Consider the following 57,045-nt stretch of genomic DNA (forward strand, 5'->3'; position numbering starts at 1 on the left):
CACGCTGGTGCTGGTGGTGGGGGCGGCGTGGGCGGCGATCGCGGGGCCGGCGATGCCTCCGGCGGTGGCGGCGATACCGGCAGCGGTCAGAACGGTCTTACGCAGCAGAGTGGTAGCCATGATGGTTGCCTCCCTGGTTGGGGGAAAACCGCGGCGATAGGGGATGCCGCGAGAAGGGGAAAGTCTTGAGGGGGTGCCCGTCGAACGGGCTGGGGCGCGGGCGGCCCGGGGGGCCTGCTCCGCGGCTCGGGGGTGTAACGACGTGCGGGCCGGGGTCATTCCCGGGGACGGCGGGGTGCCCGTCGCTCGGGGATGTAACGACGCCGGGGCCGGGCCGATTCCCTGACCGGCCGTGGGTGCCGGGCGGGCCGATGTTCGGCGCTCGACCTGGTGCCTGGGCGGTCAGCCATGTACAACGCCCCGCGCCCGCCACCGATTCCACGCTGACGATGGCACCGACCACAGCCACGCCCCCGCCCCGAACCGGACACGGCTCACCAAACCACCCGCCCTCGGTGCGATGGCCCCGGCCTGGTGCGGGATGGAGTCCGCGAGATGCCGACATCGAACGCCAGCCGTCACAGATCCACTCGACCACATGCGCGATCTTGCAGTTTGGTACCCGGCAAACCTCGCAAAGCTGGCATCCCTGGGGCGCTAAGTGCAAGATCGCGTGGGGCCGGAGCGTGGGCGGCCCGCCGGTACAAGCCCCGCGCGGTGTGCGAGATCTTGGTACCGAATGACCCCTATGGGGGCTCTTCCGTACCAAGATCTGCCACCGCTTTCAGAATGTGGGACAGAGGTCGCACCAGGCGGGAAGCCGGCCATCAGTGGAACGCCATGGGTGTCAAACGGGGGCGGAGACACCCATGGGGTTCCAGTCGGGCGTGACGGGTGACGTGCCGGCCAAGCCGGACAGCGAGCAAGCCCGAGGGCGGGCGTGAGCGCGAAGGGTCAGGGACGGGGGGCGGCTTCGGTGGGGGTGGAGCCGTCCAGCGCGGCCAGGATCGCCTCGGCCGTACGCCTGCCGACCCCGGGCACCTCGGTGATCTCCTCCACCGTGGCGGACGACAGCCGCTTCAGCGAGCCGAAGTGCCGCAGCAGCGCCTTGCGGCGTACGTCACCGAGGCCGGGCACGTTGTCCAGCGCCGATTCGGTCATCCGCTTGGAGCGCCGCTGCCTGTGGAACGTGATGGCGAAGCGGTGCGCCTCGTCACGGACGCGCTGCAGCAGGTAGAGCGCCTCGGAGGTGCGCGGCAGGATCACCGGGAACTCGTCGTCGGGCAGCCAGACCTCCTCCAGCCGCTTCGCCAGCCCGCACAGCGCCACGTCGTCGATGCCCAGCTCGGCGAGCGCCTTCGCGGCGGCGGCGACCTGGGGCGGGCCGCCGTCGACCACGACGAGCTGCGGAGGGTACGCGAACTTGCGTGGCCGCCCGGTGGTCGGGTCGATGCCGGGCCGGTCGGGGTCGGAGGCGGTCTCCTCGCCCAGCTCGCCGGTCTCGGCGCGGGCGTCGAGGTAGCGGGCGAAGCGCCGCCGCAGCACCTCGGACATGGCCGACAGGTCGTCGGTGGCGCCGCGCACGATGAACCGGCGGTATTCGCTCTTGCGGGGCAGCCCGTCCTCGAACACGACCATGCTGGCGACCACGTCGGTGCCCTGGATCTGGGACACGTCGAAGCACTCGATGCGCAGCGGCGAGGTGTTCATGGCGAGCGCGTCGGCGATCTCGTCGAGCGCCTGGCTGCGGGTGGTCAGGTCACCGGCCCGCTTGAGCTTGTGCCGGGCCAGCGCGTCCTTGGCGTTGCGCTCGACGGTCTCCAGCAGCGACCGCTTGTCGCCGCGCTGCGGCACCCGCAGCGACACCCGGCTGCCCCGGCGGGCGGTGAGCCAGTCGGCGAGCGCGTCGGCGTCGCCCGGCAACTCGGGGACGAGCAGTTCGCGGGGCACGTCGGCCTCACCCTGCTCGCCGCCGTACACCTGGGTGCAGAAGTGGTGCACGAGGTCGCCGGTGGTCAGTTCCTCGGTCTTCTCCACCACCCAGCCGCGCTGGCCACGCACCCGGCCGCCGCGGACGTGGAAGACCTGCACGGCGGCTTCGAGCGGGTCGTCGGCGAACGCGACCACGTCGGCGTCGGTGCCGTCGCCGAGCACCACGGTCTGCTTCTCCATCGCCCGGCGCAGCGCCGCGACGTCGTCGCGCAGCCGGGCGGCCCGCTCGAACTCCAGCTGCTCGCTGGCGTCGAGCATCTCCTTCTCCAGCCGCCGGACCATGCTGTCGGTGCGGCCGGCCATGAAGTCGCAGAAGCCGTCGACGATCTCCCGGTGCTGTTCGGCGGTGACGCTGCCGACGCACGGCGCCGAGCACTTGCCGATGTAGCCGAGCAGGCAGGGCCGGCCGACCTGGCCGGCCCGCTTGAACACCCCGGACGAGCAGGTCCGCGCCGGGAAGACCCGCAGCAGCAGGTCGAGCGTCTCGCGGATCGCCCAGGCGTGCGAGTACGGCCCGAAGTAGCGCACGCCCTTGCGCTTCACCCCGCGCATCACCTGCAACCGGGGGTATTCCTCGTCGAGCGTGACCGCGAGATAGGGGTACGACTTGTCGTCGCGGTAGCGGACGTTGAACCGGGGGTCGTACTGCTTGATCCAGGTGTATTCCTGCTGGAGCGCCTCGACCTCGGTGGCCACGGTGATCCAGTCGACCGACTCGGCGGTGAACACCATCTGCCGGGTGCGCTGGTGCAGGCCGACCGGGTCGGCGAAGTAGGAGTTGAGCCGGCTGCGCAGGTTGCGCGCCTTGCCGACGTAGATCACCCGGCCGGTGCCGTCGCGGAAGCGGTAGACCCCTGGCGACTCCGGGATGGTGCCGGGCGCGGGACGGTAGGTCGAGGGGTCAGCCACGGTGTCAAGCCTAGTCCGCACCCCTGACAGGCGACCGTAGCCGCGTCCCCGCCGGCCGACGGGGACGCGGAACGGGTCAGGCCAGCTTGATCTGGTCGCCGTCGACCTTGATCTCCTTCGCCGCGAGCGGCTTGGTGGCCGGGCCGCCCTTCACCGAGCCGTCGACGATCGAGAACCGGCTGTTGTGGCAGGTGCAGTTGATCGTGCCGCCGTCGACGTTCGACACCGGGCAGCGCTGGTGCGTGCAGATCGGGTCGAACGCCTTGAACTGGCCGGCCTCGGGCTGGGTGATCACCACGCCCTGGCTGGCGAAGACGGCACCGCCGCCGACCGGGATGTCCGAGGTGCGCGCCAGCGCGCTGCCGCCGTCCCGGTCGCCGCCGCCGGCGTCGCCGGTCGCGGTGGCGCCGGGCGGGCCGCCGCTGGTCGGGGCCTGCCCGGGGGACGCGTCGTCGTCACTGCCGCAGCCCGCGAGCACCACGGCTGCGCCCACCGCGCCGGCTCCGGCGAGCAGACTGCGGCGGCTCTGGGTGAACGGTCGGGTCAGCGCCTGATCATCACTCATGTCCGGCCTTTCTCTCGGCTTACTGCGGAACACGCACAAGCTTGCGGCACGGTTCATATTGACGCGTCAACGAACCGGGAGCCGCGTTGAAGGACGCCGGTCAGCGCGCCCCGGCGGGGACCTTCCGGGTCCGGGACTTGGCGCTGCCGTTGGCCTTCGCCGCCCGGGTGGTGGCCGCCTTGGCGCCCTTGGCCTCGCCGTCGAGCTTGAGGATCGGCCGCAGGAACTGCCCGGTGTGGCTCTCCGGCACCTCGGCAACCTCCTCCGGCGTGCCGGTGGCGAGCACCGTGCCGCCCCGGTGGCCGCCCTCGGGGCCCATGTCGATGAGCCAGTCGGCCGTCTTGATCACGTCGAGGTTGTGCTCGATGGTGATGACCGTGTTGCCCTTGTCGACCAGGCCCTCCAGCACCATCAGCAGCTTGCGGATGTCCTCGAAGTGCAGGCCGGTGGTGGGCTCGTCGAGCACGTAGACGGTGCGGCCGGTGGAGCGCTTCTGGAGTTCGGAGGCGAGCTTGACGCGCTGCGCCTCGCCGCCGGACAGCGTCGGCGCGGGCTGGCCGAGGCGGACGTAGCCGAGGCCGACGTCGACGAGCGTCCGGAGGTGCCGGTGGATGGCCGGGATGGCGGAGAAGAACTCGGCCGCCTCCTCGATCGGCATGTCCAGCACCTCGGCGACCGTCTTGCCCTTGTAGTGCACCTCGAGCGTCTCGCGGTTGTAGCGCGCGCCCTTGCACACCTCGCAGGGGACGTAGACGTCCGGCAGGAAGTTCATCTCGATCTTGATGGTGCCGTCGCCGGAGCACGCCTCGCAGCGCCCGCCCTTGACGTTGAACGAGAACCGGCCCGGGCCGTACCCCCGGACCTTGGCCTCGGTGGTCTCGGCGAACAGCTTGCGGACGTGGTCCCAGACGCCGGTGTACGTGGCGGGGTTGGAGCGCGGCGTCCGCCCGATCGGCGACTGGTCCACGCCGACGACCTTGTCCACGTTCTCCAGGCCGGTGATCCGGGTGTGCCGGCCGGGCACCAGCCGGGCGCCGTTGATCTGGTTGGCGAGCACGGTGTAGAGGATGTCGTTCACCAGCGTCGACTTGCCCGAGCCGCTGACGCCGGTGACCGCGATGAGCTGGCCGAGCGGGAAGCTCACGGTGAGGTTGCGCAGGTTGTGCTCGCGCGCGCCGTGCACCACCAGTTCGCGCCCCGAGGTCTGTGGCCGACGGCTGGCCGGCGTCGGGATGGCCTTGCGGCCGGCCAGGTACGCCCCGGTGACCGACTCGGTGTTGTCCAGCAGCGCCGGCACCGACCCGCTGTGCACGATCTTGCCGCCGTGCTCGCCCGCGCCGGGGCCGATGTCGACGATCCAGTCCGCGACCCGGATGGTGTCCTCGTCGTGCTCGACCACGATCAGCGTGTTGCCCAGGCCGCGCAGCCGCAGCAGCGTCTCGATGAGCCGGTGGTTGTCGCGCTGGTGCAGGCCGATCGACGGCTCGTCGAGCACGTAGAGCACGCCGACCAGACCGGAGCCGATCTGGGTGGCCAGCCGGATGCGCTGGGCCTCACCGCCGGAGAGCGTGCCGGCCGGGCGGTCCAGCGAGAGGTAGTCAAGACCGACGTCGAGCAGGAACTTGAGCCGGGCGTTGATCTCCTTGAGCACGCGCTCGGCGATCATCTTCTGCCGGTCGGTCAGCTCGATGCCGGCGAGCAGGTCGGCCGCCTCGCCGACGGAGAGGTTGCAGACCTCGGCGATGCTCTTGCCGGCCAGGGTGACCGCGAGCACCTCCGGCTTGAGCCGGGTGCCGCCGCAGGCCGCGCAGGGCACGTCCCGCATGTAGCCCTCGTACTTGTCCCGGGACCACTCCGACTCGGTGTCGGTGTGCCGGCGCTCGATCCACTGCACCACGCCCTCGAAGCCGGTGTAGTAGGAGCGCTCGCGGCCGTACTTGTTGCGGTAGCGCACGTGCACCTGGTCGTCGGAGCCGTGCAGGATCGTCTTCTGCGCCCGCGACGGCAGCGCCCGCCACGGGGTGTCGATGTCGAAGTGCTCGGCCTCGCCGAGCGCCTCCAGCAGCCGCAGGAAGTATTCGAGGTTGTGCCCGGTGGCCCAGGGCTGGATCGCGCCCTCGCGCAGCGTGCGCTCCGGGTCGGGGATGACCAGCTCCGGGTCCACCTCCTTCTTGGTGCCGAGGCCGGTGCACTCCGGGCAGGCGCCGTACGGGGCGTTGAACGAGAAGACCCGGGGTTCCAGGTCCTCGATGGCGAGCGGGTGGTCGTTCGGGCAGGCCAGGTGCTCGGAGTAGCGGCGCTCCCGGGCCGGGTCGTCCTCCGGCAGGTCGACGAAGTCGAGCAGCACCAGGCCGCCGGACAGACCGAGCGCGGCCTCGACCGAGTCGGTCAGCCGCTGCTTGGCGCTCGGCTTGACGCTGAGCCGGTCGATCACCACCTCGATGGTGTGCTTCTCCTGCTTCTTGAGCTTCGGCGGCTCGGTCAGCGGGTGCACCACGCCGTCGACCCGGGCCCGGGCGTAGCCCTTGGCCTGGAGTTCGGCGAACAGGTCGACGTACTCGCCCTTGCGGCCGCGCACCACCGGCGCGAGCACCATGAACCGGGTGCCCTCCGCCATGGCCAGGACGCGGTCGACGATCTGCTGCGGGCTCTGCTTGGAGATCCGCTCGCCGCAGATCGGGCAGTGCGGCTCGCCGATGCGGGCGAACAGCAGGCGGAGGTAGTCGTAGACCTCGGTGATGGTGCCCACGGTGGAGCGCGGGTTGCGCGAGGTGGACTTCTGGTCGATGGAGACGGCGGGACTGAGGCCCTCGATGAAGTCGACGTCGGGCTTGTCCATCTGGCCGAGGAACTGCCGGGCGTACGACGACAGCGACTCGACGTAGCGGCGCTGCCCCTCGGCGAAGATGGTGTCGAACGCCAGGCTCGACTTGCCCGAACCGGAGAGCCCGGTGAAGACGATCAGGGCGTCCCGGGGCAGGTCGAGACTGACGTCACGGAGGTTGTGCTCGCGCGCGCCACGGATGATCAGTCGGTCGGCCACGGTGCGTGTGCTCCCGGAAGAAGAATATGAGGCGGATCTGTGCACCAGACGCCGGGTCTGGGTGGTTTTCACAGGTTGTCGGGGGCGCAGAGAAGACGCCCCGGCAACTCTAGCCCCGACGTATGACAACTTCCGTCGCGCGAACATTCCCCCAGCTCAGGCCGGTCGGGCGCGAACCACGCAGGTCCACCCGACCGGCCCGGGCCGGGCTCAGAATGCCCCTGGTGCGGGCGGGGTCGCCGGACGTCCGGTACGTCGCCGCCCGGCCCGCCGTCCGCCCCGCCGTTCGGCCGCCAGCCGGGCCGCGCGGCGGCCGCCCTCGTGCTCGATCTCCCGCTGCAGCCGCCGCCAGCTCTCCCAGCGACGCACCGGCAGCTCGCCGTCGTCCAGCGCGGCCCGCACCGCGCAGCCCGGCTCGGCGTCGTGGGCGCAGTCGGCGTACCGGCAGCCGGCGGCCAGCTCGGTGATGTCGGCGAACGCCCGGTCCAGCCCGGCCGCGCCGTCGAGCAGGCCGACGGCCCGTACACCGGGGGTGTCCAGCACCGCTCCCCCACCCGGCAGCGGCACCAGCGACCGCCAGGTGGTGGTGTGCCGGCCCTTGCCGTCGACCCGGCGGATCGCCTGGGTGCGCATCACGTCCGCCCCGGCCAGCGCGTTGACCAGGCTCGACTTGCCGGCCCCGGAGGGGCCGAGCAGGCCGAGCGTGCGGCCCGGGGCGACGTGGCGGCGCAGCGGCGCCAGGCCGGTGCCCCGCTCGGCGCTGACCGGCAGCACCGGCACCCCCGGCGCGAGGTCGGCCAGTTGCCGGGCCACCGCCGCCGGGTCGGCGGCCAGGTCGGCCTTGGTGAGCACGACGAGCGGCTCCGCCCCGGATTCGTGCGCCAGGGAGAGCAGCCGTTCGATCCGCGCGGCGTCCGGTTCCGGGTGCACCGGCTCGACCACCGCGGCGGCGTCGAGGTTGGCGGCCAGCACCTGGCCGCTGGAGTCCTTGCCCGCGGTGCGCCGCACCAGCGCGCTACGCCGCGGCAGCACCACCTCCACCGTGACCGGGCCGTCCGGCCAGGTGGACAGCAGCACCCAGTCACCAGCGCAGGGCAGCGCGGTCAGGTCGCGGGCGGCGGCGGACAGCACGCCGCCGCCGAGGCTGGCCCGCACCGGCCCTTGCGGGCACAGCACGGTGCAGACGCCCCGGTCCACCCGGGCGACCCGCCCGTGACGGTGGCCGGCGCGCCGGTCGAGGTGGGCCGCCCAACCGGCGTCCCAGCCGAGGGCGGTCAGATCGAGAGTCATGGTGTCCTCATCGGTGTCGAGGGGAGATACGGCGGAACACACGCGCTGCGACCGGCATGCACACCACCTCCCCTCCGACTCCCGGTGCCGCGTTCGCGACGACGTGGACGCCGGCGCGTGCGGCGCCGGTCCGATGTCGTCGGCCCCGACGGTAGGTGTCCCGCCGACGCGCCGAAAGCGATTTCCCCCCGGGCACGGCCCGGTCCGGCCCGCTAGGGTCGGACGGGTGAGAACGCGATGACCGCCGACCCCCTGCTGCTGACCGGCCCGCTGGCCGAGGCGAACGACCGGCTGCTGCGTACCGTGTCCGGCCTGACCGCCGCGGACGTCGCGGCGCCCTCCCTGCTGCCGGGCTGGTCCCGCGCGCACGTGCTCACCCACCTGGCCCGCAACGCCGACGGGTTCGTCAACCTGCTCACCTCGGCGCGCACCGGCGAGGAGATCCCGATGTACGCCTCGGCGCACGCCCGCGCCGACGACATCGAGGCCGGCGCCGGGCGCGGCCCGGCCGACCTGCTGGACGACCTGCGCCGCAGCGGCCAGCGCTTCGACGCGGCGGTCGCGGCGATGCCCGCCGACGCGTGGGGCGCCACGGTGCAGACCCGGCGCGGCCCGTGGCCGGCGGCGATGCTGGTCTGGGGCCGGCTGCGCGAGGTCGAGGTGCACCACGTCGACCTGGCGGCCGGTTACCGGCCCGCGGACTGGCCGGACGCGTTCGCCCAGCGGCTGCTGCACGAGGTGGTGACCGGGCTGGCCGGCAATCCGGCCGCGCCGGCCATGGTGCTGCGTTTCGACGGCGCGGCGTCCGAACTCGTCGTGGGTGACCCCGAGGGGGCGCCCACGGTCACCGGCCCCGCGCCGGAACTCGCCGCCTGGCTCACCGGCCGGGGCGCGGGCGAGCTGCTCACCGTCGAACCCGACGGTCCTCTGCCGAACCCACCGGAATGGATCTGAACATCGTCATGACCTACACCGGAGACGTCACGCCCGGCGGTCCGCCGGCCGTGCGCGAGCTCGACCGGCTCACCGTCACCAAGCTGTCGGTGGGCCCGATGGACAACAACGCCTATCTGCTGCGCTGCAACGCCACCGGCGAGCAGGTGCTGATCGACGCCGCGAACGAGGCGCCGCGCCTGCTGGAGCTGGTCGGCGACGGCGGCCTGGCCGCCGTGGTGACCACGCACCAGCACATGGACCACTGGGTCGCGCTGGAGGAGGTGGTGGCCAAGACGGGGGCGCGCGCGCTGGTGCACGCCGACGACGCCGAGGGTCTGCCCATCGAGGCCGAGCGGCTCGCCGACGGCGACACGGTGCCGGTCGGTGACTGCGCGCTGGAGGTCATCCACCTGCGCGGGCACACCCCGGGCTCGATCGCGCTGCTCTACCGCGACCCGGCCGGCACCCCGCACCTCTTCACCGGGGACTCGCTCTTCCCGGGTGGCGTGGGAAACACCGATCAGGACCCGGAGCGCTTCGGCCGGCTCATCGACGACGTCGAGGCCAAGCTCTTCGACCGGCTGCCGGACGACACCTGGTTCTACCCGGGCCACGGCAAGGACAGCACCATCGGCGCCGAGCGGCCCGCGGTGCCGCAGTGGCGCGCCCGCGGCTGGTGAGCACGCCCGGTCCGGCCTCCCCCGTGACGGCCGGGCCGGGCGCGGTCAGCCGGTGACCGCCCGCAGCCGCCGCCGGGTGGCGAGCAGCACCGGGCCGGCCAGCAGCAGCCCGACCGCCATGGTCAGCACCGTCGGGTTCAGCGCCGCCGGCAGCAGGCCGGTCAGCGCCCGCGCGGCCAGCCCCAGCGCCACGTAGAGCCCCGCCCACGCGGTGGCCCCGGCCGCCGCGCAGACCAGGAACCGCCGGTACGACATCCGCAGCCCGCCCGCGGCCAGCGGCAGCAACGCGTTGAACACCGGCAGGAACGGCGCCACCAGCACGATCCGTCCGCCGCCACGGTGCAGCAGCGTCTCGGCGGCGGACCAGCGGGACTCGCCGATCCAGCCGCCCACCCGGCTGTCCCGAAGCCGCCCGCCCCAGCGCCGGCCGGCGAAGAAGCTCAGCGACCAGCCGGCCAGGCAGCCCGTGACCACCGCCGCGACGGTGAGCGCCCCACCGGCCGGACGACCCGCGCCGACCGCCGCGAGGACCGCGGCGTCGCCGGGCACCAGCACCCCGATCAGGGGTACGGCGTCGGCGAGCATGACCACGCCGAGCAGCCCCATCAGCAGGGTGGTGGGCAGCTCACCGGCGGCGGCCACGAGTTCGTTCATGGGCTGCACGCTATGTCCCGGCTGCACCCCGGCACATCGGGCATGATCCCCCAGTGGTCCCCGACACCCGGCCGGGGAGACCCCTAGGGTCAGCGGGGGCGGAGCACCTGCACCCGGCGGACCGGGGAGTCGACGGAGGGTTCGGTGGTCGGCACCGGATAGCTGGCCACCAGTTCCAGCCCGTCCGGCGGCAGGTGGCCCCGGTCCGGGTCGCCGACCAGCACCTGCACGCCGTGTGCGGCGCAGCGCCGCAGGTAGGGCAGAACCCGGGCGGCCAGCCCCGCGTCGTAGAGCGCGTCCCCTGCCACCAGCAGGTCGGCGCCCGCCACCCCGTCGAGCAGGTCGGCACCGTCGGCCGTCACCCGGACCCGGTTGGCCCGCGCGTTGACAGTGACCGCGGCCACCGCGTACGGGTCGATGTCGTTGGCGACCACCTCGTCGGCGCCCGCGAGCGCGGCGGCGATGGCGACCAGCCCCGATCCGGCGCCCAGGTCGAGCACCCGCCGCCCGGCGGCCAGCTCCGGGTGGTCCAGCAGGTGCCGGGCGAGCGCCTGCCCACCGGCCCACACCGACGCCCAGTACGGCGGCGGCAGCGACCGCCCGGCGGCGGCCTCCATCCGGGCCCACCACAGGATGGCGTCCTCGGCCAGGTGCAGACGCACCTCCGGCACGAACGGCGTACCGACCAGGCGCAGGCGGTCCGGGCCCGCGCCGGGCGCCGCGATCTCCTGCTCCAGGTCGGCCAGAGCCGTCTGCCTGCTCATCGGGGCAAGCATGCCGTGCCCGGCCCGACGGCGGGGTCTTTTTCCGGTCGCGCACGTATTCACGGGCGCGCCGCGCGCTTCCGGCAGCGGATTCCGGTCCGGACGGTTACTGTCGGGGTGGTACAGGGCGATCACCGGCCGTGGAGCCGATGCTCGCCCGCATTGGAACAGGGAGAGACGCATGGCAACCGGCACGGTCAAGTGGTTCAACTCGGAAAAGGGCTTCGGCTTCATCGAGCAGGACGGCGGAGGCCCGGACGTGTTCGTCCACTACTCGGCCATCCAGAGCAGTGGCTACCGCGAGCTGAACGAGGGCCAGAAGGTCGAGTTCGAGGTGACCCAGGGCCAGAAGGGCCCGCAGGCGGACAACGTCCGTCCGATGTAACGCGTGCCGGTGGCGGCGGTCGGGGTCCGACCGCCGCCGCAGTGCATCCTCAGGACGGCGCGGCCGGCAGGTCGCGCCGTTTCCGTAGTGGCCCGGCCATCAGGATCAGCGGGGTCAGCGCCAGCCAGGCGGTCATCGCCCGGATCGCGCCGCCCGGCCCCCAGACCGCGCCCAACGCGCCGGCGAGCAGGGCGGCCAGCGGAATGGTGCCGTAGTTGAGCAGGTGCATGCTCACCGTCACCCGGCCGAGCAGCCGGTGCGGCGTGTACGTCTGCCGGAAGCTGCCCTTCACCACGTTGCCGACGGCGACGCCGAGGCTCACCAGCACCCCGCCGAGCACCAGCCAGCCGGTGCGCGCGCCGGGTCCGGCGAGCGGGATGAGCAGCGCGGGCGGGCCGGTCAGGGCGCCGGCGACCAGCAGCGTACGGGCGCTGCCGAGCCGGCGGGCCAGGCGTGCGGCGAGCGCGGCGCCGATCACGCCACCGAGGCTGGCGAGTCCGATCAGGAGGCCGACGAGGCCCGCCGGAAGGTCGGCCGAGCGAACCAGGAACACCACGAGCACCGCCTGGTAGCCGGTGAGGCCGATGTTGCTCGCCGCCCCGAAGACCGTCAGGACCCGCAGGTACGGGTCGCGGACGACGAACCGCAGCCCGGCGGCGACCTCACGGCGCAGCGACGTCGACCCGGCCGGACGGTGCGGGCGGGGTTCGTCCGCGCGGATGCGGCGCAGGCACAGCGCGGACAGCAGGAAGCTGAACGCGTCCAGCGCCACCGCGGTCACCGCGCCGACAAGCTGGGCGACCAGACCGGCCAGACCCGGCCCGACCAGGTAGCTCGCCGTCTGGGTGGCGTGCAGCCGCGCGTTGGCCTCGGGCACCTGCTCGGGACGCAGCAGCGTGGGCAGGTAGACCTGGTCGGCGGTCTCGAAGAAGACCCGGGCCAGGCCGGCGCCGAGCGCCACGATCAGCAGGTGCCCGACGGTGAGCAGCCCGGCCAGGGCGGCCACCGGCACGCTCGCGAACAGCGCCGCGGCGGCGAGGTCGGCGGCGATCATCACGGGCCGGCGGCGGACCCGGTCGACCCACGCCCCGACCGGCAGGCCGGCGAGCAGCCACGGCATCCAGGCCGCGGCGGTGAGCACCGCCACCTGGAACGTGGTCGCGTCGAGCACCGCGACGGCGACCAGCGGCAGCGCCACAGCGGTCATGTTGCTGCCCACCGCGCTGACCGTGTGACCGGTCCAGAGCAGCCGGAAGTCGCGGTCCCGGAACAGCGGGCCGGGCGGCGCCTCGACCGGCCCGGACGTGCGCGCGGGGGCGGTCACGGCCGGCCCGGCACGCCGTGGGCGAACACGAAGACCGGCTCGCGGCGCTGCCCGTCCTCGGGCACCGGCCGGTCGGCCCACCTGGCGAACAGCGCGATCACCTCGCGACTGAGTTCGGCCAGCTCGTCCGGGGTCAGGTGCAGCCACTTGTCGGTGCTGAACGGCCCCTCGCCCCACGCGGCGTGCGCCTCGTCGGGGGCGGCCTGCCAGGCGCGGACCAGCTCGGCGTGCCGCTCCAGGTTGAGCGAGCTGGCCGCGTCGGCCACCACCCGGGCCGCCGGGTCGTCGTCGAAGTCGCTGTTGGACCAGCGCACCCCGCGGTCGCGCAGCCGCCACCAGCGTTCCCGGCGGTCGCGGGCCAGCTCGGGCGCCGCGGCCAGCAGATCGGCGGCGGCGAGCACCTTGAGGTGGTGGCTCACGTTCGCGGGCGCCTGGCCGGTGTGCTCGGCAAGCATGCCGACGGTGCACGGGCCGTACACCTTGAGGACGTCCATGAGCCGGCGGCGCAGGGGGTGGGCGAGCGCGGCGAGCACCCGCGAGTCGGTGACCTGCCGGACGGAAGGCTGTTCCATGCGGCGAGCATGACATTAGCAAGAGCTGTTGCGCAATACCTCTTGCGGATTAGGAGAGGCCGGGGCGCCGCGACGCGACGGTCGCGGCGCCGGACGGTCAGGCGGTCAGCCGCCGGGACAGTTCGTCGGCGACGTCCCGGGCGATCTGCGGCGGGATGGCCTCGGCGATCTTCTCCGGCGGCAGCCCGGCCAGCACCCCGGAGACGATCTGTTCCTCGTCGGTGAAGTCCTTGCCGGACAGCTCGTTCACCTGCGCCACCAGCGCCGGCCAGGCGCGCAGCATCGCCAGCATCTGCTGCAACGGCGAGTTCGCCATCGGCGGGTTCACGAGCCCCGTGGTGTTGACCGGCGAGATGAGCCAGTTGCGCAGGTTCTGCAGGTCGGCCAGGACGTCGCCGACGGTACGGTTCTTGGCGCCGGTGTCGCGGATGAGCTTGTCGGTCTGTTCCATGTCGTCCTCCGGTTTCGCGATGGCGATCATCCCGATCGCGGTCAGGTAGCGGCGGAACAGCGGGGTCTGGTCCCGGCCCGCCTTCGTGGAGTCGCGGAAGAAGCTGAAGTGGGTGTGGAACAGGTGGCTGCTGTCGCCGCCGGTGCGCCGTCCCAGCCGGTCCCAGCGGCGTACGGTCCGCCCGTCCGGGGAGTAGATGATCTCCCGGATGTCCCGGGTGTCCGCCGCGTTCGCCACGCACTGCGCCACCATCCAGGTGGAGAACGTCCGCAGGTTGTGCGTGCCGCCACCGGAGCGGACGGAGAACGTGCCGACGTCCAGCGCCGACGCGTACAGCGTGAGCCCGGACCGGTCCCGGTTGGACTCCACCACCGAGTAGTCGTTCGTGACGACCCGGTCGGAGCCGCAGTGGTAACCGCCGCGGTGGTTGACGTCGCCGACGATGCCGACCTCCGCCGGCTCCAGGTCGTCGGCGCGTACGGCCTTCTTGTCGACGTTGAGGTACGTGAGTAACAGGTTCCGGACGGCCAGCAGGTTCGCCGGGGCCGACGTCATGACAGATCCCCTTCCGATCGATGACCGGCGAGGGCACGACAACCACACCGCGTGATGACATGCGATCCGCGGACGCGCCCCGCCGGATAACTGCACGGCACCGGGCACTTGCTCCGAGCTTAACCACGGTTCGGCAGAAGTGCCCAGCTCAGGGGCGGTTTTTTGAACTATCAGCCCGCTGTGGACGGTGCCGGCACGAGCGGCAGCACCAGTGCCGAGGGATGCTCGCGATCGTGGAGGATCTCCCGCCATCCAGCACGGAGGGTCACAGCGGTGCCGAGCGGCTCACCGGTGCCGGGATTGCGCGCGTAGCGCGGATGGGCGCCGCCGGAGACCTGCACCCGCAGCCGGTGCCCGGGCGCGAAGCGGTACGCCGTGGGCCAGAGCGTCACCGGCACGGTGACCACTCCGGACGGATCTCGCGGGAACCGGCCGGGCTCGACGCGGACCAGCCCGTCGCAGACGTTCCACGAGCGCCCGCGCCGGTCCACGTCGCACAGACGCACGAACACGTCCAGGTACGACAGTTCGCTGCGCAGGTGGATCTCGGCGCGTACCGGCCCGGCCACCTCGACCGGCTCACGCAGCGGCTCGCTGGTGTAGGTGAGCACGTCCGGGCGCGCCTCGACCGGCCGGTTGTCCACCGCACCGGCCCGCTGGGCCACCAGCAGCGGGCCGCCGAGCGACGGGGTGGGGTCGGCCGGGTCGTACCAGATCCGGTCCGGTGCGCCGTGCTCCTGCGGCTCCGGGGCCAGCCCGCCGGCGGATCGCAGATGCCATCGGGCGGGGGTGGCCGGTGGCGGCCAGTCCGGCAGGTCGCGCCAGCCGCCGCCGTCGCCGCCGACGTGCACCCGTACCGGCGCGCGGTCCGGCCCGGGCCGCCCGGCCAGGTGGGTGTCGAGCCAGTCCAGGCCCTCCCGCAGCGACGCCAGGAGCAGCCCCGGGCTGCCGTGCGTCCACGGCCCGACTACCAGGCGGGTCCGCGTCCCGGCGGCCCGCAGGCGGGCGTAGTCGTCGAGCTGGGCCGGCAGGAAGATGTCCTGCCAGCCGCTGACCATCGCCACCGGGGCCCGGACCTCGGTGATCCGGTCGCCGAAGACCCGGGTACGCCAGTAGTCGGCGCCGGGCGTGTGGTGGCGCAGCCACTCCTGGAAGAACGGCACCGTCACGCCGGTGGCGACCCGGTCGGCCTCGGCCAGCGGCAGATGCGCCAGGGCCCGGGCGAGGCGGGGCTGACCGCGCTTGAGTTCCCACTGCCGGGCCAGCCAGGGCACGGTCTGCGCCTGGAGCAGCTCGGCCCAGGTGAGCACCGTGTCGAGGGCGAACGACTCTCCCGCGTACGTCGAGTCGCGGGTGCCCGACGCGGTCACCACGGCGACCATCGCGCGCAGCTCGTCGCCCGCCTCGGCGGCGAGCGCCCACTGCACGAAGCCCTGGTAGCTGGCGCCGAACATGCCGAACGCGCCGGTCCACCACCGCTGGCGGCGCAGCCAGTCGAGTGTGTCGAGACCGTCGTCGCGCTCGTGCACCAGCGGCGCGAACTCGCCGCCGGAGCCGAACGTGCCGCGGCACGACTGGATCACCACGTGGAAGCCCCGCTCGGCGATCAGGCGGCCGAGCAGCCGGATCGGCCCGCCCCGCCCGTACGGGGTGCGGATCAGCACGCACGGCGCGGCGGGCAGGCCGGGCGCGTAGTGGTCGGTGCGCAGCGTCACTCCGTCGCGTACCCGGACCGGGATGTCCCGGGTGACGGTGACCCGCCCGGTGCGGGCGGCGGGCAGTCGCAGCGCCGCGGTGGCCGCCCGGGTGACCAGCCGCACGATCAGGCGTCTCCGGACGCGGCGCCACGGCGGGGCGCGGCGCGGATCTCGTCCCGGTGGGTGCGCATGGAGTGCACCATCTCGGCCATGAACCGGTGCACCACGGCCAGCTCGTCGTCGCTGAAGCGGTCCATCACGTCGTCGGTACGGCGGCCCAGCGGCCCGAAGAAGCTCTGCGCCAGCGTGGCGCCCCGGTCGGCGTAGTGCAGGAGGATCTTGCGGCGGTCGGCGGTGTCCCGGTCGCGCCGGATGTGGCCGCCGCGCTCCAGGCGGTCGACGAGCGCGGTCACCGAGCCGGAGGAGATGTTGAGCGCCTCGCCGAGCCGGCCGGGGGTGATCGGGTCGCCCACCAGCTCGGCCTCCATCACCGCGATCAGGGCGTACAGGTCGGTGGCGTTGAGCCCGTGCAGCCCGGCGAACGCGTGCCCGATGTGCTGCGCATCGACCGAGTAGCGGCGCAGGTCGTTTGTGATGTCGGCGACCATGCGACCGCGTGGGTCGTCGCGCCGCCGGTACATCCTGTGCGCCGTCACCGCTTGCCGCCACCCCCTGTCGAACAGCTCCGGTTGCAGCATAGAACCACCCCGGATAATCTCGCTTATCAAGATACTCGTTAAAAAAGAATTCCCCGCGATCAATACTGTGAGGGCATCAGATGTCTCTGTTCACCCGCGTCGTCCGGGGCCGGCTGGCCGCCTGGCTCACGCTGGCCGCCGCACTCGTCGTCGGCGTGGTCGCCTTCGGGCTACCGAAGCCGGACAATCCGGCGCCCGTCTCCGACACCGGCCTGTCCGTGGAGTGGCAGTCGACGCAGGTTGAGCGGCTCCAGGAACAGTTGCCCTCCAAGGACGCCCAGACCGCCCTGGTGGTGGTCAGCCGCGCCGACCAGGCCCCGCTGAGCGGGGCCGACCGCAGCGTGCTCGACGGCCTGGGCGGCGAGTTGAACTCGCTCGCCGCCGGCGGGCGGGTCTCCCCCGCCCAGGTCTCCCCGGACGGCACTGTGGCGCTGGTCGCGGTGCCGCTGTCCACCGAGGGCGGCCCGTCGGCGGTGGTCGACGAGGTGGAGAAGCTCCGCGAGGCGGTCGGTGACCTGCCCGGCGAGCTGACCGTCGAGGTCACCGGCGGCCCGGCGTTCACCGCCGACCTGGGCAAGGTGTTCCAGGGTGCGGACACCACGCTGCTGCTGGTCACCGCCGCCGTGGTGGCGGTGCTGCTGCTCGTCACCTACCGCAGCCCGTTCCTGTGGCTCGTACCGCTGCTGGTGGTGGGCGCCACCGAGCAGATCACGCTGCGCGTGGTGGAGTCCCTCGTCCCCGCCTTCGGCATCTACCTGCCCAGCGGTCAGGTCACCGGCATCGCCAGCGTGCTGGTGTTCGGCGCCGCCACCAACTACGCGCTGCTGCTCATCGCCCGCTACCGGGAGGAGCTGCGCCGCGAGGAGGACAGGTTCGCCGCCATGCGCTCGGCGCTGCGCCGTACCGCCGAGCCGATCCTGGCCAGCGGCAGCACCGTCGTCCTCGGCGTGCTCACGCTGCTGCTGTCCGAGCAGGAGACCAACCGGGCGCTCGCCATCGCCTGCGCCACCGGTGTGATCCTCGCCATGCTCTGCGCCCTGTTCGTGCTCCCCGCCGCCCTGCTGCTGTTCGGCCGGGGCCTGTTCTGGCCGTTCATCCCCCGCGTCGGCAGCGCCGCCCGCGAGGGCCGGATCTGGGGCCGCCTCGGCGAGCTGGTGGTCCGCCGGCCGCTGCCGGTCGCCGCGCTCGCCGTCCTGCTGCTCGCCGGCCTCGCCCTCGGCGGCCTCGGCATCCGCACCGGGCTGTCCGAGACCGAGCAGTTCAGCGAGAAGCCCGAGGCGGTCGCCGGAGCCGAGACGCTCGCCCGGGCGTTCCCGGCCGGCAGCACCCAGCCGGTCGCGGTGCTCACCACCCCGCAGGCCGCCCAGGCGGTCCTCGCCGCGGCCGGCGGCGTCGACGGGGTCGCCTCGGCCCGCCCCGGCGCCGCCGGGGACCGGGTCGCCCAGATCGACGTGGTGCTCACCGCCGAGCCGGGCAGCGCCGCCTCCGACCGGGCCGTGGTGGCGCTGCGCGACGCCGTGGCCGCCGTACCGGACTCCGCCCCGCCCGCCGTGGACGGCGCGGACGCCCCCGACGGCGCGCTGGTCGGTGGCTCGGTCGCGGCGACCTACGACTCGAACGAGGCGAACACCAAGGACCTCAAGCTGATCCTGCCGCTCATCCTGCTGCTGGTCGGCGCGGTGCTGGTGCTGCTGCTGCGCGGGCTCCTGGCGCCGCTGCTGCTGGTGCTCACAGTCATCGCCTCGTTCTTCGCCAGCCTCGGCGCGGCCTGGCTGCTCTTCGACCACGTGCTGGACTTCCCGGCGCTGGACAGCGGAGTGCTGCTGCTCGCGTTCGTGTTCCTGGTGGCGCTCGGCGTCGACTACAACATCTTCCTGGTCACCCGGGCTCGGGAGGACGCGCGCCGCACCGGCACCCGCGACGGCATGCTGTCGGCGCTGCGGGTCACCGGCGGCGTGATCACCAGCGCGGGCGTGCTGCTCGCGGCGGTGTTCGCGGTGCTCGGCGTGCTGCCGCTGATCACCCTCACCCAGATCGGCATCATCGTCTGCGTCGGCGTGCTGCTGGACACGCTGCTGGTCCGGACGGTGCTGGTACCGGCGCTGGCGTTCCTGCTCGGCGACCGCTTCTGGTGGCCCGGCCGGATCACCCGGTCCGCCGACGCGCCCGCCACGACGCCGGCCGAGCCGGTCGCCGCGCGGAACTGACCGGACGGGCGGGGGCCGGCGCGTACGCCGGCCCCCGCCCGTTCGTCCGGTCGATCAGAAACTCAGGCACTCGCACTCGGTCATCAGCGCCCGCACGTTGCGCACGTACTGCGGGTTCGGGATGGTGAGCGGCTGATCCTCCCGCGCCACCGCGCCGTGCCCGTAGTTGTAGGCCGCGATCACGGCGTTGAGCAGGCAGGAGTTCAGCTCACTCGTGCACAGTGAGGCGTCGAGCCGGTAGTCGGACTCGAAGTACATGTCGCCGATGTACTTGGTCAGCCAGGCCAGGTAGGTGCCGCCCAGGTAGGCGTTGTCCCGGTAGGCGTCGATGTCGTACGACTGGCCGAAGCGCTGGTTCATCCACTCCGCCGTGGCCGGCATGACCTGCATCAGCCCGACCCCGCCGTCACAGGCGACGATGTTGGACTGCCACCCGCTCTCCTGCCAGGCGGTGGCCTTCATCAACGCCGACGGGATGCGGATGTCCGGCGCCGAGGTAGGCCAGTAGGTCCGCGCCGCCGCGTCGGCGAGCGCCGCCTTCACCTGGCTCTGACTGGCCTTGGTGCCCCGGTAGCTCGGCTTGCAGCCGTCGTCCACCGGCTTCGGCGGCGCCGGTGGCACCTGGGTCTCGGTCGGCGGCTTCGGCCGGGCCAGCGGCGCCGTGGTCGTGCGGGTCGGCTTGGCCCGCGGCTTCGGTTTCGCCGACGCGCTCGGGCTGGGCCGGCCGCCCATCGCCGCGACCGCCGGCGGCTCCTCGCTCGGCGCGTCGGCCGGCGCCTCCTGCGGTTGCTCCGCCGGTGCCGCCGTGGGCAGGTCCGCAGCGACCTCCCGGACCGGCCGTTCCTCCTCGCCGCACGCCGTCAGCGTGGCCGCCGCGACCAGTGCCACCACCGTCACGGCCCACCGGCCGAGTCCTCGCCGCATCGGACCTCCCCGTAGTCCCCCGTCGGCGCACCCTAGCAAGGATCGACAGGTCCGGGGGGTACCCGGAACGCGGACCGGCGGCCCCGGGGCCGGGGCGGCGACTCCCCCGCCACCGCGTCGGCCGGCCCCTCGTCCGGCTCCGCGCCGGCGGACCGTTCCTCCCGGTCCGCGCCGCCCGGTCGCCCGTCCCGGTCGGTCAGGCGGTCCCGGGTCGCCCACGCCACCACGAACACGGTGGTCCAGGCGACGCCCAGCAGGACCGCCGTGACGGTGCCGCTCGCCGTACTGAAGCCCAGGTAGAGCCGTGCGCCGGTGACGGTGACAACGCCCGCCGACGCGACCGTCCAGACCGCCGCGCCCACCGGCCAGCGGGCGCCGTGCGACAGCAGCCAGGCGAGCGTGCCGAAGCTCGCGGTCACCACCGCGTTCTGCGTCGGGAACAGGTCACCGGGGCGGTCCGGGCCGCCCGGGCCGGTCAGGTCCGCGACGACGACGAGCAACACCAGCGGCACGGCGGCGCCGACGGTGCCCAGCACCCCGAGCGGGTCCGCCCGCCACGCCCGGCCGCGCCGGGCCACCACGGCGGCCACCACCGCCACCGCGGCGATCAGCACCCAGCCGCGCAGCACCGACACCGCCGGCAGCGCCGTGTCGACCACCCCGGGGGTACGCCGGGCGGCGAACCAGTCGGCGACCAGCCCGTCGAGGACGTACAGCCCGCTCTGCGCGACCACCGCCTCCAGCAGGACCGCCACGGCCAGCCCGGCGACGAACAGCAGCGCCAGACCCAGCGCCAGGTTGATCAGCAGCGTCCAGGCCGGGCCGACCCGCATGGCGACCAGGAAGAACAGCACCCCGTACCGGGCCCGCAGCCAGCGCAGCGGCGGCAACGCGGCGGCCCGTGCGGCCAGCGCGCGTACCGGGTCCGGGTTGCGGCCCAGCCAGCGGCCGGCGAGCACGACGGCGAGCAGGCACAGCAGCAGGGCCAGCACCGCGCCGGTGGCCCGGCCGAGCAGCTTCGACACCCGCTCGTACGACTCACCGGCCAGGTAGCCGGCGAGCACCGAGGCGCCGACCCAGCTCGCCACCCCGGCCAGGTTCCACGGCGCGAACCGCCGGTACGGCATCCCGGCCGACCCGGCCAGCCGGGGCGCCAGCGTGCGGGCGAACGCGATCCAGCGGGCCGCGAGCACACCCCGGCCGCCGAGGCGCTCCAGCAGCGAGTCGGCCCGCCGCCACCGGTGCGCGCCGATCCGGGCACCCACCCCGGAGGCACGCAGACGGGGGCCGTAGCGGCGGCCGGCCCGCCACGCGAGTGTGTCTCCGATCACGGCGGCGGCGGTCATCGCCACCAGCACGGGCGCGAGGCGCAGCGTCCCCGCGTACGCTAGGAAGCCGACCAGAAGCAGGGTCGCCTCGCCGGGCATCAGCAGCCCGACGATCACCGCGGTCTCCGCCGCGACGATCGCCGCGGCGGCCACGTAGATCAGCAGGGGCGGCAGCTCCTGCAGCCAGCTCAGCAGGTCAGGCATCGGACACCCCGCACGGGTGTCAGCATGCCAGTCGCTGGAACGGTCGGCACAGCACTTTCGACGCAGATCCGGGTTGTCTCGGGGTGACCCCGAGACGTGCCCCGGCAACCGCAGACAGGAGTATGGAGGGTATGCAGCTACGCACCGACCTCCGCAACGTCGCCATCATCGCCCACGTCGACCACGGCAAGACGACCCTGGTCGACGCCATGTTGCGGCAGGCCGGCGCCTACGGCGCCCGTGGTGAGAACACCGAGCGGGTCATGGACTCGATGGACCTCGAGCGCGAGAAGGGCATCACCATCCTCGCCAAGAACACCGGCGTGCGGTACCTGCCGGCGGACGGCTCGGAACCGGTCACCATCAACATCATCGACACCCCCGGTCACGCCGACTTCGGCGGCGAGGTCGAGCGCGGCCTGACCATGGTCGACGGTGTGGTGCTGCTCGTCGACGCCAGCGAGGGCCCCCTGCCGCAGACCCGGTTCGTGCTCCGTAAGGCGCTGCGCGCCCGGCTGCCGATCATCCTGGTGATCAACAAGGTGGACCGTCCGGACGCCCGGATCAAGGAGGTCGTGGACGACACCTACGAGCTGTTCCTCGACCTGGACGCCGACGAAGAGCAGATCGACTTCCCGATCGTCTACGCCTGCGCCCGCGACGGCATCGCCTCGCTGACCCAGCCCGCCGACGGCGCCGTCCCGGACGACAGCAGCAACCTGGAGCCGCTGTTCCGCACGCTGCTGGACACCATCCCCGCGCCCGCGTACGACGAGGGCGCGCCGCTGCAGGCGCACGTCACCAACCTCGACGCCTCGCCGTTCCTGGGCCGGCTCGCGCTGTGCCGGGTCCGCCAGGGCACCATCAGCAAGGGCCAGACCGTGGCCTGGTGCCGCACCGACGGCAGCACCCAGCGGGTGCGCATCTCCGAGCTGCTGATGACCGAGGGCCTGGAGCGCAAGCCGGCCGAGTCCGCCGGGCCGGGCGACATCATCGCCGTCGCCGGCATCCCGGAGATCATGATCGGTGAGACGCTCGCCGACGCCGAGAACCCGGTCCCGCTGCCGCTGATCACCGTGGACGAGCCGGCCATCTCGATGACCATCGGCACCAACACCTCGCCGCTCGTCGGCCGGGTCAAGGGCGCCAAGGTCACCGCCCGGATGGTCAAGGACCGGCTCGACAAGGAGCTGATCGGCAACGTCTCGCTGCGGGTGCTGCCCACCGAGCGGCCGGACGCCTGGGAGGTGCAGGGCCGCGGTGAGCTGGCCCTGGCGATCCTGGTCGAGCAGATGCGCCGCGAGTCCTTCGAGCTGACCGTCGGCAAGCCGCAGGTCGTCACCAAGGAGATCGACGGCAAGACCTGCGAGCCGGTCGAGCGGCTGACCATCGACTCCCCGGAGGAATACCTCGGCGCCATCACCCAGCTCCTGGCCACCCGCAAGGGCCGGATGGAGCAGCTGGTCAACCACGGCACCGGCTGGATCCGGATGGAGTGGCTGGTCCCGGCGCGCGGCCTGATCGGCTTCCGCACCGAGTTCCTCACCGAGACCCGCGGCACCGGCATCCTGCACCACGTCTTCGAGTCGTACGAGCCGTGGTTCGGCGAGCTGCGCACCCGCAACAACGGGTCGCTCGTCGCCGACCGCGCCGGTTCGGTCACCGCGTTCGCGATGACCAACCTCCAGGAGCGCGGCCAGCTCTTCGTCGAGCCCACCACCGAGGTGTACGAGGGCATGATCGTCGGTGAGAACTCCCGCTCCGACGACATGGACGTCAACATCACCAAGGAGAAGAAGCTCACCAACATGCGCTCGTCGACCGCCGACGAGACCGAGAAGCTGATCCCGCCGCGCAAGCTGTCCCTGGAGCAGGCCCTGGAGTTCTGCCGCGAGGACGAGTGCGTCGAGGTCACCCCGGCCGCGGTGCGCATCCGCAAGGTGGTGCTCGACCAGCAGCAGCGTGGCCGGGCCGCCGCCCGCCGCAAGCACGCCGGCTGACCCACCAGCTCACCAGCCCCACCCGGAGCCCGGCCCGCCCCTCGGCGGACCGGGCTCCCCCCTTCCCCTCCCCACCGCTGCCGCCCATCGCTGGACGATCATGAGGTTGGCGGCAGTCCTGGAGATCAAATCCGCCGCCAACTTCATGATCGACGGGTCGGGTGCGAGAGGGCGCGACGGGCGGCCACGGGGTGCAGGGCGGCGGGCGGCGGGCGGCAACGAGGGCGGGGCCGGCAGGGTGGGGTCAGTGGGGCTTGGTGGCCTCCAGGGCCAGGACGTCGGGGATCGGGCCGGAGCCGGACTCGACCACCCGGGTCAGCCGCAGGCCGGCGCCCGCCACGGCGTCCAGCAGGCCGGCCAGCGGCAGGTGCCACGCGCCGACCCGCGCCCGCACCCCGGTCGCGTTCCACGAGCGGACCGTGCGGTCCCGCGAGGCGTACCCGCCGTCGATCACGATCCGCTCCGGCTCGGACCGGTCGGCGAACGCACCCACGAAACACGGGTGCACGCCGACGTGCACCAGGCGGCCGCCGGGTGCCAGCACCCGCGCCGCCTCGGCGACGGCCGCCGGATAGTCCGGCATGTCGGTGTGCGCGAGCACGCAGACCACCGCCGGTACGGCGCCGGCGGACAGCGGCAACGCCGTCGCGTCGGCACGGGCCACCGGCAGCCGGGCACGGGCGTGGCGTAGCTGCCCGCCGGACAGGTCCACCCCCACCGGTGTCCATCCGAGACGCTTCAGCTCGGCGGCGTGCGCCCCGGTACCGCAGCACAGGTCCACGCAGCGGCCGGGGCCGTCCCCCAGCAGGTCGGCCAGCACCGACCGGACCCGGTCCATGTAGACCGACGAGGTCTCGCTGGCGTACTCCTCGTACCAGTCGGCGATGTCGTCGTACAACGGGGTCGTCATCTCCGCACGCTAGCCCGCACCCGCGCCCGCCGCTGCCCCGCGCACGCCACGAAGATCCGCTACGGTGCGCTCATGACCTGGGAGGAACTCGACGCACACCTGGACCGGGTGCCCGGCACCGTCTCCGCGTACGTGGGCCGCCCCGGCGCGCGGCCGACGTGGACGCGGCGGGCCGACGCCACCCACTACGCGGCGAGCACCATGAAGCTGGCCGTGCTGGTGGCGCTGTTCCGCGCCGCCGAGGCGGGCCGGCTCGACCTGGACGCGCCGGTGCCGGTGCGCAACTCGTTCGACTCCGCGCTGCCGGGCGCGCCCCGGTTCGCAAACGACCGCGACTACGACAACGACGACGCGGTCTGGGATCGCGTCGGCGGCGAGGCGCCGCTGCGCTGGCTCGCCGAACGGATGATCGTCCGGTCCAGCAACCTCGCCACGAACATCTGCATCGGCGAGGTGGGGCTGCCCGCCGTGGCGCAGGCGTGGGCGCTCGCCGGTGCCCGGCACAGCGTCACCGGCCGCGGCATCGAGGACTTCGCCGCCCGCGACTCCGGCATCGACAACCTGGTCACCGCCGCCGACCTGGCGGGCCTGCTCGGTGAGCTGGCGCTCGGCGCGACCCGGCCCGGCCCGCTCGCCTCACCGGCCGGCTGCGCCGCCATGCTCGACGTGCTCGTCGCCCAGGAACACCGCGAGGACCTGGCCGCCGGGCTGCCCGACGGCACCCGGATCGCGCACAAGGGCGGCTGGGTACGCGGCGTTCGCCACGGCGCGGGCGTGGTGTTCCCGGACGACGCGCCGCCGTACACGATCGTCGTCTGCACCACCACCGAGCTGGCCGACGGCGGCGCGGACGGTGACGAGGTCTCCGACGACGCCTGCCGGCTGATCGCGCACGTCTCCGAGCGGGTCTGGGCCGCGCGGCACGACCTGGCCGGCTGACCCGGCTACTCCAGCAGCCGCTCGCGCAGCGCGGCGCGGTGCGCGTCGGTCACCCCCAGACCGTCGCGCAGGTACGCGTCGAACGAGCCGTGCGCGCGGCGCACCTCGTCGTAGGCGGCGTCCAGGTATTCCGGGCGCACCTCCAGCAGCGGCCGGGCCACCGCCGGGTCCAGGTCCGGCCGGCGCTGGATCATCGCGGACAGCAGCACCTCGCGCAGGCTCTCGGTCAGCTCGTTGTGCACCAGGTAGTCGGCGCGGATCGCCTCCTCCTCCACGCCCAGCGCGGTCAGCAGCACCACCGACAGCCAGCCGGTGCGGTCCTTCCCGGCCGAGCAGTGGAACAGCAGCGGCAGGTTCGCGCCCTCGGCGGCCAGCCGCACCGCCGCGCCGAAACCGGTCCGCGCCGACTCCCCGGTGACGAACCAGCGGTAGATCGCCGTCATCGCCCCCGGCATGCCCTCGCGGGCCAGCGCCACGTACGCGTCCAGGTCGTGGCCCTGCAGCACCGCCGAGACGTAGGTGAACACCGGGTGCGCCGCGTCGTAGACCGGCAGGTGCACGGTGCGGGGCTCGCCCACCAGCCGGTCCGGCGGGGCCACCGCCTGCTCGTGGACGTCGCGCAGGTCCACCACGCACGCCGGGCCGAGTTTGCTCAGCACCGGCAGGTCCTCGTCGGTGAGCCGGCCCAGCGCGGGTGTGCGGATGAGCCGCCCCGCCCGTACCCGCCGCCCGTCGCTCGTCGGCAGTCCACCCAGGTCACGCGCGTTCGGCGCGCCCACCAGCTCCCATTCCCGCCCGGCCATCGGCCCTCCCCTGCTCGCCGCCAGTTGGCTATAGGGTGCCCCACATGACGATCGCCGCGGTACGCACCCACCGTCTGTCGGCCCCCTTACACACCCCGTTCGTCACCGCGCTGCGCCGTACCACCACCGTGGACACGCTGGTCGTGGAGGTGGTCGACGGCGACGGCCGGTCCGGTTTCGGGGAGGCGCCGCAGGTCTGGCAGGTCACCGGCGCGTCGGTGGCGGGTGCCGAGGCGTGCGTACGCGAACTGCTCGCGCCACTGCTGATCGGCCGCGACGCCGACGACCTCCAGGCAGCAGGCGCGCTGGTGCGCCGCGCCGTGGTGGGCAACGAGTCGGCGAAGGCGGCGCTCGACGTGGCGCTGCACGACCTGGCCGCGCGGCGGCTCGGCGTACCCCTGGTGCGCCTGCTCGGTGGCACGGCGCTGCGCGTGCCGACCGACGTCACGCTGGCCGCCGGTGACGCGGTCGACCTGGCCGCGACGGCGGCGCGGCGCGGCGCCGAGGGGTTCAGCGTGCTCAAGCTCAAGGTCGGCACCGACGCCCGCGGCGACCTGGACCGGGTCCGCGCGGTGCGGGCCGCGGTCGGCCCGGACGTGCGGATCCGGCTGGACGCCAACCAGGGCTGGACGCCCCGGGAGGCGGTGCGGGTGATCCGGGCGATCGAGGACGCGGGGCTCGACGTGGAACTGGTCGAGCAGCCGGTGCACCGCCGCGACCTGGACGGGCTGGCCTGGGTCAGCGACCGGGTGGACCTGCCGATCCTGGCCGACGAGTCCGTCTTCGACGTGCGCGACCTGGTCGAGGTGATCCGGCGGCGCGCCGCCGACATGGTCAACGTGAAGCTGGCCAAGTGCGGCGGCCTGCAACCGGCCCGCACGCTGCTCGACCTGGCCGCCGCGCACGGCATGGGCACCATCGTCGGTTCGATGATGGAGGGCCCGGTGGGGGTCGGCGCCGCGGCCAGCCTGGTCGCCGCGTCCGGCACCACCGCCGTGTCGGACCTCGACGCCGCCTGGTGGCTGGCCTGGTCGCCGGTCACCGGGGGCATCCGGTACGAGGGCGCGAGCGTGCTGCTGCCGGACGCTCCGGGCCTGGGGGTCACCGGCCTACGTGAAGCTAAAATTCAGACAAGTGGTTGAGCAACGTCAGAATTTTTCATATGGTCGCCCGGACGACCACCGGAGAGAGGGGTACGCGTGGCACCTCAGCCCGGCCGCCGGGCCGTCGTACGGGTACCGGTGGCGACCCTGTGGACCGCTCCCGAGGCGGTACGCCCGATCGACTGCCCCGCCCTCGCCGGCTCGCCCGACGTCGCCGCCTGGATCGCCGGCATGGACCGCGACCAGCTCGTCGGTGACTGCGTCCTGACCCAGCTGCTGCTCGGCGAGCCGGTGCGCGTCACCGAGTCCCGGCCGGACGGCTGGGTGCGGGTGGTGGCGCTGGGCCAGCCAGCGGCGAAGCTCGGCGCCGACGGCTACCCGGGCTGGCTGCGGGCCGCCCACCTGGCCGACGCCGACCCGGCCGACACCGTCCCGTCCGACAGCGTCCCCGCCGGCCCCGCTCCGGCCGGCCTCGCCGCGTCCGGCGCGGCGCGATCGGACCCCGCCTCGGCCGGACCGGCAGCGGTCGGCACCGGTCCGGCCGGTCCCGGTCCCGCTCCGGCCGGTTCCGGCCCGGCGGCCGACGGTCCGCTGACGGTCGACGTGGCCCGCACCGCGTTGCGTGCCGCACCCGGCGGCGACGCGGCGCTCACCGGCGTGGTCCTCGGCACCCGGCTCACCCCGGCCGGGCCGGCGGTGGACGGCAGGCGCCCGGTCCGCGTACCCGGGCGGGCCGACCCGCTCTGGGCCCCGGAGGACGACCTGGTGCCGCTGCCCGCCGAGCGCCCCGAGGCCGAGGAGGTGCTCGCGGTCGCCGAACGGCTGCGCGACCTGGTCTACGTCTGGGGCGGCATGTCCACCGACGGCATCGACTGCTCCGGGCTGGTGCACCTGGCCTGGCGGCGGTACGGGATCACGCTCCCCCGCGACGCCGACGACCAGGCGGCGGCGACCTCGCGGGTGCCGCTGGACGCCGAACGCCCCGGCGACCTCTACTTCTTCGCCCGGCCCGGCCGGCGCATCCACCACGTCGGGATCGTGTCGGCCGAGCCGCGCGGCGGCCGGCGCCGGATGCTGCACGCCTGCTACCTGACCCGCCGGGTGGTCGAGGAGGAGCTACCGGCCGACCGGACCGCCACCCTCGTCGGCGCCCACCGCGTCTGACCGCCGACACGCCGCGGGGCGCCCCCGGCACGGGAGCGCCCCGGACGGGACGGGTGGGTCAGCGGCGGGCCTGGGCCAGTTCCCGGCGCCGGTCCCGCGACGACTTCGCCAGGCTGGCGGCGGTGGCCACACCCAGGGTGCCGAGGATGACCGTCAGCGACAGCCAGATCGGGATGTGCGGGGCCCACGCCACGTGCTCGCCGCCGTTGATGAACGGCAGGTTGTTCTCGGCCAGCGCCTCCAGCATCAGCTTCACGCCGATGAAGCCGAGCACCACGGCGAGGCCGTAGCTGAGGTAGATGAGCCGGTCCAGCAGGCCGCCGAGCAGGAAGTAGAGCTGCCGCAGTCCCATCAGCGCGAACACGTTCGCGGTGAAGACCAGGTACGGCTCCTGGGTGATGCCGAAGATCGCCGGGATCGAGTCCAGCGCGAAGATCAGGTCGGTGGTGCCGATCGCGATCATCACGATGAGCATCGGGGTGAAAAGGCGTCGCCCGTGCTCGTGGGTGGTCATCCGCGCCCCGTCGTAGTCACGGGACAGCGGGAGCGCCTTGCGGCTCCACCGGATCAGCAGGTTCTCGCTGAACTCGTCCTCGTCCGGCTCGCCCTGCCGGGCCAGGTTCACCGCGGTGTAGATGAGGAACGCGCCGAAGATGTAGAACACCCAGGAGAACTGGGAGATCAGCGCCGCGCCGGCCGCGATGAAGCCACCCCGCATGATCAGCGCCAGGATGATGCCGACGAGCAGCACCTTCTGCTGGTACTGCCGGGGCACCCCGAACCGGGCCATGATGATCACGAAGACGAAGAGGTTGTCCACCGAGAGGCTGTACTCGGTGAGCCAGCCGGTGTAGAACTCGCCTGCGACGCGGCCACCCGCGGTCAGCCAGAGCACCACGCCGAAGATCAGCGCCAGGCCGACGTAGAAGCCCACCCACAGGCTGGACTCCCGGACGCTCGGCTCGTGCGGCCGCCGGCCGATGATGAACAGGTCGGCGAGCAGGACCGCGATCATCGCGATCAGCGTTACCGCCCACACCAATGCGGACACGTTCAAATCCATCCTCCGGCAGACACGCTGCGTCGGGCACACCGTACGCCGGGTGCGGTGCCGGGGTGCGTCGACGCTGACAGGGGTGACTGTCGGAGGTCTCTTCCGCCGGAGCCCGGGTGCCGGGTTCCGACCGGCGGAGCCGGGTCGGGCCACCGGGGGTGCCGGCGCTCTTCCGTGCTGACGACTCCGTCGCGGGGGAATACTCCCCTCCTCGGCCGCCATTGTTCACCATCGCACCCAGGTGGCGCATCTCCGGGGCGTCCGTCGATCTCTCGACGTGCTGTGGCTCACGTCCCGCAGGGCGTCCTAGGAGGCTAGTCATCCTCCGGCGAGGCACGCCGGGACGTCACCCGGGACGCACCGGCGGCGGGCCGGCATGGCAGGCTGCCTGCATGGTTCTTGAGGTCGCGCTGATCGATGTCACGCCCGGACACGAGGACGAGTTCGCCGCCGCCTACGCGCAGGCGCGGCCGATCCTCGCCGGTGCCGAAGGCTGCCGCTCCGTGCGGATGACCAGGGGCGTGGAGTCGCCCACCCGGTTCGTGCTGCTCGTCGAGTGGGACTCGGTCGAGGCGCACGACGTGAACTTCCGCCAGACCGAACGGTTCGCGCAGTGGCGCGGGCTGATCGGCCCGCACTTCGCCGGTCCGCCGCTGGTCGAGCACTTCATCGACGTGCCGGCCTGAACTGTCGTACCCCTGCCGTAGCCTGCGCGCTGCGCGGCCACCGGTCCCGACGGGCATCGGGGGCGCCGGGCCCGGTGGTCGCGCCGCACCGACAGCGGGCCGTACGGGCTCACTCCAGCTCGTGCGGATCGCGCGGCCGGGGCACCGGCGCCGCGCCGAGCCGCCGGGCGACCAGCTCGGCGGAGGCGTCCGCCGGCAGCGCCGCGGCCAGCAGCCGCTCGATGACCCGCTCGTAGTGGGCCACGTCCGCCTCGGCGACCAGCCGCAGGTCGGTGGTGAGCGTCTCCACCAGCACGGTGCGCGGGTCGTCCGGGTCGGGGTAGGCGTAGTACGAGAACGGTGCCAGCGGGTGCGGTCCGTCGCCGCTCGACGCCGCGGACCGCAGCACCCGGACGGTGACGCGGGGCCGTTCGGCGAGCGCGAGCAGGTGCCGCATCTGGTCGCGCCACACGTCGGCGGGCAGGCCGTCCGGGTCGCAGACGCGCTCGTCGACCAGCGCGGTGTAGTGCGGCGGGTCCGGCCGGATCAGCAGTTCCTGGCGTGCGGCTCGGGCGCGCACGTCGGCCTCCACGTCCACCTCGCCGGTCAGCGCCGCGCCGGCCGACACCCGCAATCGGGCGTACGCCGGGGTCTGGAGCAGGCCGGGCACGAGCACGCACTGGTACTCCACGATGCGCTCCGCGCCCGCCTCCAGCTCGGCGTACGCCCGCTGGCGCTCCCCCATCTCGCCGAGCGCCTTGGACCAGCCCCGGCCGGTGGCCGCGTCGCGGGCGATGACGATCAGCTCGTCGCGCTGCGGCGGCGGCACCGCGTAGACGTCGAGCAGGTCGAGCACGTCGGCCAGGTCGGGCCGGCTCTGCCCCAGCTCGATGCGGGACAGCTTCGACGTGGACGCCCAGCCCAGCCGGGTGCAGACCTGTTCGAGCGTGAGCGACTCGCGACGACGCAGCCGGCGCAGCTCCACACCGAGCCTCGCCCTCCGGACCACAGGACTTGCTGACAACGGCATGCACGCCTCCCGGGAGGGAGCGTACGCATCACCGTCACGCTCGGCAATACCTCGCCCACACAGCGCTACCGTGCGGGCGGCGCACTCAGGGGCGGTACGTGCCGAACGACCAGACCAGCCCGGCCAGGTCGCGGGCCGCGTAGTCGCGGGAGCCGTAGTCGGTGTCGAACGGCGCCCGGACGATCTCCGCCCCGGCCACCCGGGCCCGCTCGTGGTGCGCGTCGACGTCGTCGAGCGCCACGTAGACGCGGTAGTCGTCGTCGGCCGGCCGGGACCGCGGCGCCGGCCCCGGGCCGAGCATCAGCAGGTCGTCGCCGTACGCCAGCTCGGCGTGACCGACCGTGCCGTCGGGGAGTTCGTGGGCCTCGCGCACGGTGAAGCCGAACGCGGAACAGAGGAAGTCGGCCGCGGCTCGCACGTCGGGATACCGCAGGACCGGATAGATGCTTCGCATGCCGGTCAGTCTGCCGCCGGAGCGGTCAGGCCGGATTGGACGAATGCGATCCGGGCCCGGTCAGCGCGGCCGGGGTGGCGCCGGCGAACTCGCGGAACTCCCGGATCAGGTGCGACTGGTCGTAGTAGCCCCACCGGGCGGCCCGCTCCGCCCACCCGGCGGCGTCCGGCACGGCGGCGTCCGCGGTGAGCAGCGTCCGGCCCAGGCTCGCGTACGCCCGCTCGAAGCGCAGCAGGCGGGCGACCGTCTTCGGCGGCAGGCCGAACTCCCGCCGGAACCGGACCGACAGGTGACGGCGGGACCAGCCCAGCTCGTCGGCGAGCGCACCCACGCCGACCGCTCCCCCGCTGCCGTCCAGACGCCGCCAGGCCGCCAGCAGGTGCGGGTCCGGCGGCACTGTCGCCGCCAGCCGCGCGGCCACTGCCGCGTCGAGCCGGGCGAAGCGTTCCGGCCAGCCCGGCGTCTCGGCCAGCTCGTCGCGCAGCCGGGCCAGCCAGCCCGCCACCGCGTCGAGCGGCACCACCCGGTTGGTCAGCTCGGCCAGCGGCAGCCCGAGCAGGCGGCGGGCCGCCGGGGCGGTGAGCAGCACCTGCACCCCGGTGCCGGTCCCGGCCGTCCGGGTGGCACACCAGCCGTCGAACGGGCCGGCCAGGAAGGCGTTCGCGGCGGCCCCTCCCCGGCCGGGGGCACGCGGGTCGGTCACGTCGAGAGGGTCGCCCCAGCCGAGGATCAGCACCACGAACGCGCCCGCCACCTCCCGGCGTACCAGCGGAACGGGCGCGTCCTCGCGGTAGCCGAGGTAGCTGTCCACCCACCGGCGCAGCCGCGGGTCGGGGCGCCCGACGACGGCCTCGGTCAGCATCGCGCCGCCCCGGCCGTCGCGCCGGTCACCGGACCCCTGCGGCGTCCATCCCGCGCAGCTCCTTCTTGAGGTCGGCGACCTCGTCACGGATCCGCGCGGCCAGCTCGAACTGCAACTCCCGCGCGGCGGCGAGCATCTGGTCGTTGAGCTCCTGGATGAGGTTGGCCAGGTCGGCCCGGGCCATCCCCTCCCGCGACGGGGTGGCCGCGGCGCCCCGGCGGCTGCGGGTCTCCTTGACCGGCGCCTTGCCCCGGGACAGCTGCCGCACGGCACCGCCGACGTTGCTGTTCTCGGTGTCCTCCGCCTCGCGGTAGATGTCGTCGAGGATGTCGTGGATCTTCTTGCGCAGCGGCTCCGGCTTGATGCCGTTCGCCTCGTTGTGCGCGATCTGCTTGGCCCGGCGCCGGTTGGTCTCGTCGATCGCGCTCGCCATCGACGGGGTGATCTTGTCGGCGTACATGTGGACCTGGCCGGAGACGTTACGGGCCGCGCGGCCGATGGTCTGGATCAGCGACCGGCCGCTGCGCAGGAAGCCCTCCTTGTCGGCGTCGAGGATCGCCACCAGCGACACCTCGGGCAGGTCGAGACCCTCCCGGAGCAGGTTGATGCCGACGAGCACGTCGTAGTCGCCCTTGCGCAGCTCGCGCAGCAGCTCGACCCGGCGCAGCGTGTCGACCTCGGAGTGCAGGTAGCGCACCCGGATGCCGTTCTCCAGCAGGTAGTCGGAGAGGTCCTCGGCCATCTTCTTGGTGAGCGTGGTGACGAGCACCCGCTCGTCCCGCTCGGTGCGCAGCTTGATCTCGTGCATGAGGTCGTCGATCTGGCCCTTCGTCGGCTTGAGAACCACCTCGGGGTCGATCAGGCCGGTGGGCCGGATCACCTGCTCGACGAACTCGCCCTGGGCCTGCTCCAGCTCCCACGGGCCGGGGGTGGCGGAGAGGTAGACCATCTGGCCCACCCGCTCCAGGAACTCGTCGAAGCGCAGCGGCCGGTTGTCGGCGGCGCTCGGCAGCCGGAAGCCGTGGTCGACCAGCATCCGCTTGCGGGAGGCGTCGCCCTCGTACATGCCGCCGATCTGCGGGATCGTCACGTGCGACTCGTCGACGACCGTCAGGAAGTCGTCGGGGAAGTAGTCGAGCAGGCAGTGCGGCGGGCTGCCCGGCAGCCGGCCGTCGATGTGCATGGAGTAGTTCTCGATGCCGGAGCAGAAGCCCACCTGGCGCATCATCTCGATGTCGTAGGTGGTGCGCATGCGCAGCCGCTGGGCCTCCAGCAGCTTGCCCTGCCGTTCCAGCTCGGCCAGCCGTTCGCCCAGCTCGGCCTCGATGTCGCGGATCGCCCGTTCCATCCGCTCCGGACCGGCGGCGTAGTGCGTGGCCGGGAAGATCATCAGGCTGTCGACCTCGCGGACCACGTCACCGGTCAGCGGGTTCAGGTAGTAGAGCTTCTCGATCTCGTCACCGAACAGCTCGATCCGGACCGCAAGCTCCTCGTACGCCGGGATGATCTCCAGCGTGTCGCCGCGGACCCGGAAGGTGCCGCGCTGGAAGGCCATGTCGTTGCGCGTGTACTGGATGTCGACCAGCCGGCGCAGCAGCTGGTCGCGGTCCAGCTCCTGCCCGACCTTGACCCGCACGGCCCGGTCGAGGTATTCCTCCGGGGTGCCCAGGCCGTAGATCGCCGAGACGGTGGCGACGACGATGACGTCCCGCCGGGTGAGCAGCGACATGGTGGCCGAGTGCCGCAGCCGCTCGACCTCCTCATTGATCGAGGAGTCCTTCTCGATGTAGGTGTCGGTCTGCGGGATGTACGCCTCGGGCTGGTAGTAGTCGTAGTAGGAGACGAAGTATTCGACCGCGTTCTGCGGCAGCAGCTCGCCGAACTCCTTCGCCAGCTGGGCCGCGAGGGTCTTGTTGGGGGCGAGCACCAGGGTCGGCCGCTGGAGCCGCTCGACCAGCCACGCCGTGGTGGCGCTCTTGCCCGTGCCGGTCGCGCCGAGCAGCACCGTGTTGCGGTCGCCGCGCCGCACGCGACGCTCAAGCTCGTCGATGGCAGCCGGCTGGTCACCGGCCGGCTGGAACTCACTGACGACCTGGAAGCGGCCGTCGAGCCGGGGAATGTCGAGCGCCATGACACCAACCGTACGCCCGGGGTCCGACACTTCCGGCCACGACCACGGACCGTCCCTGATCGGCTTCGATATTCCCATTGTGTGGCTCATCTCACCGGTCTACCCTCGTACCGTAGGCCGCTCGCGGCGGCCGACCGGGCCGGTGATCGCCCCCTCGCGGGGCCGGTCGCCCCCGGCGCCAGGGCCGCAGCACCCGGGACGACCGGCGTGCGCGCCGACGGTGGTCGCGCGCAGCGCTGACCGGCCGCCGCGAGCGCCCCTGCTCGTCACCGAAACCCCGCTCTCGCGTTCTCCACTCGTGGGGACCTCTCCCGAGCGCCGGCCGCGACGCGAGCCCGACACCGGCACGCCCCCGCCCGCCGACGAGCCGGGCCGCCAGCGCGGCGCCAGCCGCCCCCACCGGCTCTCCGCGCGGGGCGACGGCGACCAGGCCGTACCCCGGGAACCGGGTCGCGGCCACCGGCGCGGCCGCACCAGCACACCGACCCGGCCCGCCACCGTGGCCGGCCGGCGCCGCCGGGCCGGCCTGTTCGACGGCCGCCGCCCCCCGCTCACCACCCGGCCGGACGGCGACCCGGAACTGGACGGCGCCGGCGACCCGCCGGACGGGCCGGACCGGCGCCGGATCGCCCTCGCCGCGCTCGTGGCCGCAGCCGCGCTCTCCGCCGCTACGCTCGTCGCCGCCCTGCCGTCCTGGGTGCCCGGCCGCACCGGCGACGCCCCGGCGACACGTGCCCTGACCGCCGCCGAGGCGGACCGGGTGGCCGCGCTGCGGGTCACCAACCTGCGCGACGTACGCGCCGGTGTCCGGGTCACAGTCGGCGCGGACGGTGCCCGTACCGAGTTGGTCGGCTGGGTCGACTGGGCCCGCCCCCTGGTCTACCTGGACGTCGGCGGCCCGGGTGCGGGCGACGACCGGGGCCTGGTGCAGGCCACCGCGTCCGCGCTGCTGGTACGGCCCGACCCGGGCGCGCTCCCCACCCCGGCCCGGCCGCCGCTGGTGCCGCCGGCGGACCGGTGGCGGATGCGTTCCCCGGCCGGCGGGCACGGCCTGGGCGCGGTACGCGACCTGCTGATCGGGCTCGGCGCCGACCGGGTCGATCCACCCGCCACCGACGGCCGGTGGCTACGCGGCGACCAGGTGGGCGGCGTCGCGGTGGACGTGCTCCAGGCGCCCCTCGCGCCGCCCGGTGACCCGCTGCCGACGCTGTGGGTGGACGCGGACGCCCGGCTGCACCGGCTCACCGGCCGGCTGGCCGACGGCACGCCCGTCACCGTGGACCTGACCCGCGCCGACCGGCCCACGCTGCACCCGGTGGACGCGCTCGGCGGCCGGCCCGGGCAGCCCCGGGCGCTCACCGACGACGAAGCCGCCCGGCTGGCCGCGCTACCCGCCCGGCTCCGGGCACTCGGCGGCGCGACGGTGACTGTGGCCGCTCCGCTCGGCCCGTCGGCGAACCTGCGGGCCACCGGCACGGTGAACTGGACGAGCCCGTCGGCGTACCTCGCGGTGATCGAGGAGGGCAGCGGCCGACGCACCCTGCGATGGGCCCGGCCGGGACGGGTGGCCGAGGTGCAGCGTTCCCCCGACGGGCCCGCGACGCCACCCGCACCGGTGCCGGCCGCGCTGCTCGCGGCCCCCGCGCGGCCGCCCGGCGACGACCTCGACCGGCTGCTCGACGCGGCGCTGCGGGCGGCCCGGCACGCGCCCGGCGGCACCACCGTCCGGATCCGGGAGGACCGGCTGGACGACCGGGCCGTCGACGTGTTCGAACTGCCGGGCGGCCGCCGCCTGTGGCTGGACCGGGGTGGTCTGCCGCACCGGATGGAGCTGCGGGCCGGGTCCGGCGTGTGGATCCGGCTCGACCTCACGCCCCGTCGTGCGGCGGGCAGCGGCGGATCGTCGGCCTCGACGGCGCGCTGAGCCCGGCCCGCTCCCTACCGCCCGGTCAGGGCCGCCAGCCGGTCTGCGCGGCCCACTCCTCGGCGCGCAGGTGCTCCTCGTCGAACCAGGGATCGGTCACCGTGCCCCACGTGGCGTGCTCCGGCGCGGCCGCCGCCAGATCCCGCTTCACCTGGAGGTAGTCGGCCCGCCGTGCCGGGTCGGCGCGCAGGTGGTCGCGCATCAGCAGCGCGTACCGCCAGCCGGGCGAACCGGCCTCCCGCAGGTGCAGGCGCACCGGACGCGCCGGGTCCGCGCCGCCGTGCAGCCGCTTGGGCCAGCGCACCGGCTCCGGCTGCCGCGGCGCGTCCCACCACTCGCCCGGCAGCCGCGGGAAACCCGCCTCGGCCAGCCGCTGCGCGAGCGGCCCGTCCGCCTCGTCCAGGGAGGGCACCGTCACCTGGATGTCGATCACGTCCGGCGCGGCGAGTCCCGGCACGGCGGTGGAGCCGACGTGGTCGACCCGGATGTCACCGCCTGCGGCGTGGCGGATCCGGGCGGCCAGCCGGGCGTACTGCTCGGGCCAGGTCGGGTCCGGCCCGGCGGGCGCGGCCGGGTCGGGTGGGACGGGTGGGACGGCACGGCGTTCGCGGACGTTGCGCTCGTAGGGCAGCAGACGGTCCCGCCAGAGGGTGTCCACGGCGGCGTGCAGATCGGTGAGCGTGCCGTCGTTCGTCAGCAGCACATCGGCGACCGCACGGCGGGTCGCGTCGTCGGCCTGCGCGGCGATGCGCCGCTGCGCCTCCGCCGGGGCCATCCCCCGGTCGCGGGTCAGCCGGGCCATCCGGGTCGGCACGGCCGTCTGCACCACGACCACCAGGTGGTACGTCGGCGCGAGTCCCACCTCGACCAGCAGCGGTACGTCGTTGACGACGATCGCGTCGGCGGGGGCGGCGGCGACCAGTTCGGCGCTGCGCGCGCGTACCCGGGGGTGGGTGATCCCTTCGAGCGTGCGGCGGGCCGCCTCGTCGCCGAAGACCAGCGCGCCGAGGGCGGCCCGGTCCAGCGCCCCGTCGGCGTCCAGAACCTTTTCGGAGAAGGCGGCGACCACCTCGGCCAGCCCGTCGGTGCCGGGCGCGACGATCTCGCGGGCGATGCGGTCCGAGTCGACGATCACCGCGCCCAGCGTGGCGAGGCGGCTCGCCACCGCGCTCTTGCCCGATCCGATTCCGCCGGTCAGCCCCACCTTCAGCACCCGGACAGTCAACCGGATCCGGTGTCCGCGTGCCAAACCCGCCCGGCGTACGACGCGGGCCCCGCCCCCGGCGCTCCGCTGGTGCGGAACGCGGGGACGGGGCCCGTCGTCAGAGGCAGTCGCCGGTCAGTCCGGTGGGACGAACAGGCGTCAGCGTCCGGTCACTTGCCGCCGGCGAGCTTCTCCCGCAGCGCGGCGAGCGCCTCGTCGGTCGCGAGCGTGCCGGCCGGCTCCTCGGCCTGACGGCTCGGGGCCGAGGTCGAGGTGGTGGTGCCGCTGGTGACCGGCGGAGCCGGGTTGGCAGCGGCCTCGGCGTCGGCGGCGCGGGAGGTCTGCACCTGCTTGGTGTGGGCCTCCCAGCGCTGACGCGCCTCGGCGTACTGCTGCTCCCAGGTCTCGCGCTGCTTGTCGTAGCCCTCGAGCCACTCGCCCGTCTCCGGGTCGAAGCCCTCCGGGTAGATGTAGTTGCCCTGGTCGTCGTAGGTCGCGGCCATGCCGTAGAGGGTCGGGTCGAAGTGCTCCTCGCCCTCGACGAAGCCCTCGTTGGCCTGCTTGAGCGACAGCGAGATCCGGCGGCGCTCCAGGTCGATGTCGATGACCTTGACCATGACCTCGGAGCCGACCTGCACGACCTGCTCCGGGATCTCCACGTGGCGCTCGGCCAGCTCGGAGATGTGGACCAGGCCCTCGATGCCGTCGTCCACGCGGACGAACGCACCGAACGGCACCAGCTTGGTGACCTTACCCGGCACGATCTGCTGGATCGCGTGGGTGCGGGCGAACTGACGCCACGGGTCCTCCTGCGTCGCCTTCAGCGACAGCGAGACCCGCTCGCGGTCCAGGTCGACGTCCAGGACCTCGACCTCGACCTCCTGGCCCACCTCGACGACCTCGGACGGGTGGTCGATGTGCTTCCAGGACAGCTCGGAGACGTGCACGAGGCCGTCCACGCCGCCCAGGTCGACGAACGCGCCGAAGTTGACGATCGAGGAGACGACGCCCTTGCGGACCTGCCCCTTCTGGAGCTTGTTGAGGAACTCGGTGCGCACCTCGGACTGCGTCTGCTCCAGCCAGGCACGGCGGGACAGGACCACGTTGTTGCGGTTCTTGTCCAGCTCGATGATCTTGGCTTCGAGTTCGCGGCCGACGTACGGCTGCAGGTCACGCACACGCCGCATCTCGACGAGCGACGCGGGCAGGAAGCCGCGCAGGCCGATGTCGAGGATGAGACCACCCTTGACGACCTCGATGACCGAGCCGCGGACGACGCCGTCCTCGTCCTTGATCTTCTCGATCGTGCCCCAGGCCCGCTCGTACTGCGCCCGCTTCTTGGAGAGGATCAGCCGACCCTCCTTGTCCTCCTTCTGGAGGACGAGGGCCTCGATGTGGTCACCCACCGAAACGACCTCGGCCGGGTCCACGTCGTGCTTGATCGACAACTCCCGAGAGGGGATGACACCCTCGGTCTTGTAGCCGATGTCGAGCAGGACCTCGTCCCGATCGACCTTGACGACGGTGCCTTCGACAATGTCGCCGTCGTTGAAGTACTTGATGGTCTCGTCGATCGCGGCGAGGAAAGCTTCCTCAGAGCCGAGGTCGTCGTGGGTGACCTTGTTGGCGCTCGAGGTGGCCTCGATGCTGCTCGTCATGTGGGCGGTTGCTCCGGTCGGATGGGTTGTCACAGCGGGCATGGGTGTCGCGGTGACTCTGCCGCGCCAACGGATCCGTCGCCGGGCACACCGAACGATCGACGCGAGAAGATCATTAGTGGCTCCGGTGACCGCGCACCTGCTCCCTGCCGAGGCACACGATCCGCGAGCGCATCGTCTAGCCTACCCGCTGCATTACCACAGCGTGCAAGCCCTCCCGGGTCCGTGCGAACTCATCCGCTGCGAAAGCGGAGATTTCGCGCGGTAAGGGGCCACAGCTGTCTCGTCCGTCACATCCGTCCCAACCGCCACCCCAACCGACCGGCCGGACGCCGCCGGACCTAGCGTGGACGGGTGGACGACGACAGGGTGACCCGCCGACGGGTCGACGCCGGGGAGATCCGCCGGGCGAACCGCGGATGGTGGGACACCGACGCCGACGCGTACCAGGCCGAGCACGGCGCGTTCCTCGGCGACGCCGACTTCGTCTGGTGCCCGGAGGGGCTGCGCGAGGCCGACGCCCGGCTGCTCGGCGACGTCGCCGGGCGGCGGATCCTCGAACTCGGCGCCGGGGCGGCCGCCGCCGCCCGCTGGCTCGCCGCCCAGGGCGCCCGGCCGGTCGCGCTGGACCTGTCCGCCGGCATGTTGCGGCACGCCGCCGGGGCCGCCCGGCGCACCGGGGTACGCGTGCCGCTGGTGCAGGCCGACGCGCTCGCCCTGCCGTTCGCCGACGCCGCGTTCGACACCGTCTGCACCGCGTTCGGCGCGATCCCGTTCGTGGACGACTCGGCGGCGGCGATGCGCGAGGTGGCCCGGGTGCTGCGGCCCGGCGGCCGATGGGTCTTCTCGGTCACCCACCCGATGCGCTGGATCTTCCTGGACGACCCGGGCGAGGGCGGGCTGACCGCCGTGCACTCGTACTTCGACCGCGCCCCCTACGTCGAGCAGGACGAACACGGCGTGGCCACGTACGTCGAGCAGCACCGCACCCTGGGCGACCGGATCCGGGAGCTGGTCGGCGCCGGGTTCCGCCTGCTGGACCTGGTGGAGCCGGAGTGGCCGGCCGGGCACGAGGGGATCTGGGGCCAGTGGAGCCCGCTGCGCGGCCGGCTGTTCCCCGGCACCGCGATCTTCGTCGCGGAGAAGCCGACGGGCTGAGCGCGTCGCACGTCGGGTGCGATCGGGCCGGCGGTAGCGCCCCCATACTGCCCGGGTGAGCGCCGAGCCGATCGCGACACCCTCCTCTCCATGGCGTCCGGACCCGCTTCGGCAACAGCGTGCCGACCACATGGTGGAGGATCTGCTGACGCTGCCGCCCGACGCACCCCGCGTCGAACTGGTCGACGGCATCATCCACGTGACGCCCTTGCCCACTCTCCACCACCAGGACATCGCCGGCCTGCTTACCCGGTGGCTGCGATCCCGCGTGCCTGCGCATCTACGTGCGACCCAGGCGGTGAGCGTCGGGCTGGACGTTGACGCCAGCCGCCGACCGGACGTCCTGCTCCACCGCGCCGAACTGCCGTCCGACTGCTGGCTGCTACGGCCTGCGGACGTCGTCCTGGCCGTCGAGATCGTCTCCCCCGGCACCCGGCGGGTCGACCGGTTCGCCAAGCCGGGCGAGTACGCCGCCGCCGGGATCCCGTTCTACTGGCGGATCGAGCAGGATCCGGTGCACCTCTACGCGTACCGCCTCGGTGACCGGATCGGTCCGGGCGGCGAGCGGCAGTACGAGCTGGTGGACGACAGCAGCGAGGTGATCGAGCTGTCCGAGCCCTTCGCGATCAAGCTGCCGATCGCCGAGATCCGACCCTGACCACACCGTTACTCGGTGTCGGCCGCGGGTAACCGCGCGGCATGGCCGAGAAGGAGTTCCGCACCGGCGACCACGTCTCCTGGGCCAGCCACAGCGGCCGGGCGTACGGCGTCGTCAAGGAGAAGCTGACCGAGCGCACCCACGTACGCGGGCACACGGTGAACGCCTCTCCGGAGCAGCCGCAGTACCGGATCACCAACGACGACTCGGGCCGCGACGTCGCCCACCGCCCGGAGGTGCTGCGCCATGAGTCGCGCTGAGGACCCGCAGCAGACGTACCGGGAGTTCACCGACGCGGTGAACATGAAGCCCGGTGAGCTGACCCGCTGGCTGGAGACCGAGGAGTCCAAGCACGTCGGCTGGCACAAGAAGGGCACCCAGGGCGGCGAGTCGGTCGGGCACGACTCCGGCCGGCGCATCGTCGACCTGCTGCGCCGCAAACGCGCCGACCTCACCGCCGCCGACTACAAGCACATGCGCAAGGTGATCGGTTACGTCCACCGCCACCTCGCCCAGCGGCCGTCCGGGGACGTGCGGGACACCAGGTGGCGCTGGTCGCTGATGAACTGGGGGCACGACCCGCTCAAGAGCTGAGCCGCCCGGTCCGTTCGCGTCGCGTTGGTACCGTGCCGGCGATGACGACAGACGTCTCGACCGCAGGCCGTCATCCCCGCGCCGGACGGGTGGTCCTCCTGGCGGGCCTCGGCCTGATCGCCGTCGCGGCGCTTCTCCTGGTGGCGACCGGGAACACCGGCATCCGATACAGCGCCGACCACGACGGCACCGTACCGATGTGGAGCCGCTGGATCCCGGCGCTGGCCGGGATCGCACTGATCCGCCTGATCCCGCCCGCGCCCGACCCGAGGTGGCCGGACCCGGTCGCGCCGTACCGCGAGGCGGTGCCGCTGCTGCTGGCCGGGATCGCGTTCGTCGCCGTGATGCCGCTGCTCGGCGGCGAACCCGCGTACACGATGTTGAAGCTGGCGCTGCTGCTCGGCGTACCCCTCGTGGTGTTCCTGGCCGCACGCCGCCGGCCGCCACGGTGGCGGCCGGGGCCGGCCCCGGCGGACGCCGCCCACCGGTGGGGTCCGGCGCTGCCGGTGGCGGTGTGGCTGGTGCTCAGTTACGCGACGCCGCTGGCCGCGCCCGCGAGCGACTGGGGGCGGACCGTCGCGCCGGTCGAGCTGGCCGTCACGTTGCTGGTGGCCTTCGCGGTGAACGCGTTGCTGGAGGAGGTCTTCTACCGGCGGTGGCTGCAGACCCGGTGGGAGTCGCTGCTGGGCCGCTGGCCGGCGATCGTCCTCGCGTCACTGGTGTGGGCGGCCTGGCACGTGGCCATCCAGGGCAGCGGCCGACCGGCCGTCGACCTGGCGTCGGTGATCGTGAACCAGGGCTGTTCCTCGGCTACCTGTGGTCGCGGTACCGCCGCATGTGGCCGCTGCTCGTGGTGCACGGCGCGGTCAACGCGATGCCCACGCTGCTGGGGCTCTGACGGCCCGCTTGACCCTGCCACAGGCGGCAGGGTCGGACGATGCCGGCATGGAACGCCGCACCCCACCCGTCGCCGCTGTCACCGGTGCGGGCACCGGCATCGGCCGGGCCACCGCACGCTCCCTCGCCACCTCCGGGTACGCCGTCGTCGCCGTCGGACGGCGCGCCGCGCCGCTGTCGGAGACCGCCGCCGGCAGGCCGGACATCACCCCGCTGACCGCCGACGTCACCGCGCCCGACGGGCCGGACCGGATCGTCCGCACCACGCTCGACCGGTACGGCCGCCTCGACGTCCTGGTCAACAACGCCGGGGTGGCGGGCGGCGGGCCGCTCGCGGAACTGGACGAGGACGCCGCCCGGCGGCAGCTGGACACGAACCTGCTGGCCCCGATCCGGCTGGCGCACGCCGCCGTCGAGGCGCTCGCCGCGACGCGCGGCGTGATCGTCAACGTCACCACGTCGGTCGGCCTGCGCGCCTGGCCGGGCAGTTCGGTGTACGCGGCCGGCAAGTCCGCGCTGGACTCGCTGACCCGCAGCTGGGCGGTGGAACTCGCGCCGCGCGGCATCCGGGTGGTGGCGGTGGCGCCCGGCGCGATCGACACCCCCATCGGGGTGCACAGTGGCCTCTCCCCCGAACGTCGGGCGGCGGTACGGGACTGGCAGCTCGCGCACACCCCGGCGGGCCGGATCGGCCGGCCGGAGGACGTAGCCTGGGCGATCCGGCGGCTCTGCGAGCCGGAGGCGGAGTTCGTCACCGGTGTGGTGCTGCCGGTGGACGGGGGCGCGGTGGTCGCGTGAGAGGGCGGTGGCGGCGATGCGGATCGGCGCGGTGGCGAAGGCGACGGGCTGCACACCGCGTGCCCTGCGGCACTACGAGGAACACGGGCTCATCGCCTCGGCCCGGGCCGCGAACGGTTATCGCGAGTACGACGACGCGGTGGTCACCCGGGTCCGCAACATCCGTCACCTGCTCGACGCCGGGCTGACCCTGGACGACGTGCGGGTCTTCCTGCCCTGCCTGGACGGGGACGTGGCATCGGCGCCGCCGTCAGTGGCCGGGCTGCGGGTCGGCCGGGAGCGGCTGGCCGTGCTGGACGCCCGGATCGCGGCCCAGGTGGCCGTCCGCGACCGCCTGGCCGCCGCCCTCCAGGCCGCGGCCACTCCGGCCGCGCCCGCGCCCTCACCCGCTTCCCTTCAGTGATCAAGGAGTTCGTGTCCCGATTCGGGCCCCGGGAGGACACAAACTCCTTGATCACCCACAGGCCGGCGGGCCGGACGGGGTGGGGCGGGGAGGTCAGTGGTCGGCGCTGTTCCAGTCGCGGCCCTCGCCCACCGACACCTCCAGCGGCACCGACAGCGGGTACGCCTCGCCCATCTGCTTGCGCACCAACGCCTCCAGCGCCTCCCGCTCGCCCGGGGCGACCTCGAAGACCAGCTCGTCGTGCACCTGCAGCAGCATCCGGGACCGCAGCCCGGCGTCGCGCAGCGCGCTGTCGACGTGCAGCATCGCGACCTTGATGATGTCGGCCGCCGAACCCTGGATCGGGGCGTTGAGCGCCATCCGCTCGGCCATCTCCCGGCGCTGCCGGTTGTCGCTTACCAGGTCGGGCAGGTAGCGGCGGCGGCTCAGGATGGTGGAGGTGTAGCCGTCCTGGCGGGCGCGGGCCACCACCTCCTGGAGGTAGTCACGCACCCCGCCGAACCCGGCGAAGTAGTTCTCCATCAGCCCGCGCGCCTCCTCGGCGGAGATGCCGAGCTGCTGGGACAGGCCGAACGCGCTGAGCCCGTACGCCAGGCCGTAGTTCATCGCCTTGATCTTGCGGCGCTGGTCGGCGGTCACGTCGCCGACCTCGACGGTGAAGACGGAGGACGCGGTGGCGGCGTGGAAGTCGTGCCCGGAGTTGAACGCCTCGATCAGCGCGTCGTCCGACGACAGGTGCGCCATGATCCGCATCTCGATCTGGCTGTAGTCGGCGGTGAGCAGACACTCGTAGCCCTCACCGACGACGAACGCGCGACGGATCCGCCGCCCCTCCTCGGTGCGGATCGGGATGTTCTGCAGGTTCGGCTCGGTGGAGGACAGCCGCCCGGTCGCCGCCACCGTCTGGTTGAACGTGGTGTGGATCCGGCCGTCGTCGGAGACCGACTTGAGCAGGCCGTCGACAGTCGACTTGAGCTTCGCCACGTCGCGGTGGCGCAGCAGATGGTGCAGCAGCGGGTGCTCGGTCTGCGCGAACAGCCACTGGAGCGCGTCGGCGTCTGTGGTGTAGCCGGTCTTGATCCGCTTGGTCTTGGGCAGACCCAGCTCGGTGAAGAGGATCTCCTGCAACTGCTTCGGCGACCCGAGGTTGAACTCGCGGCCGACCACTTCGTAGGCGCCCTGGGCGGCGGCCTTCACCTCGGCGGCGAAGTGCGCCTCCAGCTCGGAGAGGTAGTCGGTGTCGGCGGCGATGCCTGTGCGCTCCATGGTGGCGAGCACCCGCATCAGCGGCAGCTCCACGCCGGCCATCAGCCGGGCCGACTGCTCGCCGTCGCGGGACAGCTCGGCGTCGATCGCGTCGGCCAGGTCGAGCGTGGCGCGGGCCTGGAGCATGAGGTTCTGCTCGGCCACGCCCTCGTCGCCGAGCCCGTCCAGGGTGAGCTGACCGGTCTCCGGCGCGTCGACGCGCAGCTCCCGGTGCAAATAGCGCAGCGCCAGGTCGGTCAGGTCGTACGAACGCTGGTCAGGGCGGGCCAGGTAGGCGGCGATCTGGGTGTCGCGGGCGATGCCGTGCAGCTCCCAGCCGTGCGCGGCGAACGCCAGCACCACCGGCTTGCTGTCGTGCAGCACCTTCGGGCGCTCCGCGTCGGCCAGCCACCCGGCCAGCGCGGCCTCGTCGCCGGCCTCCAGCCGGCTCGGGTCGAACCAGGCGCCCGCCCCGGCGGCGGTGGCCAGCGCCATCGCGGTAACCGTGGCGGTGTGCCGGCGGTTGGGGCCGGTGTCGAGCGTCACCGCCAGGCCGACCGGTGCGCCCGCCGGGGCGTGCGTGTCGAGCCAGCCCGCGAGCGCGCCCGGCTCGGTGAGCACCTCGCCGGCCAGATCGAAGCCCGCCTCGGCCTCCGGCTCGACCGCCTCCAGGTATTGGTAGAGCCGGTCACGCAGGATGCGGAACTGGAGCGTGTCGAAGACCTGGTGCACCGCTTCGCGGTCCCAGCCCTGCCAGCGGGCGTCCTCGGGGCGGACCGGCAGCTCCAGGTCGGAGACCAGGCAGTTGATCTCGTAGTTGCGGATCACGTCGGCGAGCCGCTCGCGCAGGCTGTCGCCGGCCTTGCCCTTGATCTCGTCGGCGCGGGCCACCACGCCCTCGACGCCGCCGTACAGATTGATCCACTTGGCCGCGGTCTTCGGGCCGACGCCGGGCACGCCCGGCAGGTTGTCGCTGGTCTCGCCGACCAGCGCGGCCAGGTCGCGGTAGCGATCAGGGGTGACGCCGTACTTCGCCTCGACCGCGGCCGGGTCCATCCGGGCCAGGTCGGAGACGCCCTTGCGCGGGTAGAGCACCGTCACCCGCTCGCCGACGAGCTGGAACGCGTCCCGGTCGCCGGTGGTGATCAGCACGTCCATGCCCTGGTCGCGGGCCTGCCAGGCGAGCGTGGCGATGACGTCGTCGGCCTCGTAGCCCTCCTTCTCGACCACCGGCACGCGCAGCGCGGCGAGGACCTCCTTGACCAGGCTGACCTGACCCTTGAAGTCGGTGGGGGTCTCGCTGCGGCCGGCCTTGTACTCGGAGTACTTCTCGGTACGGAAGGAGCGGCGGGACACGTCGAACGCCACGACGATGTGCGTCGGCTGCTCGTCGCGCAGCACGTTGATCAGCATCGAGGTGAAGCCGTAGACGGCATTCGTCGGCTGCCCCGTGGTGGTGGAGAAGTTCTCCACAGGCAGGGCGAAGAACGCCCGGTATGCCAGGGAATGTCCGTCGACGAGGAGCAGGCGCGGCGTCGTAGCTGTCACGGCTGCGACTCTAGTCCGTACGCCCGACAACTCCGGCCTCCGGTGCGGCGCGCGCCGCACCGGAGGCCGAGGTCAGAGAACCTTGGCCAGGAACGCCTTGGTCCGCTCGTGCTGCGGCGCCGAGATCACCTCGCGCGGGTCGCCCTGCTCGACCACGACGCCGCCGTCCATGAACACGAGGTGGTCGCCGACCTCGCGGGCGAAGCCGATCTCGTGGGTCACCACGATCATCGTCATACCGTCGCGGGCCAGGTCCTTCATCGTGTCCAGCACCTCGCCCACCAGCTCCGGGTCGAGCGCGCTGGTCGGCTCGTCGAACAGCATCAGCTTCGGCCGCATGGCCAGCGCCCGGGCGATCGCCACCCGCTGCTGCTGGCCGCCGGAGAGCTGACCGGGGTACGCGCCGAGCTTGTCGCCCAGTCCCACCCGGTCCAGCAGTTGCGCGGCGTGCTCCCGGGCCTGCGCCTTCTTCGCCTGGCGCAGCAGCACCGGCGCCTCCATGACGTTCTGCAGCACCGTCATGTGCGGGAACAGGTTGAACCGCTGGAACACCATGCCGATGGCGCGGCGCTGCGCGGCGACGTCCTTGTCGCGCATCTCGTACAGCTTGCCGCCGCGCTCCCGGTAGCCGATCAGGTCGCCGTCGACCCAGATCCGGCCGGCGTCGATCTTCTCCAGGTGGTTGATGCAGCGCAGGAACGTCGACTTGCCGGAGCCGGAGGGCCCGAGCAGGCAGCACACCTCGCCGGAGCGGACCTCCAGGTCGATGCCCTTGAGCACCTCCAGCGGCCCGAACGACTTGTGCACCTGCTCGGCCCGCACCATCAGCCCGGACTCGGCAGCCGGCGCGGTGGCCTGCGCGGGCACGATCAGCTCGCTCATGGTGCCCCCGTCCCCGCGTTACCGCCGCCACCGGTTTCGGCGGCCAGCGTCCGCAACCTCAGCCGGGCCCGGCCGGTCACGCCGTAGCCCTTGCCGAAGTGGCGTTCCAGGTAGTACTGGCCGACCAGCAGGATGCTGGTCAGGAACAGGTACCAGAGGCAGGCCGCGACGTACATCGGAAAGATCTGGAACGTCCGTTTGCCGACGGCGTCGAGCTGGAAGAACAGCTCCACGCTCACCGGCACGTAGAGCAGCAGGGACGTGTCCTTGAGCATGGCGATCGTCTCGTTGCCGGTCGGCGGGATGATCACCCGCATCGCCTGCGGCAGCACCACCCGGCGCAGCAACTGGGCACGGCTCAGGCCGAGTGCCTGGGCGGCCTCGGTCTGGCCGGGGTCGACCGACTGGATGCCGGCCCGGACGATCTCCGCCATGTACGCGGCCTCGGAGAGCGCGAGGCCGAGCAGACCGGCCATGAACCCGGTGAGGATGTCGCGGGAGGAGAACCCGAACAGCCGCAGTTGCAGGTTGTCGATGCCGAACAGCTGACCGATCTGGGTGTCGAACGGCACCCCGAACTCGACCCGGCTCCACAGGATGCCGATGTTGCCGAAAACGGCCAGCAGCACCAGCCGGGGCACGGCCCGGAAGAACCAGGTGTAGAGCCAGGCCACGCCGCGCAGGATCGGATTGTCCGACAGCCGCATCACGGCGATCACCACGCCGAGCGTGACGCCGATGAGCATCGCGCTGACGGTCATCAGCACGGTGCCGCGCAGCAGGCCCTCGATGATCGGCGGCCGGAACATTCTGCCGACCATGAAGGACCAGTTGAAGGCCTCGTTGGTCACCAGCAGGTGGACGAACATCGCGGCCAGGACGGAGAGTACCGCCACCGCGACCCATCGTCCGGGGTGCCGCACGGGCACGGCCTTGATCGGTTCCGGCCGTGCCCGTGCGGTTGTCGCTTCCTCGGTGGTCATGTCGTCACGGGTTGATCGCGGGGTCCGTGATCGCGCCGTCTCCCACCTTCCACTTGTCCAGTACCTGCTTGTACGAGCCGTCGGCGATCACGGCCTTGGTGGCGTCCCGCACCGCCTCCGCGAGCTGCGTCTGCTCCTTGGCCAGCACGTAGCCGTACGGCGCCGCCTCGTACTGCTTGTCCAGCAGCTCCAGGGCGTCGTTGGACTTCGTCACCGCGTACACGCCGACCGGGTAGTCGGCGAGCATGGCGTCGTCCTTGCCGGACACGACGGCGGCGGTGGCGGCGTCCTGACCCGGGAACTGGTCGACGGTGATCGCCGGCTTGCCGGCGTCGGTGCACGCCTTGGACCGCTTCTGGATGTCCTCGACCTGGACCGTGTCCTTCTGCACCGCGATGTTCTTGCCGCAGGCGTTGTCCAGCGCGACCCCGGCCGGGTTGCCCTTCTTGGTCACCCACTGGGTGCCGACCTGGAAGTAGCTGACCATGTTCGACTGGGCCTTGCGGTCGTCGTTGATGGTGAACGACGAGACGCCCGCCTCGTACTTGCCCGAGTTGACGCCGTTGATGATGTCGCCGAACGGCGCCGAGACGAACTCCGCCTTGAGGCCCAGCTTGGCCGCCACCGCAGTGAACAGCTCGACGTCAAAGCCGATCACGGTCTTACCGTCGGTGTCCAGGAACTCCGCCGGGGCGTAGGTGGAGTCGGTGCCCACCACGATCTTGCCGTCCGACTTGATCGCGTCCGGAACCTTCGCGGCCAGCGCGGCGTCGACCGACGACGAGACGCTGGGGCCGCCACCGGGCTGGTCGGTGCTTTCCTCCTCGCCGCACGCGGCGAGGGAGAGCAGCAGGACGGCCGCACCGGCGACGCCGAGCGCCGCCCGCCGTCCGGGGTTGGGGTGGAACATGGCTGTACTCCTTATTGCGAGGGGTCGGCCGGTCAGGCCACGCCGAGGTAGGCCTCTTTGACCGAGGGGTCGTGCAGCAGGTCCGTGCCGGAACCGCTCTTGACGATCCGGCCGGTCTCCAGCACGTACGCCCGGTGGGCGCGCGCCAGCGCCTGCTGGGCGTTCTGCTCCACCAGCAGGATGGTGGTGCCCTGCTGGTTGATCTCCGTGATGATCGTGAAGATCTGCTGGATCAGCATCGGCGCGAGACCCATCGACGGCTCGTCGAGCAGCAGCAGCTTCGGCCGGCTCATCAGCGCCCGGCCGACAGCGAGCATCTGCTGCTCGCCGCCGGAGAGCGTGCCGCCGGCCTGCTTGCGCCGCTCGGCCAGCCGCGGGAACAGGTCCAGCACCCGGGCGAGATCCTGCGCGATGCCGGCCTTGTCCCGCCGGGTGTACGCGCCCATGTCCAGGTTCTCCAGCACCGACATGCCGGGGAAGATGCCCCGGCCCTCGGGCGCCTGGCACAGCCCGCGCCGGACCCGCAGGTCGGCCCGGAGCTTGGTGATGTCCTCACCGGCGAACTTGATCTTGCCGGAGGCGACCGGCCGGATGCCGGAGATCGCCCGCATGGTGGTGGACTTGCCGGCGCCGTTCGCGCCGATCAGCGCGACGATCTCCCCCTCGTCCACGGTCAGGCTGATGCCGTGCAGCGCCTGGATCCGCCCGTAGAGCAGGCTCACGTCCTCGATCTCAAGCAGCATCGTCCGGCACCCCCAGGTACGCCGCGACCACCTTCGGGTTGTCCCGCACCTCGGCGGGCAGCCCTTCGGCGATCTTCTTTCCGAACTCCAGGACCACGATCCGGTCGGTCACGCCCATCACCAGGCGCATGTCGTGCTCGATCAGCAGCACCGTCACGCCCTGGTCCCGGATCTGCCGGATGAGCTGGAGCAGCTCCTCCTTCTCCGCCGGGTTGAAGCCGGCGGCCGGCTCGTCCAGGCAGAGCAGCTTCGGGTCGGTGGCCAGCGCGCGGGCGATCTCCAACCGCCGCTGCTCGCCGTAGGACAGGTTGCGGGCGAACTCGTGCATCCGGTTGCGGATGCCGACGAACTCCAGCAGGCGCTCGGCCTTCTCCCGGCCCTCGCGCTCCTCCTTCCAGTGCCGCGGCAGCCGCAGCAGGGCGGAGATCACGCTGGTCTTGTGGTGCGCGTCCGCGCCGACCTGGACGTTCTCCAGCGCGGTCATCTCCGGGAAGAGACGGATGTTCTGGAACGTACGGGCCATGCCCATCCGGGTGATCTGGTGGCGCTTCTTGCCACTGATCTTCTGGCCCAGGAACCGGATCTGCCCCTCGGTGGGCTGGTAGATGCCGGTCATCGCGTTGAAGCAGGTGGTCTTGCCGGCGCCGTTCGGGCCGATCAGACCGAGGATCTCACCCTTGTAGAGGGTGAAGTCCACGTCGTTGAGGGCCACCACGCCGCCGAAGCGCAGCGTGACGTGGTCGACCTCCAGCAACGGCTCCCGCTTGTCGACCGCCTCGACGGCGGGGGCCGCCGCCTGGACCGGAACCTTCGGGTTCTGCTCGGTGTCACTCACCGACGATCACCTCCTTGCGGCGGTCCTTGAACTCCGCCGCTCGTCGCCGGTTCGGGATCAGGCCCTGCGGCCGGAAGATCATCATCACCACGAGCACCAGACCGAAGAAGAGGAACCGGTACTCGTACAGCTCCACGCCGAACAGCTCGATGCCACGGAACCGCTCGATCATGTACGCCACCAGGCCACCGCCGACGATCGCGCCGACGATGTTGCCCGAGCCCCCGAAGATGACAGCGGCCAGGATGATGATCGAGTTGAGCAGCTCGAAGTTCTGCGAGTTGACGAAGTTCTGCTTACCGGCGAACAGTGCGCCGGCCAGGCCGGCGATGGCCGCGCCGGAGGCGAACGCCCACAGCTTGAACTTGAACGTCGGCACGCCCATGAGCTGGGCGGCGTCCTCGTCCTCGCGGATCGAGATCCAGGCCCGGCCGACCCGGCTGTGGGTCAGGTTCCGCACCCCGATCACCACCAGGATGATCAGCGTGAGCACCAGCCAGTAGTACGGGCGGGCGTCGAGCACGCCGAACCACGGCCGGCCGTCGGCGTACTGGCCGGGCGGGTGCGGGATCTGGTTGAAGCCGCGCTGTCCCTTGAGGAACTCGGAGCTGACCGCCGCGATCCGGATCATCTCGGCGAAGCCGAGCGTCACCAGCGCCAGGTAGTCGCCGCGCAGACGCAGCGTCGGCGTACCGAGCATGACGCCGGAGACCATGGTCAGGGCGATCGCGATCGGCACCACCAGCAGCCACGGCCACAGCGTCTTGATGTCGCTGCTCGGCGAGGTCAGCACCGCGACCGTGTACGCGCCGACGGCGAAGAAGCCGAAGTAGCCGAGGTCGAGCAGACCGGCGAAGCCCACCACGATGTTGAGCCCGACCGCCAGCAGCACGTAGATCGAGACCGTGAACATCACCTGGGTGAAGTTCGCGCCGGGCGTCGGGATCGGCCCGAGGTACTGGTAGAACTCCTTGTTCGGCAGCGCGTAGAAGAACGCGATGACCGCGACCAGCAGCACCCAGCGCACCCAGCGCGGCGCGTGGTGCCAGCGCTCCGAGATCGCGTGCCGGCCCTGCCGCAGCTTGTCCGCCGCCGTCTCCCGCCGCTCCGGCGGGTCGATGGTGGTCGTCATGCGCGTGCCCTCCCCAGTGATTCGCCGAGCAGACCGGTCGGCCGGAACATCAGCAGCACGACCAGCACCGCGAACGCGGCGAAGTCCTTCCACTGACTGCCGAACAGGCCCGCGGCGTAGTTCTCCACGACGCCGAGCAGCAACCCGCCGACGAGCGCGCCGCGCAGGTTGCCGATACCGCCGAGCACCGCCGCGGTGAACGCCTTGAGGCCCAGCAGGAAGCCGACGCTGTAGGTGAGCGTCTGGATCCGCACGTCGTACAGCAGGCCCGCGACGCCGGCCATGGTGCCACCGGCGATGAAGACCATCAGGATGATGCGGTCCTTGTTGACGCCCATCAGGGCCGCCGTGTTGGCGTCCTGGGCCACCGCCCGGATGCCGCGGCCGGTACGGCTGCGGTTGATGAACTGGTCCAGCGCGAACATCATCACCAGCGCGGAGCCGATCGTGAGCAGCTGCACCGCGTCGATCGGCACCCCGGCGATGTGGAACAGCGGCTCGGAGCTGACCAGGATGGGCGCGCCCTCCGGCCGGCGCCGGGTGTAGACGCCGAACGCCTCCGAGATGGCGATCGAGGCACCGATGGCGGTGATGAGGAACGCCAGCGGCGGCGCGTTGCGCTTGCGCAGCGGCCGGTACGCGACCCGTTCGATCACCGTGGCGGTGCCCGCTGAGGCGATGGCCGCCACGATCATCGCCACCAGCAGGTAGAACAGGATCGAGCCGATGCCGCTGACCTGCGAGTTCTGGTCGAGTCCGAAGCCGTTCCAGGTCCAGATCGCGGCGAACGCGCCGGCGATGAAGACCTCGGAGTGGGCGAAGTTGATGAGCCTTAGCACGCCGTACACGAGCGTGTAGCCGAGCGCGACCAGGGCGTAGATGGCGCCCTGCGTCAAGCCGGTCGTGGTGAGTTCCCCGAAGTTGGAGAACAATCCGTCGAAGTCCAAGGGAGGGACGCTCCGTCGCTCAAGAGAAAAAGAGGGTGCGGCCGGGAGCCAGCTCCCGGCCGCACCCGCGATCACTACTCAATCGCCAGTCCAGCGATCGAACGATCAGGACTTGGGGATCTCCTGGTCCGGGACGACCTTGCCGCCCTGCACCTTGAACGCCCAGACCTTGACCTGCGCCGGGTCGAGCTCGCCGCCCTCGACGAACTTGTAGCTGGCGGCAACGCCCTCGCCGCTGTAGCCCTTCACGAACTCCAGCAGGTCGGCACGGGTGCTCTTGCCGGCCTTGATGCCCGCCAGCAGGATGTTCGCCGCGTCGTAGGCGGTGTCGCTGTAGGTGCCCGGCTCGGTGCCGTTGAGCGCCTTGAAGTCGGCGGCGAAGGTGCCGCGGGCCTCGGTGGACGGAGCGCAGGGGCAGGTGAGGATGGTGCCCTCGGCAGCGGCGGCACCGGCGGAGGTGATGTACGCACCGTCGTTCACGCCGTCACCGGCGACCAGCGGGGCGGTGACGCCGGCAGCGGTGAGCTGCTTACGGATCAGGCCGGCCTCCTGGTAGTAGCCGCCGTAGAAGACCGCCTTGACGTTGGCGGCCTTGACCTTGGTGACCACACCGGAGAACTCGACCTGCTTGCCCTCGCCCTGGACCTTGTCGCTGCCCACGACCGAGGCGCCGAGGACCTTCTTGACCTCGTCGGCCAGGCCGGCGCCGTACGCGGACTGGTCGTCGATGACGTAGACCCGGTCGGCCTTCATCACGTTCTTGATGTAGGTACCGGCGGCGGGGCCCTGGCTCAGGTCGTTGCCGACCGCGCGGAAGAAGGTCTTCCAGCCCTGCTCGGCGAGGCTGGGACGGGTCGCGGAGGGGGTGATGGTGACCAGACCGGCCTCGTTGAACAGCGGGCCGGCGGCCTCGGACTCGCCCGAGTAGGCCGGACCCACGACACCCAGGATCTTGGTGTCGTCGATCGCCTTCTGGGCCAGACCCGGCGCCTGGTCCGGGCTGCCCTGCGAGTCGAGCTCGGCGAGCTCGACCTTGCAGTCCGCGTTCTCCTTGTTGTACTTGTCGACGGCCAGCTTGACGCCGTTCTTCTCGTTGATGCCCAGCGCGGCCGAGCTTCCGGTCAGCGCGCCGAAGAAAGCGATCTTGCTCCCGCAGGCGCTGCCCCCGGAACCCTCATCGTCGCTGCCGCTGGAACAAGCGGTGCCACCGGCGACGAGCGCCAGCATGGCGACCCCGCCGATCACGCGTGCGAGCTTCTGCCTCAAGGCCCGAACCCTCCTCCGTCCATGATCCGAACCACCCGCCGCTGATTGGCCCTTGCGGGGTGGACGAACCAAGACCGTCGTCGCCGGTCTGGGGCGGGACGTTATCCCACCGTGAGCGGTGGCGTAAGACCTGGAAAGCGGGGTTGACCGAACCGTTACACGCCGTGGCGGATTCAAGCCCATCGGCGTAAGAACCGAAGGCGGGCAAAGGCTTTCGCCGACTATTCCTCGGTAACGAGCCATACCCTCCCCACCCGCTACCGATCGACGGTTGGCAACGCCCCCCACCAGGCACGGGACGTTTTCCCGTCATCGGCGACCACGAGCAGACGGTCGTCGCGGACCGCCACCGCCAGCGCCGCGTCGCCCCCGTCCGGCACCGGCACCGGCGTGATCACCGGAAGCCACGACCCGCCGCCGTCACGCGACATCCAGAGCCGTCGCTGAGCCCCGTCCCCGGTCACCGCGACGAGCCGCCCACCGGACGCCGCGAGCGCGTCCACCGACGACACCCCGGGGCCCGCCGAGCCGAACCCGCCGACCCGCCGCCACCCCTGCGCCGCACCCGCCGAACCGGCGGACGGCGAACCGCAGTCGTCGCACCCGCGCCACACCGCGAAGCGGTCACCCACCGGGCCGACCGCCACCGGCCCGCCGTCGGGCGACACCACCCGCTCGGCCGCCCCGGCCGCCCCCGCCGGCACCGGCAGGACCACCCGCCGCCACACCCGGCCGTCGGCCGAGAACCACGCGAGCGGCGCCCGGGCCGTCCCGCCGGGCGGCAGCAACGACCCCACCACCAGCCAGCCCGACCCCACCGCCGCCACGTCGTACGCCGCCGTCCGGCCCCGGCCGTCGCCGGCCAGCTCCGCGACGCCCTCGCGCAGGACGAACCCCTCGGCGTCCGGCGACGACCACACCGCCGCGCCGTCCGCGCGCGCCCCGGCCACCAGCCAGCCGCCCGGCCCGGCCGCCAGCCGCGACGCGCTCACCGCGCGCGGGCCGCCGAACAGCTCGAACGCCGCCGGCACCTCCCGCAACGGCCCGCCCGGACGCCACACCCACGTCCCGGTACGCGGATTGCCGTGCACGCCACCGGTCTTCGCGCCCAGCGCCGCCATCCCGTCGTCGCGGCACGCCACCGCGTAGAGCACGTGCTGACGGCCGTAGAACGTCTGCGCGCGCACCGGAACCGGCGACCAGGTCACGCCGTCCGATGAGGACCACGCCGCCGGTCGGGTCTCCCCCGCCGGATCGACCAGCCCGCCCACCACGTACCACCGGCCGGCGCACCGCGCGGCGTCACGCAGCACCGGACGTCCACTGGCGCCGGCGGGAAGGGCCAGCTCGACGGGCTGCCACTGCGGGCGTACCGGAGCGGGCTCGGGCAGCGGTCGCGGGGTGGCGTGACAGGCCGCCAGGAGCAGCGCGGCGGCAGCGGCGACGAGGGCCGGCCGGACGCGCGGGGATGACATGCATCCGATCCTATCGATCGGACGCCTCCCGGGCAGGTCAGGGCGTGGGCTGCTCCACCTCGCCGCCGGCGGTCTCGGCGAGAATCCGCTCGGCGACCTCCTTCATGGTCATCCGGTGGTCCATCGCGGTGCGCTGGATCCACTTGAACGCCTGCGGCTCGGTCATGCCGTACGTGGTCATCAGCGCGCCCTTGGCGCGCTCCACGGTCTTGCGGATCTCCAGCCGGTCGGTGAGGCCGGCCACCTCCGACTCCAGCGCGGCGATCTCCGAGTAGCGGGACAGCGCGATCTCCACCGCCGGCACCAGGTCGCTCTTCTGGAACGGCTTGACCAGGTACGCCATCGCGCCCGCCGCCCGCGCCCGCTCCACCAGGTCACGCTGGCTGAACGCGGTCAGGATGATCACCGGGGCGATGCGCGCGCCGGCGATCCGCTCGGCGGCGGCCAGCCCGTCCATGATCGGCATCTTGATGTCGAGGATGACCAGATCCGGCTTGAGCTCCTCGGCGAGCTTGACGGCGGTCTCGCCGTCACCGGCCTCGCCGACCACCTCGTAGCCCTCTTCGACAAGCATCTCGGCCAGGTCCAGCCGGATGAGCGCCTCGTCCTCGGCGATCAGAACGCGCTTGCGCTCGGCGTCCGCCTGCATCTCGCCCACGAGCCACTCCCACCATCGATCCCGGCACGGTCACCACACATGCTCCCGCATGAGCCTAGTCGGGTACAGTTACCGCACCCCGCCGGGATGGTGGAACGGCATACACGGAAGTCTCAAACACTTCTGCCCGAAAGGGCTTGCGGGTTCGAATCCCGCTCCCGGCACTCTTGTCATACATGTGTTCGAGGATGCTGCTGTGCATCCTCCCGAAATGCGGGCACGAGCCCGCGCCCTTCGCGCCCAGGGTCACAACATCCGTTCGGTGGCCCGCAGCCTGTCCCTGCCCTACACCACGGTCTGGCACTGGTGCGTCGACCGACCAGAGCCAGCGATCTTCGGAAGCGCCGTCCGCTGCTTCCGGTGCCGCCCCAATCCGGACGTCCCACCCGACCATGCCTCCTACGCCTACCTGCTCGGGCTCTATCTTGGTGACGGACACCTGGTCACCACGGACCGGACGCCGGTGCTCCGCATCTACTGTGCCGACGCCTGGCCGAGCCTGATCGAGAAGTGCGACGCAGCGATGCGGGCGGTGTTGGCCAACAAGGTGCAGCGCATCCAGAAGCGCGGCTGTGTCGCCATACAGAGCACAGCACTCCACTGGCCGTGCCTGTTCCCCCAGCACGGACCGGGCAAGAAACACGAGCGCCCGATCGTCCTGGCCGCCTGGCAGCGGAGCATCGTCGAGGCCCACCCGGGCGACTTCCTGCGGGGCCTCTTCCACTCCGACGGCTGCCGCTTCACCAACCGGGTCGTCGTTCGCGGGAAGGAATACGTCTATCCCCGCTACATGTTCTCCAACCGCTCCACCGACATCATGGCGCTGTGCCAGTG

51 protein-coding genes, 1 tRNA gene and 1 pseudogene (1 of these 53 only partly in view) are annotated in these 57,045 nt (G+C 72.6%); 20 read left to right on the plus strand and 33 right to left on the minus strand.

The window, feature by feature from the left end:
• Positions 1 to 954: 954 nt before the first annotated feature.
• The 4 genes from uvrC to rsgA form a co-directional block, all read right to left on the minus strand.
• On the minus strand, positions 955 to 2,901 hold the full coding sequence (gene uvrC, locus SM452_RS15530; RefSeq protein ID WP_262014692.1) for an excinuclease ABC subunit UvrC: 1,947 nt from the start codon (positions 2,899 to 2,901) through the stop codon (positions 955 to 957).
• A gap of 76 nt (positions 2,902 to 2,977) precedes the next feature.
• Entirely contained in the window at positions 2,978 to 3,466 is a 489-nt protein-coding gene (locus SM452_RS15535) for a Rieske (2Fe-2S) protein (RefSeq protein ID WP_355514701.1), read from the minus strand.
• A gap of 100 nt (positions 3,467 to 3,566) precedes the next feature.
• A complete protein-coding gene (gene uvrA / locus SM452_RS15540; RefSeq protein ID WP_262014690.1) occupies positions 3,567 to 6,509 on the minus strand; it encodes an excinuclease ABC subunit UvrA in 2,943 nt (980 codons plus the stop codon).
• A 210-nt stretch (positions 6,510 to 6,719) separates the two neighbouring features.
• Entirely contained in the window at positions 6,720 to 7,799 is a 1,080-nt protein-coding gene (gene rsgA / locus SM452_RS15545) for a ribosome small subunit-dependent GTPase A (RefSeq protein ID WP_262014689.1), read from the minus strand.
• Between the two features lie 237 nt (positions 7,800 to 8,036).
• Here rsgA and SM452_RS15550 point away from each other — a divergent pair, with 237 nt between their 5' ends.
• Complete coding sequence (locus SM452_RS15550; RefSeq protein WP_262014688.1) at positions 8,037 to 8,753, plus strand: maleylpyruvate isomerase family mycothiol-dependent enzyme; 717 nt, start codon at positions 8,037 to 8,039, stop codon at positions 8,751 to 8,753.
• A gap of 8 nt (positions 8,754 to 8,761) precedes the next feature.
• Positions 8,762 to 9,415, plus strand: coding sequence for an MBL fold metallo-hydrolase (locus SM452_RS15555; RefSeq protein ID WP_135241188.1), 654 nt, complete (start codon positions 8,762 to 8,764; stop codon positions 9,413 to 9,415).
• A 45-nt stretch (positions 9,416 to 9,460) separates the two neighbouring features.
• On the opposite strand, the gene SM452_RS15560 is transcribed toward SM452_RS15555, so the two are convergent.
• Entirely contained in the window at positions 9,461 to 10,069 is a 609-nt protein-coding gene (locus SM452_RS15560; RefSeq protein WP_355514690.1) for a DedA family protein, read from the minus strand.
• An 89-nt stretch (positions 10,070 to 10,158) separates the two neighbouring features.
• On the minus strand, positions 10,159 to 10,833 hold the full coding sequence (locus tag SM452_RS15565; RefSeq protein WP_262014686.1) for a class I SAM-dependent methyltransferase: 675 nt from the start codon (positions 10,831 to 10,833) through the stop codon (positions 10,159 to 10,161).
• A 181-nt stretch (positions 10,834 to 11,014) separates the two neighbouring features.
• Between SM452_RS15565 and SM452_RS15570 the strand changes: the two genes are divergently transcribed.
• Complete coding sequence (locus SM452_RS15570) at positions 11,015 to 11,218, plus strand: cold-shock protein (protein ID WP_013287480.1); 204 nt, start codon at positions 11,015 to 11,017, stop codon at positions 11,216 to 11,218.
• A gap of 49 nt (positions 11,219 to 11,267) precedes the next feature.
• On the opposite strand, the gene SM452_RS15575 is transcribed toward SM452_RS15570, so the two are convergent.
• The 5 genes from SM452_RS15575 to SM452_RS15595 all read right to left on the minus strand — a co-directional run bounded on the left by SM452_RS15575 (position 11,268) and on the right by SM452_RS15595 (position 16,458).
• Complete coding sequence (locus tag SM452_RS15575) at positions 11,268 to 12,542, minus strand: MFS transporter (protein WP_355509124.1); 1,275 nt, start codon at positions 12,540 to 12,542, stop codon at positions 11,268 to 11,270.
• Positions 12,539 to 13,114: an ArsR/SmtB family transcription factor gene (locus SM452_RS15580; protein WP_463840154.1), complete on the minus strand. Its 576-nt coding sequence runs from the start codon at positions 13,112 to 13,114 to the stop codon at positions 12,539 to 12,541. Before SM452_RS15580 ends, SM452_RS15575 begins: the two co-directional genes overlap by 4 nt.
• 97 nt (positions 13,115 to 13,211) lie before the next feature.
• Entirely contained in the window at positions 13,212 to 14,120 is a 909-nt protein-coding gene (locus tag SM452_RS15585; RefSeq protein ID WP_463840155.1) for a hypothetical protein, read from the minus strand.
• A 170-nt stretch (positions 14,121 to 14,290) separates the two neighbouring features.
• Positions 14,291 to 15,940, minus strand: coding sequence for a CocE/NonD family hydrolase (locus SM452_RS15590; protein ID WP_463840156.1), 1,650 nt, complete (start codon positions 15,938 to 15,940; stop codon positions 14,291 to 14,293).
• 2 nt (positions 15,941 to 15,942) lie between these two features.
• Positions 15,943 to 16,458 (minus strand): MarR family winged helix-turn-helix transcriptional regulator, encoded by a 516-nt coding sequence (locus SM452_RS15595; RefSeq protein ID WP_262014697.1) that lies wholly within the window; start codon positions 16,456 to 16,458, stop codon positions 15,943 to 15,945.
• Positions 16,459 to 16,595: 137 nt separating this feature from the next.
• On the opposite strand from SM452_RS15595, the gene SM452_RS15600 reads away from it, so the two are divergent.
• Positions 16,596 to 18,722: an MMPL family transporter gene (locus tag SM452_RS15600; RefSeq protein WP_463840157.1), complete on the plus strand. Its 2,127-nt coding sequence runs from the start codon at positions 16,596 to 16,598 to the stop codon at positions 18,720 to 18,722.
• Between the two features lie 54 nt (positions 18,723 to 18,776).
• On the opposite strand, the gene SM452_RS15605 is transcribed toward SM452_RS15600, so the two are convergent.
• Positions 18,777 to 19,646, minus strand: a complete 870-nt coding sequence (locus SM452_RS15605; protein WP_463840158.1) for a lytic transglycosylase domain-containing protein — start codon at positions 19,644 to 19,646, stop codon at positions 18,777 to 18,779.
• 32 nt (positions 19,647 to 19,678) lie between these two features.
• Complete coding sequence (locus tag SM452_RS15610) at positions 19,679 to 21,178, minus strand: DedA family protein (protein ID WP_463840159.1); 1,500 nt, start codon at positions 21,176 to 21,178, stop codon at positions 19,679 to 19,681.
• A 131-nt stretch (positions 21,179 to 21,309) separates the two neighbouring features.
• Between SM452_RS15610 and typA the strand changes: the two genes are divergently transcribed.
• Positions 21,310 to 23,178 (plus strand): translational GTPase TypA, encoded by a 1,869-nt coding sequence (gene typA, locus SM452_RS15615; protein ID WP_355509115.1) that lies wholly within the window; start codon positions 21,310 to 21,312, stop codon positions 23,176 to 23,178.
• Between the two features lie 244 nt (positions 23,179 to 23,422).
• Here typA and SM452_RS15620 read toward each other — a convergent pair whose 3' ends face one another.
• On the minus strand, positions 23,423 to 24,088 hold the full coding sequence (locus SM452_RS15620; RefSeq protein ID WP_355509113.1) for a class I SAM-dependent methyltransferase: 666 nt from the start codon (positions 24,086 to 24,088) through the stop codon (positions 23,423 to 23,425).
• 72 nt (positions 24,089 to 24,160) lie between these two features.
• Here SM452_RS15620 and SM452_RS15625 point away from each other — a divergent pair, with 72 nt between their 5' ends.
• Entirely contained in the window at positions 24,161 to 25,027 is an 867-nt protein-coding gene (locus SM452_RS15625) for a serine hydrolase (RefSeq protein ID WP_355509111.1), read from the plus strand.
• Positions 25,028 to 25,032: 5 nt separating this feature from the next.
• On the opposite strand, the gene SM452_RS15630 is transcribed toward SM452_RS15625, so the two are convergent.
• Positions 25,033 to 25,830, minus strand: a complete 798-nt coding sequence (locus SM452_RS15630) for a tyrosine-protein phosphatase (RefSeq protein WP_355509109.1) — start codon at positions 25,828 to 25,830, stop codon at positions 25,033 to 25,035.
• 44 nt (positions 25,831 to 25,874) lie between these two features.
• Here SM452_RS15630 and SM452_RS15635 point away from each other — a divergent pair, with 44 nt between their 5' ends.
• Entirely contained in the window at positions 25,875 to 26,972 is a 1,098-nt protein-coding gene (locus SM452_RS15635) for a dipeptide epimerase (protein ID WP_135241202.1), read from the plus strand.
• Between the two features lie 57 nt (positions 26,973 to 27,029).
• Positions 27,030 to 28,097, plus strand: a complete 1,068-nt coding sequence (locus tag SM452_RS15640) for a C40 family peptidase (RefSeq protein WP_355509105.1) — start codon at positions 27,030 to 27,032, stop codon at positions 28,095 to 28,097.
• A 58-nt stretch (positions 28,098 to 28,155) separates the two neighbouring features.
• On the opposite strand, the gene SM452_RS15645 is transcribed toward SM452_RS15640, so the two are convergent.
• Positions 28,156 to 29,154: a TerC family protein gene (locus SM452_RS15645; protein WP_366622263.1), complete on the minus strand. Its 999-nt coding sequence runs from the start codon at positions 29,152 to 29,154 to the stop codon at positions 28,156 to 28,158.
• A gap of 389 nt (positions 29,155 to 29,543) precedes the next feature.
• Here SM452_RS15645 and SM452_RS15650 point away from each other — a divergent pair, with 389 nt between their 5' ends.
• A complete protein-coding gene (locus SM452_RS15650) occupies positions 29,544 to 29,837 on the plus strand; it encodes an antibiotic biosynthesis monooxygenase family protein (protein ID WP_013287496.1) in 294 nt (97 codons plus the stop codon).
• A gap of 109 nt (positions 29,838 to 29,946) precedes the next feature.
• Here SM452_RS15650 and SM452_RS15655 read toward each other — a convergent pair whose 3' ends face one another.
• From SM452_RS15655 to uvrB, 4 genes are all read right to left on the minus strand, one after another.
• Positions 29,947 to 30,846 (minus strand): DUF5753 domain-containing protein, encoded by a 900-nt coding sequence (locus SM452_RS15655; protein WP_355509103.1) that lies wholly within the window; start codon positions 30,844 to 30,846, stop codon positions 29,947 to 29,949.
• Positions 30,847 to 30,931: 85 nt separating this feature from the next.
• Complete coding sequence (locus SM452_RS15660; protein ID WP_355509102.1) at positions 30,932 to 31,300, minus strand: VOC family protein; 369 nt, start codon at positions 31,298 to 31,300, stop codon at positions 30,932 to 30,934.
• A gap of 25 nt (positions 31,301 to 31,325) precedes the next feature.
• Positions 31,326 to 32,162 (minus strand): helix-turn-helix domain-containing protein, encoded by an 837-nt coding sequence (locus SM452_RS15665; protein ID WP_262014671.1) that lies wholly within the window; start codon positions 32,160 to 32,162, stop codon positions 31,326 to 31,328.
• A gap of 25 nt (positions 32,163 to 32,187) precedes the next feature.
• Entirely contained in the window at positions 32,188 to 34,293 is a 2,106-nt protein-coding gene (gene uvrB, locus SM452_RS15670; RefSeq protein ID WP_135241208.1) for an excinuclease ABC subunit UvrB, read from the minus strand.
• 298 nt (positions 34,294 to 34,591) lie between these two features.
• Here uvrB and SM452_RS15675 point away from each other — a divergent pair, with 298 nt between their 5' ends.
• Positions 34,592 to 36,217 carry a hypothetical protein gene (locus tag SM452_RS15675; protein ID WP_463840160.1) on the plus strand — a complete coding sequence of 542 codons (1,626 nt, stop codon included), beginning with the start codon at positions 34,592 to 34,594 and terminating at the stop codon, positions 36,215 to 36,217.
• 25 nt (positions 36,218 to 36,242) lie between these two features.
• Here the strand turns inward: SM452_RS15675 and coaE are convergent, their stop codons facing one another.
• Together coaE and rpsA are read right to left on the minus strand one after the other, a co-directional pair.
• The gene (gene coaE / locus SM452_RS15680) at positions 36,243 to 37,430 is read right to left on the minus strand and encodes a dephospho-CoA kinase (protein WP_262014669.1); all 1,188 of its coding nucleotides are present in this window, start codon (positions 37,428 to 37,430) and stop codon (positions 36,243 to 36,245) included.
• 161 nt (positions 37,431 to 37,591) lie between these two features.
• Complete coding sequence (gene rpsA, locus SM452_RS15685; protein WP_262014668.1) at positions 37,592 to 39,121, minus strand: 30S ribosomal protein S1; 1,530 nt, start codon at positions 39,119 to 39,121, stop codon at positions 37,592 to 37,594.
• A 312-nt stretch (positions 39,122 to 39,433) separates the two neighbouring features.
• Here rpsA and SM452_RS15690 point away from each other — a divergent pair, with 312 nt between their 5' ends.
• The 8 genes and pseudogenes from SM452_RS15690 to SM452_RS15725 all read left to right on the plus strand — a co-directional run bounded on the left by SM452_RS15690 (position 39,434) and on the right by SM452_RS15725 (position 43,587).
• Positions 39,434 to 40,237: a class I SAM-dependent methyltransferase gene (locus SM452_RS15690; protein WP_463840161.1), complete on the plus strand. Its 804-nt coding sequence runs from the start codon at positions 39,434 to 39,436 to the stop codon at positions 40,235 to 40,237.
• 130 nt (positions 40,238 to 40,367) lie between these two features.
• Positions 40,368 to 40,895: a Uma2 family endonuclease gene (locus SM452_RS15695; protein ID WP_262014666.1), complete on the plus strand. Its 528-nt coding sequence runs from the start codon at positions 40,368 to 40,370 to the stop codon at positions 40,893 to 40,895.
• Between the two features lie 41 nt (positions 40,896 to 40,936).
• Complete coding sequence (locus SM452_RS15700; protein ID WP_262014665.1) at positions 40,937 to 41,155, plus strand: hypervirulence associated TUDOR domain-containing protein; 219 nt, start codon at positions 40,937 to 40,939, stop codon at positions 41,153 to 41,155.
• Positions 41,142 to 41,489: a DUF3140 domain-containing protein gene (locus tag SM452_RS15705; protein WP_073830920.1), complete on the plus strand. Its 348-nt coding sequence runs from the start codon at positions 41,142 to 41,144 to the stop codon at positions 41,487 to 41,489. The genes SM452_RS15700 and SM452_RS15705 overlap by 14 nt, the downstream gene beginning before the upstream one ends.
• Before the next feature lie 377 nt (positions 41,490 to 41,866).
• Positions 41,867 to 42,175: pseudogene (locus SM452_RS15710) on the plus strand (CPBP family intramembrane glutamic endopeptidase); the annotation flags it as partial.
• 35 nt (positions 42,176 to 42,210) lie between these two features.
• Positions 42,211 to 42,387 (plus strand): hypothetical protein, encoded by a 177-nt coding sequence (locus SM452_RS15715; RefSeq protein WP_463840162.1) that lies wholly within the window; start codon positions 42,211 to 42,213, stop codon positions 42,385 to 42,387.
• Positions 42,388 to 42,434: 47 nt separating this feature from the next.
• The gene (locus SM452_RS15720) at positions 42,435 to 43,184 is read left to right on the plus strand and encodes an SDR family NAD(P)-dependent oxidoreductase (protein WP_463840163.1); all 750 of its coding nucleotides are present in this window, start codon (positions 42,435 to 42,437) and stop codon (positions 43,182 to 43,184) included.
• 16 nt (positions 43,185 to 43,200) lie between these two features.
• Positions 43,201 to 43,587 carry a MerR family transcriptional regulator gene (locus SM452_RS15725; protein ID WP_463840164.1) on the plus strand — a complete coding sequence of 129 codons (387 nt, stop codon included), beginning with the start codon at positions 43,201 to 43,203 and terminating at the stop codon, positions 43,585 to 43,587.
• Between the two features lie 93 nt (positions 43,588 to 43,680).
• Here the strand turns inward: SM452_RS15725 and polA are convergent, their stop codons facing one another.
• From polA to SM452_RS15780, 11 genes are all read right to left on the minus strand, one after another.
• Positions 43,681 to 46,380 (minus strand): DNA polymerase I, encoded by a 2,700-nt coding sequence (gene polA / locus SM452_RS15730; protein WP_463840165.1) that lies wholly within the window; start codon positions 46,378 to 46,380, stop codon positions 43,681 to 43,683.
• A 72-nt stretch (positions 46,381 to 46,452) separates the two neighbouring features.
• Positions 46,453 to 47,262, minus strand: a complete 810-nt coding sequence (locus SM452_RS15735) for an amino acid ABC transporter ATP-binding protein (protein WP_463840166.1) — start codon at positions 47,260 to 47,262, stop codon at positions 46,453 to 46,455.
• Positions 47,259 to 48,245, minus strand: a complete 987-nt coding sequence (locus tag SM452_RS15740; RefSeq protein ID WP_463840167.1) for an amino acid ABC transporter permease — start codon at positions 48,243 to 48,245, stop codon at positions 47,259 to 47,261. The genes SM452_RS15735 and SM452_RS15740 overlap by 4 nt, the downstream gene beginning before the upstream one ends.
• A gap of 4 nt (positions 48,246 to 48,249) precedes the next feature.
• Positions 48,250 to 49,155, minus strand: coding sequence for an ABC transporter substrate-binding protein (locus SM452_RS15745; RefSeq protein ID WP_349875973.1), 906 nt, complete (start codon positions 49,153 to 49,155; stop codon positions 48,250 to 48,252).
• A gap of 32 nt (positions 49,156 to 49,187) precedes the next feature.
• On the minus strand, positions 49,188 to 49,898 hold the full coding sequence (locus tag SM452_RS15750; protein ID WP_349875972.1) for an ABC transporter ATP-binding protein: 711 nt from the start codon (positions 49,896 to 49,898) through the stop codon (positions 49,188 to 49,190).
• Entirely contained in the window at positions 49,888 to 50,733 is an 846-nt protein-coding gene (locus SM452_RS15755) for an ABC transporter ATP-binding protein (RefSeq protein WP_121683027.1), read from the minus strand. The genes SM452_RS15750 and SM452_RS15755 overlap by 11 nt, the downstream gene beginning before the upstream one ends.
• A complete protein-coding gene (locus tag SM452_RS15760; protein WP_013475843.1) occupies positions 50,726 to 51,865 on the minus strand; it encodes a branched-chain amino acid ABC transporter permease in 1,140 nt (379 codons plus the stop codon). The genes SM452_RS15755 and SM452_RS15760 overlap by 8 nt, the downstream gene beginning before the upstream one ends.
• Entirely contained in the window at positions 51,862 to 52,812 is a 951-nt protein-coding gene (locus SM452_RS15765; protein WP_091420555.1) for a branched-chain amino acid ABC transporter permease, read from the minus strand. Before SM452_RS15765 ends, SM452_RS15760 begins: the two co-directional genes overlap by 4 nt.
• A 105-nt stretch (positions 52,813 to 52,917) precedes the next feature.
• Positions 52,918 to 54,078 carry a branched-chain amino acid ABC transporter substrate-binding protein gene (locus tag SM452_RS15770; protein WP_463840168.1) on the minus strand — a complete coding sequence of 387 codons (1,161 nt, stop codon included), beginning with the start codon at positions 54,076 to 54,078 and terminating at the stop codon, positions 52,918 to 52,920.
• A 257-nt stretch (positions 54,079 to 54,335) separates the two neighbouring features.
• Positions 54,336 to 55,553: a hypothetical protein gene (locus SM452_RS15775; RefSeq protein ID WP_463840169.1), complete on the minus strand. Its 1,218-nt coding sequence runs from the start codon at positions 55,551 to 55,553 to the stop codon at positions 54,336 to 54,338.
• A gap of 37 nt (positions 55,554 to 55,590) precedes the next feature.
• The gene (locus SM452_RS15780) at positions 55,591 to 56,211 is read right to left on the minus strand and encodes an ANTAR domain-containing response regulator (RefSeq protein ID WP_194801284.1); all 621 of its coding nucleotides are present in this window, start codon (positions 56,209 to 56,211) and stop codon (positions 55,591 to 55,593) included.
• Positions 56,212 to 56,292: 81 nt separating this feature from the next.
• Between SM452_RS15780 and SM452_RS15785 the strand changes: the two genes are divergently transcribed.
• Positions 56,293 to 56,375, plus strand: a tRNA-Leu gene (locus tag SM452_RS15785).
• Between the two features lie 98 nt (positions 56,376 to 56,473).
• A protein-coding gene (locus SM452_RS15790; protein WP_355509080.1) for a transcriptional regulator crosses the window boundary here: on the plus strand, positions 56,474 to 57,045 show its 5' portion. The gene runs 112 nt beyond the window's last position; the window shows 572 of its 684 coding nt (coding positions 1-572); its start codon is at positions 56,474 to 56,476; the stop codon falls past the right edge of the window.

The sequence above is a fragment of the Micromonospora sp. SYSU B005 genome, from assembly GCF_055362685.1.

Excerpts from the sequence above, each read along its gene's own strand:
- SM452_RS15725 (WP_463840164.1), top strand. The coding sequence starts at position 43,201 with ATGCGGATCGGCGCGGTGGCGAAGGCGACGGGCTGCACACCGCGTGCC.
- SM452_RS15610 (WP_463840159.1), bottom strand. The coding sequence starts at position 21,178 with ATGCCTGACCTGCTGAGCTGGCTGCAGGAGCTGCCGCCCCTGCTGATC.
- SM452_RS15605 (WP_463840158.1), bottom strand. The coding sequence starts at position 19,646 with ATGCGGCGAGGACTCGGCCGGTGGGCCGTGACGGTGGTGGCACTGGTC.
- SM452_RS15595 (WP_262014697.1), bottom strand. The coding sequence starts at position 16,458 with ATGTACCGGCGGCGCGACGACCCACGCGGTCGCATGGTCGCCGACATC.
- SM452_RS15550 (WP_262014688.1), top strand. The coding sequence starts at position 8,037 with ATGACCGCCGACCCCCTGCTGCTGACCGGCCCGCTGGCCGAGGCGAAC.
- SM452_RS15630 (WP_355509109.1), bottom strand. The coding sequence starts at position 25,830 with ATGGCCGGGCGGGAATGGGAGCTGGTGGGCGCGCCGAACGCGCGTGAC.
- SM452_RS15720 (WP_463840163.1), top strand. The coding sequence starts at position 42,435 with ATGGAACGCCGCACCCCACCCGTCGCCGCTGTCACCGGTGCGGGCACC.
- SM452_RS15700 (WP_262014665.1), top strand. The coding sequence starts at position 40,937 with ATGGCCGAGAAGGAGTTCCGCACCGGCGACCACGTCTCCTGGGCCAGC.
- SM452_RS15660 (WP_355509102.1), bottom strand. The coding sequence starts at position 31,300 with ATGCGAAGCATCTATCCGGTCCTGCGGTATCCCGACGTGCGAGCCGCG.
- SM452_RS15740 (WP_463840167.1), bottom strand. The coding sequence starts at position 48,245 with ATGACCACCGAGGAAGCGACAACCGCACGGGCACGGCCGGAACCGATC.
- SM452_RS15655 (WP_355509103.1), bottom strand. The coding sequence starts at position 30,846 with ATGCCGTTGTCAGCAAGTCCTGTGGTCCGGAGGGCGAGGCTCGGTGTG.
- SM452_RS15565 (WP_262014686.1), bottom strand. The coding sequence starts at position 10,833 with ATGAGCAGGCAGACGGCTCTGGCCGACCTGGAGCAGGAGATCGCGGCG.
- rsgA (WP_262014689.1), bottom strand. The coding sequence starts at position 7,799 with ATGACTCTCGATCTGACCGCCCTCGGCTGGGACGCCGGTTGGGCGGCC.
- SM452_RS15555 (WP_135241188.1), top strand. The coding sequence starts at position 8,762 with ATGACCTACACCGGAGACGTCACGCCCGGCGGTCCGCCGGCCGTGCGC.
- SM452_RS15580 (WP_463840154.1), bottom strand. The coding sequence starts at position 13,114 with ATGGAACAGCCTTCCGTCCGGCAGGTCACCGACTCGCGGGTGCTCGCC.
- SM452_RS15625 (WP_355509111.1), top strand. The coding sequence starts at position 24,161 with ATGACCTGGGAGGAACTCGACGCACACCTGGACCGGGTGCCCGGCACC.
- uvrB (WP_135241208.1), bottom strand. The coding sequence starts at position 34,293 with ATGGCGCTCGACATTCCCCGGCTCGACGGCCGCTTCCAGGTCGTCAGT.
- SM452_RS15760 (WP_013475843.1), bottom strand. The coding sequence starts at position 51,865 with ATGACGACCACCATCGACCCGCCGGAGCGGCGGGAGACGGCGGCGGAC.
- SM452_RS15775 (WP_463840169.1), bottom strand. The coding sequence starts at position 55,553 with ATGTCATCCCCGCGCGTCCGGCCGGCCCTCGTCGCCGCTGCCGCCGCG.
- SM452_RS15750 (WP_349875972.1), bottom strand. The coding sequence starts at position 49,898 with ATGCTGCTTGAGATCGAGGACGTGAGCCTGCTCTACGGGCGGATCCAG.
- SM452_RS15695 (WP_262014666.1), top strand. The coding sequence starts at position 40,368 with ATGGTGGAGGATCTGCTGACGCTGCCGCCCGACGCACCCCGCGTCGAA.
- SM452_RS15735 (WP_463840166.1), bottom strand. The coding sequence starts at position 47,262 with ATGAGCGAGCTGATCGTGCCCGCGCAGGCCACCGCGCCGGCTGCCGAG.
- SM452_RS15570 (WP_013287480.1), top strand. The coding sequence starts at position 11,015 with ATGGCAACCGGCACGGTCAAGTGGTTCAACTCGGAAAAGGGCTTCGGC.
- SM452_RS15745 (WP_349875973.1), bottom strand. The coding sequence starts at position 49,155 with ATGTTCCACCCCAACCCCGGACGGCGGGCGGCGCTCGGCGTCGCCGGT.
- typA (WP_355509115.1), top strand. The coding sequence starts at position 21,310 with ATGCAGCTACGCACCGACCTCCGCAACGTCGCCATCATCGCCCACGTC.
- SM452_RS15585 (WP_463840155.1), bottom strand. The coding sequence starts at position 14,120 with ATGACGTCGGCCCCGGCGAACCTGCTGGCCGTCCGGAACCTGTTACTC.
- SM452_RS15535 (WP_355514701.1), bottom strand. The coding sequence starts at position 3,466 with ATGAGTGATGATCAGGCGCTGACCCGACCGTTCACCCAGAGCCGCCGC.
- SM452_RS15705 (WP_073830920.1), top strand. The coding sequence starts at position 41,142 with ATGAGTCGCGCTGAGGACCCGCAGCAGACGTACCGGGAGTTCACCGAC.
- SM452_RS15650 (WP_013287496.1), top strand. The coding sequence starts at position 29,544 with ATGGTTCTTGAGGTCGCGCTGATCGATGTCACGCCCGGACACGAGGAC.
- rpsA (WP_262014668.1), bottom strand. The coding sequence starts at position 39,121 with ATGCCCGCTGTGACAACCCATCCGACCGGAGCAACCGCCCACATGACG.
- SM452_RS15600 (WP_463840157.1), top strand. The coding sequence starts at position 16,596 with ATGTCTCTGTTCACCCGCGTCGTCCGGGGCCGGCTGGCCGCCTGGCTC.
- SM452_RS15560 (WP_355514690.1), bottom strand. The coding sequence starts at position 10,069 with ATGAACGAACTCGTGGCCGCCGCCGGTGAGCTGCCCACCACCCTGCTG.
- SM452_RS15620 (WP_355509113.1), bottom strand. The coding sequence starts at position 24,088 with ATGACGACCCCGTTGTACGACGACATCGCCGACTGGTACGAGGAGTAC.
- SM452_RS15635 (WP_135241202.1), top strand. The coding sequence starts at position 25,875 with ATGACGATCGCCGCGGTACGCACCCACCGTCTGTCGGCCCCCTTACAC.
- SM452_RS15665 (WP_262014671.1), bottom strand. The coding sequence starts at position 32,162 with ATGCTGACCGAGGCCGTCGTCGGGCGCCCCGACCCGCGGCTGCGCCGG.